This window comes from Rothia sp. HMSC065C03 (assembly GCF_001837295.1).
Lineage (GTDB): Bacteria > Actinomycetota > Actinomycetes > Actinomycetales > Micrococcaceae > Rothia.
Genome location: NZ_KV832006.1, coordinates 1 through 46,122, shown reverse-complemented (window position 1 = coordinate 46,122; position 46,122 = coordinate 1). Strand labels below are relative to the sequence as shown.

The 46,122-nt window shown below is 58.3% G+C and carries 34 protein-coding genes, 1 tRNA gene, 1 rRNA gene and 1 pseudogene; 7 read left to right on the top strand and 30 right to left on the bottom strand.

What is annotated here, in order from left to right:
* Positions 1 to 386: 386 nt before the first annotated feature.
* The 3 genes from HMPREF2605_RS05975 to HMPREF2605_RS05965 all read right to left on the bottom strand — a co-directional run bounded on the left by HMPREF2605_RS05975 (position 387) and on the right by HMPREF2605_RS05965 (position 6,000).
* On the bottom strand, positions 387 to 1,160 hold the full coding sequence (locus HMPREF2605_RS05975; protein ID WP_070830439.1) for a transcriptional regulator FtsR: 774 nt from the start codon (positions 1,158 to 1,160) through the stop codon (positions 387 to 389).
* A gap of 594 nt (positions 1,161 to 1,754) precedes the next feature.
* Positions 1,755 to 2,147, bottom strand: coding sequence for a glycine cleavage system protein GcvH (gene gcvH / locus HMPREF2605_RS05970; protein WP_070830437.1), 393 nt, complete (start codon positions 2,145 to 2,147; stop codon positions 1,755 to 1,757).
* 361 nt (positions 2,148 to 2,508) lie between these two features.
* Positions 2,509 to 6,000, bottom strand: a complete 3,492-nt coding sequence (locus HMPREF2605_RS05965) for a bifunctional proline dehydrogenase/L-glutamate gamma-semialdehyde dehydrogenase (RefSeq protein ID WP_070847367.1) — start codon at positions 5,998 to 6,000, stop codon at positions 2,509 to 2,511.
* Between the two features lie 512 nt (positions 6,001 to 6,512).
* Between HMPREF2605_RS05965 and HMPREF2605_RS05955 the strand changes: the two genes are divergently transcribed.
* A complete protein-coding gene (locus tag HMPREF2605_RS05955) occupies positions 6,513 to 7,439 on the top strand; it encodes a LysR family transcriptional regulator (RefSeq protein ID WP_070847363.1) in 927 nt (308 codons plus the stop codon).
* A gap of 179 nt (positions 7,440 to 7,618) precedes the next feature.
* Here HMPREF2605_RS05955 and HMPREF2605_RS05950 read toward each other — a convergent pair whose 3' ends face one another.
* From HMPREF2605_RS05950 to HMPREF2605_RS05940, 3 genes are all read right to left on the bottom strand, one after another.
* Complete coding sequence (locus HMPREF2605_RS05950) at positions 7,619 to 8,422, bottom strand: transcriptional initiation protein Tat (protein WP_070847361.1); 804 nt, start codon at positions 8,420 to 8,422, stop codon at positions 7,619 to 7,621.
* A gap of 11 nt (positions 8,423 to 8,433) precedes the next feature.
* A complete protein-coding gene (locus HMPREF2605_RS05945; RefSeq protein ID WP_060823691.1) occupies positions 8,434 to 9,810 on the bottom strand; it encodes a hypothetical protein in 1,377 nt (458 codons plus the stop codon).
* A gap of 252 nt (positions 9,811 to 10,062) precedes the next feature.
* Complete coding sequence (locus tag HMPREF2605_RS05940) at positions 10,063 to 11,010, bottom strand: sugar-binding transcriptional regulator (protein ID WP_049359844.1); 948 nt, start codon at positions 11,008 to 11,010, stop codon at positions 10,063 to 10,065.
* 123 nt (positions 11,011 to 11,133) lie between these two features.
* Here HMPREF2605_RS05940 and HMPREF2605_RS05935 point away from each other — a divergent pair, with 123 nt between their 5' ends.
* From HMPREF2605_RS05935 to HMPREF2605_RS05920, 4 genes are all read left to right on the top strand, one after another.
* Positions 11,134 to 12,879 (top strand): glycerol-3-phosphate dehydrogenase/oxidase, encoded by a 1,746-nt coding sequence (locus HMPREF2605_RS05935; protein ID WP_070847359.1) that lies wholly within the window; start codon positions 11,134 to 11,136, stop codon positions 12,877 to 12,879.
* Positions 12,880 to 13,222: 343 nt separating this feature from the next.
* Positions 13,223 to 14,020: an MIP/aquaporin family protein gene (locus HMPREF2605_RS05930; RefSeq protein WP_070847357.1), complete on the top strand. Its 798-nt coding sequence runs from the start codon at positions 13,223 to 13,225 to the stop codon at positions 14,018 to 14,020.
* A gap of 42 nt (positions 14,021 to 14,062) precedes the next feature.
* Positions 14,063 to 15,619 (top strand): glycerol kinase GlpK, encoded by a 1,557-nt coding sequence (glpK, locus tag HMPREF2605_RS05925; protein ID WP_049345276.1) that lies wholly within the window; start codon positions 14,063 to 14,065, stop codon positions 15,617 to 15,619.
* Between the two features lie 666 nt (positions 15,620 to 16,285).
* Complete coding sequence (locus HMPREF2605_RS05920) at positions 16,286 to 16,600, top strand: N-acyl-D-glutamate deacylase (RefSeq protein WP_239662207.1); 315 nt, start codon at positions 16,286 to 16,288, stop codon at positions 16,598 to 16,600.
* Between the two features lie 106 nt (positions 16,601 to 16,706).
* Here HMPREF2605_RS05920 and HMPREF2605_RS05915 read toward each other — a convergent pair whose 3' ends face one another.
* The gene (locus HMPREF2605_RS05915) at positions 16,707 to 17,291 is read right to left on the bottom strand and encodes a hypothetical protein (RefSeq protein WP_049340782.1); all 585 of its coding nucleotides are present in this window, start codon (positions 17,289 to 17,291) and stop codon (positions 16,707 to 16,709) included.
* A 337-nt stretch (positions 17,292 to 17,628) separates the two neighbouring features.
* Between HMPREF2605_RS05915 and HMPREF2605_RS05910 the strand changes: the two genes are divergently transcribed.
* Together HMPREF2605_RS05910 and HMPREF2605_RS05905 are read left to right on the top strand one after the other, a co-directional pair.
* On the top strand, positions 17,629 to 18,240 hold the full coding sequence (locus HMPREF2605_RS05910; protein ID WP_049353021.1) for a methylated-DNA--[protein]-cysteine S-methyltransferase: 612 nt from the start codon (positions 17,629 to 17,631) through the stop codon (positions 18,238 to 18,240).
* Between the two features lie 215 nt (positions 18,241 to 18,455).
* Complete coding sequence (locus HMPREF2605_RS05905; protein WP_070847355.1) at positions 18,456 to 19,244, top strand: DNA-3-methyladenine glycosylase I; 789 nt, start codon at positions 18,456 to 18,458, stop codon at positions 19,242 to 19,244.
* A 136-nt stretch (positions 19,245 to 19,380) separates the two neighbouring features.
* Here the strand turns inward: HMPREF2605_RS05905 and HMPREF2605_RS05900 are convergent, their stop codons facing one another.
* The 23 genes and pseudogenes from HMPREF2605_RS05900 to rrf all read right to left on the bottom strand — a co-directional run bounded on the left by HMPREF2605_RS05900 (position 19,381) and on the right by rrf (position 46,084).
* On the bottom strand, positions 19,381 to 19,770 hold the full coding sequence (locus tag HMPREF2605_RS05900; protein ID WP_005506606.1) for a DUF1304 domain-containing protein: 390 nt from the start codon (positions 19,768 to 19,770) through the stop codon (positions 19,381 to 19,383).
* A 245-nt stretch (positions 19,771 to 20,015) separates the two neighbouring features.
* Entirely contained in the window at positions 20,016 to 21,638 is a 1,623-nt protein-coding gene (locus HMPREF2605_RS05895) for an L-lactate permease (protein WP_070847353.1), read from the bottom strand.
* A 506-nt stretch (positions 21,639 to 22,144) separates the two neighbouring features.
* Positions 22,145 to 23,782 carry an L-lactate permease gene (locus HMPREF2605_RS05890; protein ID WP_070847351.1) on the bottom strand — a complete coding sequence of 546 codons (1,638 nt, stop codon included), beginning with the start codon at positions 23,780 to 23,782 and terminating at the stop codon, positions 22,145 to 22,147.
* Between the two features lie 602 nt (positions 23,783 to 24,384).
* Positions 24,385 to 24,458: transfer RNA gene (locus HMPREF2605_RS05885), tRNA-Pro, on the bottom strand.
* A 240-nt stretch (positions 24,459 to 24,698) separates the two neighbouring features.
* A complete protein-coding gene (gene der / locus HMPREF2605_RS05880) occupies positions 24,699 to 26,279 on the bottom strand; it encodes a ribosome biogenesis GTPase Der (RefSeq protein WP_049353025.1) in 1,581 nt (526 codons plus the stop codon).
* 111 nt (positions 26,280 to 26,390) lie between these two features.
* A complete protein-coding gene (gene cmk / locus HMPREF2605_RS05875; protein WP_049337513.1) occupies positions 26,391 to 27,083 on the bottom strand; it encodes a (d)CMP kinase in 693 nt (230 codons plus the stop codon).
* Between the two features lie 54 nt (positions 27,084 to 27,137).
* On the bottom strand, positions 27,138 to 28,307 hold the full coding sequence (locus HMPREF2605_RS05870; protein ID WP_070847349.1) for a prephenate dehydrogenase: 1,170 nt from the start codon (positions 28,305 to 28,307) through the stop codon (positions 27,138 to 27,140).
* An 18-nt stretch (positions 28,308 to 28,325) separates the two neighbouring features.
* Entirely contained in the window at positions 28,326 to 29,486 is a 1,161-nt protein-coding gene (locus HMPREF2605_RS05865; protein ID WP_070830401.1) for a pseudouridine synthase, read from the bottom strand.
* An 81-nt stretch (positions 29,487 to 29,567) separates the two neighbouring features.
* Positions 29,568 to 30,605 carry an SMC-Scp complex subunit ScpB gene (gene scpB / locus HMPREF2605_RS09295; RefSeq protein ID WP_083324852.1) on the bottom strand — a complete coding sequence of 346 codons (1,038 nt, stop codon included), beginning with the start codon at positions 30,603 to 30,605 and terminating at the stop codon, positions 29,568 to 29,570.
* Positions 30,598 to 31,626: a segregation and condensation protein A gene (locus HMPREF2605_RS05855; protein ID WP_070847348.1), complete on the bottom strand. Its 1,029-nt coding sequence runs from the start codon at positions 31,624 to 31,626 to the stop codon at positions 30,598 to 30,600. Before HMPREF2605_RS05855 ends, scpB begins: the two co-directional genes overlap by 8 nt.
* A gap of 192 nt (positions 31,627 to 31,818) precedes the next feature.
* Complete coding sequence (locus tag HMPREF2605_RS05850; RefSeq protein WP_005506637.1) at positions 31,819 to 32,679, bottom strand: ParA family protein; 861 nt, start codon at positions 32,677 to 32,679, stop codon at positions 31,819 to 31,821.
* A gap of 94 nt (positions 32,680 to 32,773) precedes the next feature.
* On the bottom strand, positions 32,774 to 34,108 hold the full coding sequence (locus HMPREF2605_RS05845) for a tyrosine recombinase (RefSeq protein WP_070847346.1): 1,335 nt from the start codon (positions 34,106 to 34,108) through the stop codon (positions 32,774 to 32,776).
* Between the two features lie 92 nt (positions 34,109 to 34,200).
* On the bottom strand, positions 34,201 to 34,875 hold the full coding sequence (locus tag HMPREF2605_RS05840; protein ID WP_049337504.1) for an NUDIX domain-containing protein: 675 nt from the start codon (positions 34,873 to 34,875) through the stop codon (positions 34,201 to 34,203).
* A gap of 145 nt (positions 34,876 to 35,020) precedes the next feature.
* Positions 35,021 to 36,715, bottom strand: coding sequence for a CTP synthase (locus tag HMPREF2605_RS05835; RefSeq protein ID WP_005506644.1), 1,695 nt, complete (start codon positions 36,713 to 36,715; stop codon positions 35,021 to 35,023).
* A 351-nt stretch (positions 36,716 to 37,066) separates the two neighbouring features.
* The gene (gene recN / locus HMPREF2605_RS05830) at positions 37,067 to 38,785 is read right to left on the bottom strand and encodes a DNA repair protein RecN (protein WP_070847344.1); all 1,719 of its coding nucleotides are present in this window, start codon (positions 38,783 to 38,785) and stop codon (positions 37,067 to 37,069) included.
* 19 nt (positions 38,786 to 38,804) lie between these two features.
* Entirely contained in the window at positions 38,805 to 39,842 is a 1,038-nt protein-coding gene (locus tag HMPREF2605_RS05825; RefSeq protein ID WP_141744447.1) for an NAD kinase, read from the bottom strand.
* Positions 39,843 to 40,154: 312 nt separating this feature from the next.
* Positions 40,155 to 41,813: a mercury(II) reductase gene (gene merA, locus HMPREF2605_RS09290; protein ID WP_083309159.1), complete on the bottom strand. Its 1,659-nt coding sequence runs from the start codon at positions 41,811 to 41,813 to the stop codon at positions 40,155 to 40,157.
* 35 nt (positions 41,814 to 41,848) lie between these two features.
* A pseudogene (gene merR / locus HMPREF2605_RS09285) lies at positions 41,849 to 42,169 on the bottom strand (Hg(II)-responsive transcriptional regulator); the annotation flags it as partial.
* A 216-nt stretch (positions 42,170 to 42,385) separates the two neighbouring features.
* Positions 42,386 to 43,114 (bottom strand): TlyA family RNA methyltransferase, encoded by a 729-nt coding sequence (locus tag HMPREF2605_RS05820; RefSeq protein WP_049340817.1) that lies wholly within the window; start codon positions 43,112 to 43,114, stop codon positions 42,386 to 42,388.
* 91 nt (positions 43,115 to 43,205) lie between these two features.
* Positions 43,206 to 43,373, bottom strand: coding sequence for a hypothetical protein (locus tag HMPREF2605_RS05815; protein WP_005506658.1), 168 nt, complete (start codon positions 43,371 to 43,373; stop codon positions 43,206 to 43,208).
* A complete protein-coding gene (locus tag HMPREF2605_RS05810; protein ID WP_049340819.1) occupies positions 43,366 to 44,403 on the bottom strand; it encodes an HAD-IIA family hydrolase in 1,038 nt (345 codons plus the stop codon). Before HMPREF2605_RS05810 ends, HMPREF2605_RS05815 begins: the two co-directional genes overlap by 8 nt.
* A gap of 188 nt (positions 44,404 to 44,591) precedes the next feature.
* Positions 44,592 to 45,713 carry a tetratricopeptide repeat protein gene (locus HMPREF2605_RS05805; protein ID WP_070847342.1) on the bottom strand — a complete coding sequence of 374 codons (1,122 nt, stop codon included), beginning with the start codon at positions 45,711 to 45,713 and terminating at the stop codon, positions 44,592 to 44,594.
* A 254-nt stretch (positions 45,714 to 45,967) separates the two neighbouring features.
* A 5S ribosomal RNA gene (rrf, locus tag HMPREF2605_RS05800) occupies positions 45,968 to 46,084 on the bottom strand.
* Positions 46,085 to 46,122: the final 38 nt, after the last annotated feature.

Genomic DNA, 46,122 nt, shown 5'->3' with positions numbered 1-46,122 from the left:
CCCCCCCCCCCCCCCCCCCCCACTGTTCCCTTCGCTTTTCTGGGCACCCACCTCACAGGGGGGAGTTTATACAGGGGAAGTTTAAAAAGTAAATGCGTACGGACTGGTAGTCCGTACGCATTTACAGCTGAGTTGAGTGAATAGCCTTGGCAGGCCGGGAGCCCCCTGGTGAGAAAGCTCTTCGTGTTGGACGAAGGGGTAGAATTCCGAGCGTGCCGGCGTCGGCTTCGTCCAAATCTAGGGGCCGCTACCCCGCTGGCGCGAGATAGAGGCTAGAGGGATTCACCGTGGTCAGCGGTGCATCCTGTAGGGAAAACCCCGTTCGGGGTGCGGTAAAACCGCGGGATATGCGGGCAGGCTGTCCGGTAGCCTGCCGCATCGTACGCCTATTCGTAGGTAGGCATTGCCGATTCGACGAGCGTTGCGTGCAGCTGCAGGCACAACTTGCGAATCTTATCGGCACGTTCCTGCGCCTGAGCCTGGGAGGCTGCGTCGCGGCGCGATGCCAGCGGAGCCACCGCGATTTCCACGAGGGAGATTTCGCGGTCTGCTGCAGACTTGAACGCGCGCAGGTGGCGGGGCTGAATACCGTGCTGGGTCAGCTCTGCGCTCACGCGGGCAATCAGCACATCGTAGTCGGTGTACTCCACATCCGAGCCATCTTCGAGCAGTCCGAAATCAATCAGTTCACGGATCAGCTCGGGGGTGGTGTTAGCGTACTCTGCCAGCTCGCGCAGGGTGTAGGTGCGACCTTCCTGCTCATCCGGTCCAAGGACGCTGTCCAGGACGTCTTCGCTAACGGTGGCAGGCATGGAGTTCAGCACGCGACCGGCTTCCAGATCCTCCAGATGCTGACGGATGACCTTGAGCGGCATGTAGTGATCGCGCTGCATGGTGAGAATGTAGCGCAGGCGCTCAATGTCCGTCTGGGAGTACTTGCGGTAACCCGTTTCGGTACGGCTGGGGTGCACCAGACCGCGCTCCTCCAAGAAACGAATCTTGGATGCGCTAATTCCGGGGAACTCCAGGTCGAGCTGGCTAAGAACCTGACCAATGGTCCGGCTCTTAACGTCACGCGGGTTACGGTCAGAGTCGCCGTTCTCCACGTCCTCTAGTTCAACCTCAGCGTTAGTGAGGTTTTCATCGATGCGTGAGGTCATCTATGTCTTTCGGGTACTTGTTCGGCCGATGTCGATACGAGCCGAAGTTTGAGTGAGTGGCTCGTTCCCCCGGTCGGGAGTCTCGCTTCGTGCCGAACATCTTTGCTTAGTGTTGAGAGTGTGATAGATAAGTTCAGTTGTTTATCACGAAATGATAAACCGCAAACCTTCGAGACAATCTTATAGCCTCACAAGGCATTTTGCTATTCAGTTCGCCCTTTTCAGGGGCTTTTTGAACCCAAAAATAGCCACACAATCAAACACTATCCAGTAGAGACAGTACCAATTTTAGCAAAATTCCAATACTTCGAGCGCGCATATCTCATATTGGACTGCTTTACGAGGAAAATTTTATCTTCTCGCGATAGTTGAAGTTTTCATCACATTTAACTTGAAAGAGGCTCCCACTAGGGGTTTAGCCTTCTTTCAAGCCCCTCAGATGGCTTCAGAGACCCTCAAGATGAACCTTACCCACGCCCGTTTATTTGCGTTTGCGTGCACTTTAAATGAAAAACGGCGAGACCAATTGGTCTCGCCGTTTCAACACTACGTACCTCTTACACGAGGCCGGTAGAAAACTAGACGTCTATCGGCTTAGAGCTTGTCCAGCTCAGCCTGGTAGCCCTCTGCGTTCAGCAGGTTAGCCAGGTCGTCAGCGTTCTCGGGACGAATCTCAACGATCCAGCCCTCACCGTAAGGATCGGAGTTAACCAGTGCGGGGTCATCCTCCAGACCCTCGTTGACAGCAACAATCTCACCGGAGATGGGAGCAAAGAGGTCAGAGACAGACTTGGTGGACTCAATCTCACCGAAGCTATCCTCAGCAGCTACAGAGTCGCCAACGGAGGGAAGGTCGACGTAGACGACGTCACCCAGTGCATCCTGAGCGTGGTCGGTAATACCAACACGGACGGTGCCCTCAGCGGTGAGAGCGGAAACCCACTCGTGCTCAGAAGTGTAAGAGAGTTCTGCGGGAACGTTGCTCATAGCAGCGGTGTCCTTTCAGTGTGTTCTTGCGTAGCGCGGACCTTCCCGCGCACGGTTCCGTTCCGCGTGTGGGATTGCGAAACGTCCTACACCAATTATCACATAAGAAGTAACGCGGGGCACGTTCAAACACCCCCGTACCATTTCTATGACGCTATTTTTCCTCTTCTTATCCGTGCACCTAAGCATCCGTCTCTTATCGACCTCTAGGCGCCTCTCTATTAATCACCTTCACGCCCACAGCACTGGGCCCACTCCCCTATATCGGGGAGTAGCAGAGACGCAAAAAGCTCAGGGCCCCACACCACAAAGGTGCAGGGCCCTGAGCCTAAAGACTAGAGAGCTAAGCTCTCACAGCGCCTTAGCGGGAAGAAATGACGCGCTCGGAGAAGCGGTTCGGGTTACCGAAACGGTGTGCGGTAATCGAAACAGCCTGCTCGCGGAGGAAGGGCAGCATCTCGATACGGCCAGCCTCGGTGACCGGTGCGAAGTACACTGCAACATCCGGGCGACCACCCAGTGCCGAGTAGATGGACTTCACATCGTTACCGATGTAGCGGATACGGGTGCCTTCCAGCGGGGTACCAGCCAGTGCGCGAACCGGGGTCTTAGCGTTCGAAGCCAGGTACTCGCGGAACTGAGCGTCCGACTTGACCTCGTACTTGATGCCCTTGTTCTCCAGGACGCCACGGACGTCGACCGGCAGGTCCTTACCGACGGACAGAGCGACCGGTGCATCAGCTGCCAGACCGGCGAGCACAACGCGCAGGGTCTCTGCGGGCGATGCGGACTCGTCTGCACGAACCAGAACCTGGGTGGGTACGTAGCGCAGGATGTTGCGCTCGACGCCCAGCTTCGAGGGATCGTGGCCGAAGCCGAACTCGGTGTCCCAAGCGTGTGCGTCAGAGGAGACGCCGCGCTTGATGAATGCGAAGTCCTCGCGCTTGCCCAGCTCGGAGTTCTCGATGGTAGCCAGGGTCTCGCGGACGGTCACCGACTGGGTGGTTGCGGTCGCGGTTGCCTGTGCGGGCTCCCAATCGGACAGAGCAATCAGGTAGCTGGGGCCACCAGCCTTGGTACCGGAACCCACGGTGGACTTCTTCCAACCACCGAAGGGCTGACGCTGAACGATTGCACCGGTAATTGCACGGTTCACGTACAGGTTACCTGCCTGGACCTTGGAGAGCCACAGCTCGAGCTCGTCAGCATCCAGCGAGTGCAGACCAGCGGTCAGACCGTAGTCGGGTGCGTTCTGCAGCTCGATTGCCTCTTCCAGGGTGTCAGCGGTCATGATGCCCAGGATGGGGCCGAAGTACTCGGTCATGTGGTACTCGGAACCGGGCTTGACGCCTTCGCGAACACCGGGGCTCCAGAGGCGACCGGTCTCGTCCAGTTCCTTGGGCTGAACGAGCCAGCGCTCACCCGGGCCGAGGGTGGTCAGACCGCGCAGCAGCTTCTCTTCCGGCTTCTGAACAACGGGGCCCATCTGGGACTCGATATCCTGCGGGTGTGCCACGTGCAGCGAGTTGACGGAGTCAAGCAGCTGACGGCGGAAACGCTCGGACTGTGCCACGGAGCCAACCAGGATGACGGTCGAACCAGCGGAGCACTTCTGACCTGCGTGGCCGAATGCCGAGTAGACGACGTCCTTGACAGCCAGGTCGATGTCAGCGTTCGGGGTGACGATGATGGAGTTCTTACCCGAGGTCTCACCGAACAGGGGCAGATCATCACGCCAGGAGCGGAAGAGCTCAGCAGTCTCGTAACCACCGGTCAGGATCAGGCGGTCAACCTCGGGGTGCGAGATGAGCAGCTTACCTGCAGCGCGGTCAACAACCTTGACGAGCTTCAGAACTTCCTTGGGAACACCTGCATCCCACATGATCTCTGCGATCAGTGCACCGGTGCGTGCGGTGATGGTTGCGGGCTTGAAGATGACAGCAGAACCTGCAGCCAGACCAGCCAAAACACCACCGGCGGGGATAGCGGTCGGGAAGTTCCACGGGGGGACAACCAGGGTCAGGTCAACGGACTTGGGCTTTGCGCCGTCAATCTTCTCGAGGTCCTCAGCCAGCATTGCGTAGTAGTATGCGAAGTCGATTGCCTCGGAGACCTCGGTGTCGCCCTGCTCCAGGGTCTTGCCAGCCTCAGCTGCCATGACCTCCAGCAGGTCGCCACGACGCAGGGCGATAGCCTTACCGACCTTGCGCAGAATCTCTGCACGCTCGTGGCCGGAGAGCTTACCCCATGCCTTACCAGCCTCTTCGGTTTCCTTGATCAGCTTCTCTGCGTCAGCTTCGCTGGTCAGCTCATTAGCCTTGAGGGTGTCAATGCCCAGCTTGGTGGTCTTGGAGCGCTCGAGGATTGCGCGGCCCCACTCGCGGTTGCCTGCCAGTGCGGGGTCGGTGTCGGGGGTGTTCTCGAAGCGGCCAGCCGGTACGAAGACGTTGTCCTCGTTCTCGGTCAGACGGTTCTGGGTACGCTTGGATGCGGGAACCTCGTCGGTGACGGAGTTCAGTGCGCGCATGAAGCGGTCCTCTTCGCGCTTGAAGATGGACTCGTCGGTTGCCAGGTCGAAGATACCGGACATGAAGTTCTCGGAGGAAGCGTTCTCCTCGAGACGACGGATCAGGTATGCGATAGCAACGTCGAATTCCTTGGGGTTCACGACGGGCACGTACAGCAGCAGGTGGCCAACGCGACGGCGGATGATCTCTGCCTGCTGCTCAGCCATACCAATCAGCATCTCGAACTCGACGCGGTCCTTCACGCCGCGGTCCTCGGACAGCAGCAGTGCGAAAGCAACGTCGAAGAGGTTGTGGCCTGCAATACCGAGGCGAACGTTCTTCACGTGCTCGGGGCGCAGTGCGTAGTCCAGAACGCGCTTGTAGTTGGTGTCAGCAGCCTGCTTGGTGTCCCAGGTGGTCAGCGGCCAGCCGTGCATAACAGCTTCGACGATTTCCATGGAGAGGTTTGCGCCCTTAACCAGGCGGACCTTGATGCCTGCGCCGCCAGCAGCAACGCGCTTTGCGGACCACTCCTGCAGGTGCTGCATTGCAGCCAGGGTGTCGGGCAGGTATGCCTGGAGCACGATACCGGCTTCCAGGTCCTTCAGGTGGGGCTGGTCCAGGATCTTGGTGAACACCTCAATGGTGAGGTCCAGGTCCTTGTACTCCTCCATGTCCAGGTTGATGAACTTCTTGGGGGAGCTAGATGCAGCCAGCTCGTACAGCGGGGTCAGGCGGCGAACAGCGGTCTCAACGACCTCGTCGAATGCCCAGTGCTGGTGGGGGCCGGAAACAGCGGACACCTTGATGGAGACGTAGTCAACGTCGTCACGTGCCAGCAGGCGCTTGGTCTCAGCCAGGCGGTGCTCTGCTTCCTTGTCACCCAGAACTGCCTCACCGAGCAGGTTGACGTTCAGGCGGTTACCGGTCTTGGTCAGCTCTGCAATTGCGTCGCCCAGCTTCTCCTCGGAAGCGTCGACGATCAGGTGACCAACCATCTCGCGCAGCACGCGGCGTGCAACGGGAACGGTGGGCCATGCGACCTTGCCAGCCAGCTTGCCACCGAAGCCAACAGCGGACTTCATGTACCAGGGCAGGAAGGAAGGTGCCAGGCCGGAAATGCGGGAGAGGTTGCGGCCGGAGACGTTGTCGTCTTCGGGGCGAATAACGCCATCAACAAAGCCGACGGTGAAGGGAAGACCATTGGGGTCCTTCAGAACACCGGCGAGCTGCTCAGCTGCGAAGGTGGGCTTGATCGACTGGGACTCATTTACCCACTGGCGAACAAGCTGACGAGCTTCCAGAGCCATCTTCTGGTAGTGCTCAGATGCGAAAGGATGGGTCATCCTTGACTCCTAACTATCTTACTGTGTGCGGTACACACCACGTTTGGCGATGTCTCTATTTCACCACAAAAGGGTAATAAATACCTCATTAGAAAAACTGAATGTTTTTTCCAAAATTCATTTAGATTTTCTTAATGATTGTGCGGTGAGGTTTTCACCCCGCGCCCCCTCCGAACCTCCTGTTCGAAGAGACAAGGTGAAGTTTGTAGCGACATCGCTATCCATCTCTCTCAGGCTAGCACTTTCAGAGCGCAAATATCGAACCCACTTCGTAACAGACGAACACTTCAAAACCAGTCCCAAAAGCATCTTCAACCCCAAGAATCGTCACATTCAGCGCGAAAATACTCGCTACACAAGCCAACATGCTGGCACCCCACTTCAGGCGTCTCAAAAAGAGCTGGCCGGAAGCCCGCGCGGTACCATATACAAGAGTCCACGATGAGAGACGCACCATGGAATACGGTGGCAACCACAGCCAACGCAATGCCGAGTGCACCAGGGAGGAAAATATGTCCATCTACGACATCCGACGTATGCAGATGCTCCTCGAAATCCAAGAACGCGGCACTGTCATCGCCGCAGCCGAAGCACTCAGCCTCACCCCCTCCGCCGTCTCCCAGCAGATTGCCACCCTCGAAAAAGAAACCGGCACCCCGCTTTTGCAGCGCATCGGCAGGCGCGTACAGCTCACCAGCGCCGGACTCATCATCGTCGACAGCGCCCGCAGCATCCTGCGCGAACTCGACCGCATGCAAACCTCCGTCGCCAACCTCACCGGCGAACCCGCAGGCATGGTCCGCCTCGCAATCTTCCAGTCCGCGGCCTTCGCATTGCTACCGGAAACCCTCAGCTACCTTGCCGAACACGCACCCTCACTCACGCTGCAAGTACTGCAAATCGACCCCGAAACCGGAACCTCACTCACCCGAAGCCGCGAATACGACATGGTGCTCTCCGAAGCCTACCCGCACCACCACATCCCCGAATACCCCGAACTGCACTCCGAGCTGCTCACCGAAGACCCGCTCAGCCTCATCGTGCCCAGCACCTCCACCATCACCTCGATTGAGGAAGCGCACGCACTGCCCTGGGTTCTCGAAATGGAACAGAACACCTCCCGCAGCTGGGCGCTCAACCAGTGCCGCACCGCAGGATTCGAGCCGGTCATCCGCTATAGCGCCAATGACATGATTACGAACTCCAACCTCGTCAAAGCAGGATTCGCCGTCACCATCGTGCCCGGCTTCATCCTCTCCTCCCTCTCCACCACCGAGGGACTACGCATCGTAGAGCTCCCCGGCAAGCCCTCCCGCAAAATCTTTACCGCTGTACGCCGAGAGTCCGCCGCTAACCCCGCCATCGCCATGGTGCGCCAAGCGCTACACCACGCAGTGCAGGTGGCATTCGGCGAACACGACAAGACCGAAACCGCATAAGAAAAATCGGCTGCCGCTCATCTCGATAAACCAACCGACGCAAAGGTCGGGGCCGTTCCCACGAACGACCCCGACCTTTCAACATACCTTTTTGAACAGGCGCCTATATATAAGGTATAAAACACACAACGGAGCCACTCCCCCGCCGTGCCTATCCCTCACAGGAGCCAGCCCAACTGCTAGTTCAGCGAAGCAACCACAGCCGAGCTCTGCACCTCGTAGAACGACGAGGACAAACCAGCCGCCGCCATATCCAGCACAGCGCTCACATGAACCTGCTTCAACGCAGAACCGGCAACACCCGAAGCCACCTGATAATTCAGCTGAACATCCAGGCGGTGACCGCGAGGAATAGCAGTACGCAACTCCAGAACATTCTCGCTGCCGGCACCAGCTTGACCGGTCTGCTCGCTACGGCGCACCGCATCAAGATTCAGAGCATCCACAGGAGCCACCAGGGCTGAAGCACCCAGGCTACCCGAAGGTAGCACCGCCTGCCCCGAGGTAACACGAAGAGTCACCGCTGGATTCAACAACAAACCAGTCTTCGGGTCCTGCGCGCGAGCACGCACCATCAGGCGAGTACCCACCGGCAGCGTCGAATTGCCCTCATTAATAATGCTCAGGCGAGTCGGCAGATTCCGGAAAGCAACAGTACGCGCCGGCTGACTCTGCAAAGACACAGCCTGCACACCGTTAGCAGCCTTCAACTCCAGACGGATGCACGACTCGTTATAGCGCATCGGAACCTGCACCAGCGCAGAACTCGCCGCGCCACCGTGCTGTCCACCGCCGTGCTGACCGCGTTGCCCGCCGCGCTGTCCACCAGGACGCTGGGTCACCGGGGTCACGCGAGCGCGCTTACCGCCCGAACGAGTTGCCGCCTCCGCAGCGCTCACGCCGCCAGCTACCAAGGCAGCCGAAGCGCCCGCAACCTTCAACGCGGTACGGCGAGAAGCGTTCATCAGATTATTCTTAGTCATTTTCTACTCCTCTAAGCCTTCGCGATACGGTACACGCCGCTAATCGTGCCCTGCCACCAGGTGCCGTAACGGTCAATCGTGCCCACCATCTGCAGGGTGTCACCACCGCCAAGCAACAGGCTCACATGCTGAGGCAGGCGCTGCTCATGCATCGTCTTACCGGTTTCCATGTCCAGCGCGACCGCCCACGCGTAGGCGCCATTCGCCAAACCAGCCGGACCGCGGCGACGCTCACAGGTGTAAATCAGACCGTCAGCAGTGGAGTAACGAGGAACAGCCGAAGAGTACACGTCCTTACGGTCCCACATCTTACGCAGACCGCGGTCGGTAATATCCCAACGCTCCATGCCGGGAGCAAAAAGCGCGTTCGCAGGAACTGACGGGCCGGCACCCTCCGGGTACTTCGGGTAGGGGTAGCCGTAGGTGCTTGCACCGACCATCGTGTTACCCACACCGATCATGGAATTCTCAGTGCCAGAGGTACCGGCAGTAAACAGGCCAGCGCTACCGACCTTCACACCGTTATCAGTGCGGTACACAATGACCGACTCCTGAATATCAGAGTTATCGGTCAGCATCACGTAATCCGAACCGTTCGGGCCAAAGAACGTCGGGGAGGCGCCGGAACCCCACGCGAGCTTACCGGGCTTGCGGGCGCTACCTCGATCGTACGCATGCCACCACTTGAGGGTGGGCGCACCGGTTGCGGTAGCGTTCAGCATATAAATAGCGTGGGAAGTAACCACACTCACGCCCTGCGGGCACGCCGAAATCGAGTTATCGATACGTTCACCCGCAATCGACGCCTTATTCAGGCGCATCGAGCGAATCGTGCCGCGGGCAGAATCAATCACCGCAATGTAGCCGTTCTTCGTCGCAACCCAAATGCGACCGGACCAGTCGGGTACCAGGCCAACCACAGCGTCATTGGCGCTCTGGGCGAGCATGCGGCTCAGGTCAATACGCTCATCAACGCGGATGCTGCGTCCGTCAGCAGAGTGGGAGAGGCGCAGCAGGCACTGAGAGCCATCCACCAGAACCATACGGTCCTGCGCGTCAAGGTAGGCGTACACACCACCGAGCAGCGCGCCCTTCGGGATGTCCAAGTGGGAGAGCTCGCGGCCGGTATGCGGGTCAAGGATAGAGAGCTTCGGGGTGATGAACTCGCCGTGGGCGAAGACCTGGGTGCAGAGCACCTGAATGAAGCCGTCACGTCCGGCAAGAATCGTCGGGCAGGCGCCGCCGAGCTTCGTGCCGGTAATCTTCCAGTCACCGGCGCCGGGGCCGGCAAGAGGAGTAGCGTCGGAAGACTGGGCATCACCGTGCATGGTGGTAATGCCGGGTGCGCCCAGGTGCGGATTCGCCTGGGCGTTATAGGTGGGGGTCATGGTTGGTTCTTTCTAACGGTGAGTGGCGCACACCTTCAATGGAGTGCACAAATATGCGCTTTCACATGCGCAAACGTTTCACATTGTAGGGTCAGAAAGCAGTTTTTGACGACACTAAAGGACACCTTGAAACATTGTTCAGGCGACGCTTGAGATCTTCACCTGGAAAGCTCTCAAGCACTACCTTTCAGATTCAAGGCGCCCCTTTACCCCATCACCACGGACTCTCATACCCGCGGCGATTATTTTTAGCTATTTCTCCATGAGCGCCTTTGCCAGGGCATCATCAAGAACCAAGTCAGTAATTGCGCCCGTACGCAACGCGCCGCGCAAAGCACGCACACGGTGAGTACCGGACGCAACGCAAATACGGCGCGGAATGCGGGCAAGCTCCTTCGGAGTCGGACCGGACGCACGCTTATTCAACTCAAGATCAGCCCACGAGCCGTCCTCACGCAGAAGAATCGTGCACATATCCCCCACAACGCCCAGCTCACGCAACTGACGCTGCTCCTGCACCTCAAAATAGCCACCCGAATACACGTGAGAAGGAATAGGTCCACCAAAAGCACCCACGCCAAAAATAGCGAGGTCAACATTCTGCTGGGCATGCAGATTCTTCTGCACGCTACGCTCACGCCACATGGCGGTCTTCGTGTCCGCATAGTCAAAGAACGCGGGAACCGGAAAATGGATAGTCTGCGCATCATAGGCATTCACCAACTGCCCCAGCAGGGAACCCAGGTACGGAATGCCCGAATGGTGCGCGTTACCGGCACCATTCATCTGCACCACAGTCACGCCCTTCAGAGGGCGGCGCGGCAGATGACGAGAAATCTCGGTCATCGTTGAACCCCACGCCACACCCAGGCTCGTTCCATTATCAATCAGGGAATCAAGTAGAGCCGCCGCAGTACGGGATACCTGGCTCATGCGGGCGATGGGGGTGGCGTCCGAACGGACATTCACGAGAGTAACGCGCACCTTATAGCGCTCACCGATGCGGCGCTCAAGCTCGCTGCGGGCACGGAAGGAATCATCTAGACGGATCTGCACCATGCCGCTCTCACGAGCACTTTTAAGCAGACGCGACACAGTGGCTCGAGAAACCCCCAGACGAGCCGCGATAGCGTCCATCGTCATGTTGTGAATGTAGTAAAGCTGCGCTGCCTCGTAGGTATGGTTAGCGCGTTCGTTCATCTGCCACAGACCCCCAGTGAAAATCCGTTCATACTGCTTGGTTATTATTTCACCATTGGGTTTTACTAAATGCAAGATGAAACCCCCACGCCGCACAAGCGGCAATACAGGAAAGAGCAGTACATGAGCTCCCAGCACATTGCACAGCAGTCTCAGCTGACCGCCGAGTCCCGCGCCAAGGCGCTCAAGAGCATGGTCAACGAAGAACTCGACATCTTGGTCGTCGGCGGCGGCATCACCGGTGCAGGCATTGCCCTCGACGCAGCAACCCGCGGTCTGCGCACCGGTATCGTCGAAGCAGGCGACTGGGCTGCAGGCACCAGCGCATGGTCCTCCAAGCTCGTTCACGGCGGCCTGCGCTACCTCTACAACCTCGACTTCAAGCTCGTGACCGAAGCACTGACCGAGCGCGGCCTGCTGCTGAACAAGATCGCACCCCACCTGGTGCACGCACAGCCCTTCCTGTGGCCCCTGAAGATGCCCGTCATCGAGCGCGCATACTCCGCAATCGGCATCGGCATGTACGACACCCTGGCATTCCTCGGCTCCCGCGGCAACAAGGGCGTCCCCTCCCAGCGCCACTTCACCAAGGCCGGCACCAAGACCGTCTTCCCCGACATCAAGGACTCCGCATTCAGCGGCGCAATCCAGTTCTACGACGCACGCGTTGACGACGCACGCCTCGTCATCGACGTCGTCCGCACCGCTGCAGGCTACGGCGCATTGGCTGCATCCCGCACCCAGGTTGTCGGCTTCACCAAGGACGCATCCGGCCGCGTCATCGGCGCAGAGCTGGCAGACCTGGAGACCGGCGAGCGCCTGAACGTGCGCGCAAAGCACGTCATCAACGCAACCGGCGTGTGGACCGAAGAATCCGAGTCCCTCGCTAACCCCGAGGGTGGCCTGGAGGTTCTGGCATCCAAGGGTATCCACATCGTGGTTCCCCGCGACCGCATCAACGCAACCAGCGGTATCTTCACCAAGACCGAGAAGTCCGTTCTCTTCATCATCCCCTGGCAGCGTTACTGGATCATCGGCACCACCGACACCCCCTACTCCGAGGACCGTGAGCGCCCCGTCGCAACCAGCAAGGACATCGACTACGTGCTGATGCAGGCTAACAAGCTGATCGCTAACCCGCTGACCCGCGAGGATATCATCGGCACTTACACCGGTCTGCGTCCGCTGCTGCAGCCCAAGGTCAAGGACGGTGCAGCATCCACCAAGGTTTCCCGCGAGCACACCGTGACCGAGGTTGCACCCGGCATGAGCGCAATCGCAGGCGGCAAGCTCACCACCTACCGTGTCATGGCTGCCGACGCTGTCGACTTCGCACTGGGCGAGCAGGCTAAGCAGAACCCCTCCGTGACCGCAACCATCGGCCTGGTCGGCGCAGACGGCTACCACGCAATCGCTGCTAACCGTGCACGCTACGCACAGCGTTACGGCTGGGATGAGGACCGTATCACCCACCTGCTCGAGCGTTACGGATCGCAGATTGAGGACCTCGGCGCTCTCATCGACGCTGACCCCTCCCTCGGTGCTCCCCTGGCTCAGGCACCCCAGTTCCTGCGTGCAGACGTCGTCTTCGCTGTCCGCTACGAAGGTGCCCTGCACCTGGAGGACGTTCTGGTCCGCCGCGTACGCCTCGACCTCGAGCAGCGCGACCGCGGCTTGGCAGCAGCAGACGAGATCCTCGATATCCTGCGTGCCGAGCTCGGCTGGGACGATAAGAAGGTCAAGGAGGAACTCGACCTCTACGCCGCACGCGTACAGGCTATCCGCGAGGCAGAGTCCACCTCCACCGACGCTGAGGCATCGGCAAAGATTGAGGCTGTCACCCCCGTGGCACCCCGTGTGAAGCTCTAATCCGTAGAGATTCCACGCACCTTTCGTGACCGGTTATCCGGTACGAACCGACCGTTCACCCCTCACCGAGCATGGGTTATCTCATATTTTCGGTGAGGGGTGGACGAGAGGTTAAATAACCGTTTACGATAATCCCCTGCATAAGAAGCAGCGAGCTAAATACAGGGTTAACCCACTGGTACGATCTGCTTCTCATCCAGAAACATCTATCAATTTTTCGTAGCAACCGCTACACATTTCAGCACAGCGTTGTGCCCCGATCCGCCCGTGCGGTGAGGACGCACGGGAATGCGCAAGCAAAGGTTCGCTTGCCTTCCAGACGCTTCGTCTTCAAGGAGCATCAATGTCTCTTCTTGCTTCCGCAGGAACTGTACTTGCAGCCGGCTCTTCCGCTCTCGTGGATGCATCCGGCGCCCCCACCACCCTCGGAATCTTCGCTTCCGAGTTCTTCGGCACCTTCATCCTGATTCTGCTCGGTGCCGGCGTATGCGCCGCAGTGACCCTCAAGAAGTCCTACGCTAAGGACGCAGGCTGGGGTGTTATCACCTTCGGATGGGGTCTGGCAGTGTTCACCGCCGTGTACCTCTCCTTCCATTCCGGTGCACACCTGAACCCCGCAGTGACCGTCGGCCTGGCAACCGCAGGCCGCGACCTGGCAACCGGTGTTCCCGCAACCGCAGGCAACATCGCCCTGTACATCATCGCTCAGATGCTCGGCGCAATGGCCGGCGCAACCGGAGCGTACCTCACCTACAAGAAGCACTTCGATGAGGACCCGGGCGACCGCCTCGGCATCTTCTCCACCGGCCCCGCCATCAAGTCCTACGGCTGGAACGTCATCACCGAGATTATCGGCACCTTCGTCCTGATTGGCTGGATCATCGCATCCGGTAAGACCCCCAGCGAGCTCGGCCCCCTGGCTGTTGCCCTGGTCGTTGTATCCATCAGTATGAACCTCGGTGGCGCAACCGGTTCCGCTATCAACCCCGCACGTGACCTCGGCCCCCGTATCGCCTACACCTTCCTGCCCATCCCCGGTAAGACCGGCTCCAACTGGTCTTACGCATGGGTTCCGGTTGTTGGCCCAATCATCGGCGCTATCCTCGCAGGCCTGATCGTTCCGGCAGTTCTGCCCCTCTAAACCTCTCTAATACCCCCGTTCTTTTGTTCTAAGGAAAAATCAATGACGACTTCTCTGCACTCCGCAACCCTCAACGTCGAACGCAAGTACATCCTCTCCATCGACCAGGGCACCACCAGCTCCCGCGCGATCCTGTTCAACAAGGCGGGCGAGAACGTGGCTCAGGGCCAGCTCGAGCACGAGCAGATCTTCCCCAAGGCCGGCTGGGTCGAGCACAACGCAACCGAGATTTGGCAGAACGTCCGTAAGGTCGTAGCAATGGCTATGGCAAACGGCGAAGTCAACCACCACGAAATCGCTGCAGTCGGCATCACCAACCAGCGTGAAACCACCGTCGTGTGGGACAAGAACACCGGTGAGCCCGTCTACAACGCAATCGTCTGGCAGGACACCCGCACCCAGGAAATCGTTGAAGAGCTCGCAGGCGAAGAGGGCGTTGGCAAGTACCACGACATCGTCGGCCTGAACCTCTCTACCTACTTCTCCGGCCCCAAGATCAAGTGGATCCTGGACAACGTTGAAGGCGCACGCGAGCGCGCAGAACGCGGCGACCTGCTCTTCGGCAACACCGACACCTGGCTGGTCTGGAACCTGACCGGTGGTGTTGACGGCGGTGTTCACGTCACCGACGTAACCAACGCATCCCGTACCCTGCTGATGAACATCCGCACCCTCGAATGGGATCCGCAGATCGCTGCAGACATGGGCATCCCCATGAGCATGCTGCCCGAAATCAAGTCCTCCTCCGAGGTGTACGGCTTCGGCCGCGCAACCGGTCTGCTCGCAGGCACCCCCATCGCGGGCATCCTGGGCGACCAGCAGGCCGCAACCTTCGGTCAGGCTTGCTTCGAGAAGGGCATGGCGAAGAACACCTACGGTACCGGTAACTTCATGCTCATGAACACCGGCAACGAGCCCGTCTTCTCCAACAACGGTCTGCTGACCACCGTCGCATACAAGATTGGCGACGCAGCACCCGTCTACGCTCTGGAAGGCTCGGTCGCAATGAGCGGCTCCCTGATCCAGTGGCTGCGCGACAACCTGCGCATGATTGAGCACGCTGCAGAGTCTGAGGAACTGGCTACCTCCGTCAAGGACTCCGGTGGCTGCTACGTTGTTCCCGCGTTCTCCGGCCTGTTCGCACCTCACTGGCGTTCCGACGCTCGCGGCGTCATCGTTGGTCTGACCCGCTACGTGAACCGTGCACACATCGTGCGTGCGGCGCTGGAAGCAACCGCATTCCAGACCCGCGAGGTTCTGGACGCAATGAACGCTGACTCCGGTGTTGAGCTCTCCGAGTTGCGCGTGGACGGCGGCATGACCGCTAACGAGTTCCTCATGCAGTTCCAGGCTGACATCCTCGGCGTTCCCGTAATCCGCCCGAAGGTTGTTGAGACCACCGCTCTGGGCGCAGCATACGCTGCAGGTATCGCTGTTGGTTTCTGGAGCGGCGAGCAGGACGTTGTGGACAACTGGGCTGAGGACAAGCGCTGGCTGCCCTCCATGGAGCCCGCAGAGGTTGACCGCCAGTACCGCCTGTGGAAGAAGGCTGTCTCCCGCACCCTCGAGTGGGTTGACGAGGACGTTCCGACCGCCTAATCACAGCACCCGTTGCCTAACGGCACGGCCCGCGTACTAGCGACGCCCCGGCTGCTTCTCCCCCGCTATGGGGTTGAAGCAGCCGGGGCTTTTCGCTGTTTTATGACGCTCAATTCAGCGTTTATTGCGGCGTAATTTCTACAAAAATTAGTGCTGGGGTACGGTGGGTGATTGTAAATGCAGTATCTTCCGCCGGCTGCTTTCTGCGGTATTGTTCGTGAGGTGTCAGTACCGCACAGGACGCGTACGCGACATATTCATGCGCTGTCCTGACAGGAGTCGACGGTTCGCGCTGATACTTTATTTACACGCCCGTCCGCTGTGGTGCTTCACGTACCGCGGCGGACGGACTTTTATCTCTTGTTACTGGGTTCTCTGCGTTAACGATGAGTGGGGTTCGCTTTTCGTGCTGCAGTTCTCGCTGTAAAAATCACTGGTTTTATGCCCCTTGTTGAGATACCCGTTCACATGTTGTGTGGGGTTGGTCTAACAGCGTTTGTTTGCCTTTGATGTCCACTTCAAGCGCCGTATCATAGATATATAGGCTTATTAGCCCTATTCTGGTCGCCGAAGATGGCGGTTGGTTATGCATCCGGCACCTTCCGGTGCTCATGAGAACGGAGAGAGGCTCCGTTGGAAGGAGGGAGCGGGTTTCCCGCACCGATTATGGTTGATGTCCGTCGCCGCAAGCTTGCAATTATTGCTATGAACGTTTCGGTTCTTGCAGCTGCTCTCTCCTGGCTGTTGGTGCTCTTCTCTGTCATGTATTCTCCCGCAGCTGTACCGTGGGCTCTGGGCGTTGCTATCGTACTGACTGTGATTGGCGCCTACGCACTGTACCGCTACTACTCCAAGTACTCGCACGTGCTCCCGAACGAGGACCCGGATGCGCACGATGTGCTCGGTCACGACCTGCATTCGACTCACCTGCCGCATCTGCACCACACGGAGGGCAACGCTGATGGAGTAGCCGCTAAGTAGCGAGCTTCTTATCCCCTAGACAGCATAAATGTGCCGCCTCACCAATACCGGTGAGGCGGCACATTTACGTTATGGTCAGGGGCAGAGGCCGGCCCTGCACTCAAGATTATTTCTCAGCGGTCGGGTCAGTACTTTGACGCGCTTCAGCTTCGGCTCTGGCTAGTTCTGCCTTTTTATTCTCCTGGACTATCAGAGCGTTATATTTCCAGCCGGGGATTCGTTCAACAAGCCACCCAACCCAGAGGAGCGCAGCGGTAATGAGAGCGACCGGAATCAGGTAAATGAGGAAGCTCGGGTTGCGGGTGTGGTCTGAGGTGCTCCCCGCGCTGAGTTCCCACAGCGCAATGATTGGTACCGCCATTATGGGCATCACTATAAAAAGGATGAGGGCATAGTAAATGCCCATCATGCTACCGGGCCTACCTCTATTTATACGAGCTTGGGTAACGGCTCTGTCCAGGCGTTTGTATTCCTCCAGAGTTTCGCCGTCTAGAAGCGAAGCGTCAGGGATTTTGGCCATGACGTACTGTACGGCTTCAAAATCTGAGGGCGAGCAAATAAAGATATGCCCCTGGGACATAACGGTGTATTCTTTCGCGATGTTGAGGCACGCCTGCGCGTAACGGTTATTGAGCTCTCGACTCTCCGGGTTTTCCTTGAGTTCCCGGCGGAGGTCTTTCAGGTCTTCCATGTTTCTCCTTGCAATTTCAGTCGTCGTTGAACCCAACGTTGGGGTACGAGAAACACAGGTCATCCCCCACCCGGTGCGGGGTGGAGAAGCCGGAGTATTGAATTGCGGTGTATCGGTGTGTACTTCACAGAATGCCAGCTCTTGGGGCTCAGACAAAATTGACCGGGCATCCTGAGATGTTTCAACGGCGGTGCATACATCTCATATATAGCGGTCAGTTATAGACAAAACCCGCTACGGGTACGGTACGGAGGTGCCCCTCCCCTATGATGGTTGAAAGGGATATTTACCTCTAATACCATCTGCAATACACGCCTACGAGCCAACGAGGAAGAGCATGACCAAAGCGACCGATTCGCCGCAGCCGCCGGAAGCGCTCGCGCGCTGGTACACTCGCTATTCGAGCCCCGTCGGCGTGCTCTACCTTGCCGCCCGTGCGGATGCGATTGTGGGCATCTGGTACGAGGATCAGGCGCATTTTCCGCTCCCCCATGAGCTCGGTGAACTAATCGAGAATCCCGTCACCTACCTACGGGAGCACAACACGGCGGAAGAGGAAGAGCCAACCGGTGAGTATGCTGCGGCGCGGCTGCTGTCGCGTGCTGAGGCAGAGCTCTCCGAGTACTTTGAGCGCAAGCGCACTTCTTTTACGTTGCCCCTAGATCCTGAGGGCACCGATTTTCAGCTGATTGTATGGGAGCATCTGAAGACTGTTCCTGCCGGGTACACCACCACTTACGGTGAGATTTCGCGTGCGGTTGGTCCCGGTGCTCCGGCGCAGGCGGTGGGTCAGGCGGTCGGCCGCAATAAGGTTTCTATTATGATTCCGTGTCACCGCGTTATTGGTGCTGATGGTAGTTTGACTGGCTACGCTGGCGGGGTTGAACGTAAGCAGTTCCTTCTCAATCTGGAGGAGCCGGAAGAGGTGCGGGAGGCGCGGCTCTTCTAGCGATGTCACCCGGCGGTGATTGAGACTTGTCAGAGGGCGGAGCGTGCATCGGATGCGGGCTCTGCCCTCTGTCGTACCTATTTTCGGTTTCGTTGCTCTGCACCACGACATATAATCGAATATACTTGCGATTTACTCACGCTAGGGCTACTGTTTAAGTAGAACATGATTCCGAAACACTCGGATCGGCTCAGCAATCTCAGAGAGGAGAAACCGTGACCTCGCAACCTAACATTCCCGCCAAGCCCCTCGAAAACACCCCGAACTACCCCACGTGGGTGACCGATGAGCTTCTGCGCGACTACTACGACACCGAATGGGGCATGCCCGTCACCGATGAGCGGGGACTCTTCGAAGCCCTGAGCCTCGAGGCTTTTCAGGTGGGACTCTCTTGGCGAACGATTCTTGCCCGCCGCGAGGCATTTCGTCACGCTTTTGAAGGCTTCGATCCCGAACGCGTGGCTGCGTTCACCGACCAGGATGTTGCGAGACTCCTCCAGAACGAAGACATTATCCGTAACGAGCGGAAGATTCGCGCGGTCATCTCCAACGCGCGGCTGACCCTTCGGATGCGTGAGCTTGCCGCCACGCCGTATGACGCATCCGCGGAGGATATTAATCTTCCCCTCATTGCTCCGGCATCCATCTCAGCTAAGGCAGACAGTACCGAGGCGACAGCCGCACGCCGCCGTCGAGTTCGTACGCTAAGCGATGAAGACCTGGACCGGATGCGCGAGCGCACCCTGCCTGACGGCACACGTGTACCGGGCGGGCTGCCGGCGTGGCTGTGGTCCTTCGCGCCACACGAGACTATCGCGCCGCATACCCTGGAGGATATCCCGACAGATACACCCGAGTCCGCGCTTCTTGCCAAATCTTTTAAAGCTCTAGGAGGTGTGTTCTTGGGTCCGGTGACCGCCTATGCGCTTATGTGCGCGGTCGGTATGGTCAACGCGCACCTGGTGGACTCGCATCGGCGAGGCTGTTCGGGGCTCTTTACCTAAGCCCCCTCGCCCTAAGCTCCCCACGCTTGGCGTGCTTGCGTGCAAGGGCGCAGAAAAGCCGCGCGCCACTTCGTAGAAGTAAGCACGCGGCTTCTATACGTTGAGAGGTTCCGCTCTGAATTAGATCGCCACAGGGTTAGATCATCACGAAGAGGAAAATCAGCGCCAGCAGCGGCGGGGTCAGCTGAATCAGTGCCGGCTTGCGCTTATCCGGGGAGGTGAGGAACAGGTAGACACCGGCAATCGCCATGGAGCCCAGGCCTGCGAACATGAGTGCCACACCCACCTGCGGGGAGCCGAACCAGAAAGCCAGCAGACCGGTTGCGGCGATCCAGGCGAGCATCAGGTTGTACAGGCCCTGGTTTGCCGCCATCTCCTTGGTAGACTCGGCGAATTCTTCGGTCATTCCGAAGGTTTCGCGGCCCTTGGGCTTAGTCCAGAGGAAGGATTCGATAATCCAGATGTACACGTGAATAGCGATTGCTACGAAGGCAAAAACGGTGGTGACCGTTGCGAGTGCCTGCATTGTTTCTCCTTAAGCAGTAGGTGTTCTATTAGGCACCTGCCCGTTCTTTATTCTGGAGCACAACCTGTGGTGATGTTCAGAATCATGCAGGAGCAAGCACAAGAAGTAATTCTACGCTTCTTCCGGGCTTATCGGAACTTCCCTGAATATGCATAAAACCCCTCGATTCGTCGTCTGCAGAGAAAATTGCAGGGTTCTCATCGAGGGGTTTCTACGCGGGGTTACGCCGAATCCGGTATCGGTCTTTAGCCAACCATGAGCGACAGTGCGAAGGACCAGACGCAGACCAGGCCCAGCAGAATAGCGCTGTACTTGATGGACATGGAGGTGATCTTCGATTCTTCGCCGGCGCTGTTCACAGCCGCCGCCGCAATCGCGATGGACTGCGGGGAAACAATCTTACCCATCACGCCACCGGCGGTGTTTGCGGCAACGAGCAGGGTCGGGTCAACAGCAATCTGGGCTGCGGTGGTGGACTGCAGGCCCGCGAAGAGCACGTTAGCGTTGGTCACCGAGCCGGTCACGAACACACCAATCCAACCGATGATCGGGGACAGCAGCGGGAAGACCGGGCCTGCTGCCGCGAGCGCCAACGCAATCGAGGTGGTCATACCGGCGTAGTTCATCACGTTTGCGACGGACATGACCAGGCAGATCATGAGGATCGGCATCTTCAGCTGGTTCCAGGTGCCGCCGAGTTCTTCGAAGGCTTCGCCCCAGCTGATGTTCGAGGTCAGGACGGTAATGATTGCAGCCACCAGAATTGCGGTGCCGGATGCGCCCAGGGTGTTCCAGGAGAACATCGCGGTCACGGTCTTGCCGGCACCGGTGGTGATGGCTTCGTGAATGCCGGGGATGGGGAACGCCAGGGTTGCGGCGCCGAGCAGGCCGTTGGTTGCGAAAATCGGCTTCAGTGCGGTGGACCAGAGCAGGATGGTTGCGGAGAGGAAGATGAAGGGGCTCCACGCCTTAACGATCTCAGCGCCGGTGTGCTTGACACTCTGCTGAGCCTGAGCTTCTTCGAGGCTGGGTGCGGTGGATTCGCGGTAGATGTGCTTGGGCTGCCACTTCTGCATCACGAGCGCCAGGGCGACCAGGGAGAGTAGCGGCGGGATGATGTCGACTAGTTCAGGCGAGCCGAGCAGCATCAGGATGGCCACCTGACCGCCGGAGAAGATCACGCCGGTCATAAGCGCTACGAGACCGACTTCGCGGATGCCGCGGATGCCGTCCTGGATTGCAACCATCAGCAGCGGCACGATTGCCACGAAAATCTGCAGTACCGGAACCATACCTGCGGACAGGTGTGCGGTGTCCAGGCCGCCGACCTTAGCTGCGGTGGTCACGGGGATACCGATAGCACCGTATGCGCCGGACGCGGCATTAGCTACCAGCGCCAGCATGGATGCTTTGAGGGGGTTGAAACCCAGGGATACCAGCAGTGCCGCAGAGATAGCGATTGGGATGCCGAAGCCTGCCGCGCCTTCGATGAAGCCGCCGAAGCAGAAGGCAATCAGTAGCACCTGGATGCGCTGGTCGTTCGAGATGGAGGAGACGGAGGAGCGCACGATGTCGAAGTTACCGGCGCGCACGGCGATGCGGTAGAGCCACACCGCCATGAGCACGATCCAGCCGATGGGCCATGCGCCCGAGAGGAAGCCGGAGAGGATGGAACCGGCACCTGCGGTGATGGGCAGGCCGAAGATGGCACAACCAATGATGAGGGTGGTGCCGAGGGTCAGCAGTGCTGACTTGAGGCCGCTGAGTTTCAGGACGGTCAGGCCCAACAGGAAGAGGATGATGGGTACTGCTGCGACCAGTGCGGAGAGCACCGGTGAGTTCAGCGGGTCGTAGGTTTGCTGCCACATAGGGCGGGTGGTCCTTTCGGTCTGTGCGTTTGTTGCGGTTGCTTCTTCCGATACGGCTCCTGTGCTGTATGGAAGCGCTAGGCCGCATAAAACCGATGGGTTCCTCCGCTATGTGGCGGAGTGACCCATCGGTGAAGCGTTATGGTCATCAGTTCCCAGGGGCTGAAGTTGTTCCCTGGTTTTAACTGAAAGAAAGCGGGATTATTCCCGCTAACTAGGTGCTCATGACTTTATCTGTCTAAGCTATCAGGTCTCCCTCATGAGTTCAGGATAGGATAACCTTAAGTGTGCACAAACGATACTTATGTGCATATTTACACTCCCCGGTATTTGCCCCTAACCACCCCCCTCGAGCCATCAGCTAGGCATCCCACCACATGCCCCCTAACAAGCCCAGATAACGTAAAAGCCCCCTCCTACAAAAGAAGGGGGCTTTTGCTAAACCGTGTCGCGGGTACCTCACCTTTCAGAGAAGGTAGGTTACACGCATCAGGTACTCACGCTATTTACAGGCCGACCAGGGACAGGACGTAAACCCAAACACAGGTGATAGCCAGCAGTGCTGCACTGTACTTGATCGCCATGGAGGTAATCTTGGATTCCTCGCCGGAGCTGTTCACTGCAGCAGCTGCAATTGCGATGGACTGCGGGGAAACAATCTTCGCCATCACACCACCGGCGGTGTTAGATGCAACCAGCAGGGTCTGGCTGACGCCAATCTGCTGTGCGGTGGTAGCCTGCAGGCCAGCGAAGAGGATGTTGTTGTTCACCACGGAGCCGGTCACGAACACGCCAATCCAACCGATGATCGGGGACAGCAGCGGGAAGATAGCACCCACAGCGGCAACAGCCAGTGCGATGGAGGTAATCATACCCGCGTAGTTCATGACGTTAGCAACGGACATGACCAGGCAGATCATGAGGATCGGGGTCTGCAGCTGCTTCCAGGTTGCGCCGAGTTCCTCGATAGCCTCGCCCCAGCTAATCTTGGAGGTCAGGATGGTGATGATGGTAGCCACCAGAATTGCGGTACCGGATGCGCCCACGATGTTCCAGGTGTAGGTCACGTCGATAGGCTTGGGGGTTGCAACAATCGGTGCCGCCTGCGAGATGCTCTGGTGCAGCCAGGGCAGGGGGAAGGAGATGTTGGTGAAGCCGAGCGCGCCCTTAGCAGCGAAGAGGGGCTTCAGAACGGTGGACCAGAGCAGAATCACGACGGACAGGTAGACGAAGGGGCTCCAAGCCTTGAGGATTTCGCCACCGGTGTGCTTGACGCTCTGCTGCGCCTGGACTTCTTCCAGGGAGGGAGCGGTGGGCTCGCGGAAGATGTGCTTGGGCTGCCACTTCTGCATGACCAGTGCCAGAGCGACCAGTGCCAGCAGCGGCGGGATGATGTCAACGAGCTCGGGGTTACCCAGGGTTGCGAGCAGAACGGACTGGCCGCCGGAGTAGATAACGCCAACCATGAGAGCTACCAGACCGACTTCGCGGATACCGCGCAGACCGTCCTGAATAGCGACGAGCACCAGGGGAATCAGGCCTGCCATGATCTGGATAACCAGGACCATTTCGATGGACAGACCGTGCAGGTCCACGCCGCCGCGGGTTGCTGCGGTGGTCACGGGGATACCGATAGCGCCATATGCGCCGGAGCTCACGTTAGCAATCAGAGCGAACATTGCAGCCTTGAGCGGGTTGAAGCCCAGGGACACGAGCAGTGCAGCACAGATAGCAATCGGGATACCGAAGCCTGCAGCACCTTCAAGGAAGCCGCCGAAGCAGAATGCAATCAGCAGCATCTGGATGCGCTGGTCGGTAGAGATGGAGGAGATGGAGGAACGAACGATTTCGAAGCCGCCGGAACGCACGGAAATGCGGTAGAGCCACACTGCCATGAGAACGATCCAGCCGATGGGCCACATGCCCGAGAGGAAACCGTAGAGGATGGAGCCGGCACCTGCAGTGACGGGCATACCGAAGATAGCGCAACCGATGAGGAGAGCTAGAACGAGGGAGATAACGGCAGATTTAATACCGCTGAGCTTCAGGACGGTGAGGCCCAGAAGGAAGAAAATAATCGGGACTGCTGCTACGAGTGCGGAGAGTGCGCTCGAGTTCAGCGGGTCGTAGACTTGCTGCCACATGGTTTATTGTGTTCCTTTCCACGCCCACGGGGGCGGGATCGAGTTGTGCCGTAAAACCTTCCCAGCGACGCTTGTGGCGGCGTGTGTGCCGTGTGTTGCAGGTGCGTGCACCTAGCTGTTTTATGCGTTATGGGCGCTATCCTCTGGGGATATATGCCTTCACTTGGGTTCATGTTGGTTTTGCGGCTATGAAATTCAGTGTGTATGAAGTCGTGTTTTAGTCACAGAAACCTAAATATTCCTTGATTTGTCAAGGAAGATTCAGTGCCAAAGCTAATATTTCTGACCGCTAAAACGTGATTCCTTGTGTACCCAATGTACCACTGAACACCCACAAAATCGGGCATATTCCAACATTTAGATGCAAGCTCATATTTGCAAAATAACCTAAAGACCACCCCGAGTTGAGGGCCTGCCCAGCCGCTCCCCCGCTATTACAAGGGAGCAAAGCCCACTAAAGCCCGGCAAGAGCCAGCCAGAGCACGCAGCGCCTCGGGAACATTCAAACCGACACAACCCAGCCCCGCACCATCAATCCCCGCAAACCCCTAAACGGCATACAAAAAAGCTCCGGAAGGAAAAACCTTCCGGAGCTTTATCTGTCGGGTTGACAGGATTTGAACCTGCGACCCCTTGACCCCCAGTCAAGTGCGCTACCAAGCTGCGCCACAACCCGATTCGTTATTCACGATATTGTTTTCAAGGTTTCCCCTGAACACTCGAATAACTATACCGGGCTTTTAACCCCCGCGCAAGCCAGATTCACCATTTTTAGAAAAAATCTTAAAAATCTTTTCCTCACGGATTTCCTTGCAGATTTTCCGTACAGAATCCAGCGCGCGGGGGCCAAACCTAACAAGAGCCAGCCTAGCAAGGGGCCAGCCCAGCAACACGGCATCAAGCAGACACCCCGCTACTAGCGGCGGCCGCCCTTACCCTTCTTAGCCTTCGCGCTCTGACGCTCACCCAGGGAGCGGCGCTCACGCACACGCATCGAAATCTCAATCGGAGTACCCGTGAAATCAAAAGTCTCACGCAGACGACGCATAATGAAGCGACGGTAACCCGGATCCAAGAAACCGGTAGTAAACAGCACGAACTTCGGCGGACGCGAAGACACCTGAGTACCGAAGAGAATACGCGGCTGCTTACCACCACGCAGCGGGTGCGGATGCGCGGCAACAATCTCGCCCAGGAACGCGTTCAGGCGACCGGTCGGAATACGCGAATCCCACGACTCCAGCGAGTGCTCCAGGGCGGGCACCAGCTTGTCCTTGTGCCAGCCGGTCTTCGCCGAAATGTTCACGCGAGGAGCCCACTGCACGTGCGCCAGGTCGCGCTCAATCTCGCGCTCAAGCATGTAGCGGCGGTCCTCATCGAGGGTATCCCACTTATTGAATGCCAGGACCATCGCACGACCCGAATCAATCACGGTCTGCACGATACGCACATCCTGCTCAGAGATCGGCTCGGAAACATCCAACAGCACCACGGCAACCTCAGAGCGCTCCAGAGCAGTCTGAGTACGCAGCGAAGAGTAGAACTCCGCACCCTTAGCCATGTGCTGGCGACGGCGAATACCCGCGGTATCCACAAAACGCCAAGGGTAGCCGCCCAGCTCAATAATCTCGTCAATCGGGTCACGAGTCGTACCAGCCAGGTCATTCACCACGGCACGCTCAGAACCAGCCAGCTTATTCAGCAGCGACGACTTACCCACGTTCGGGCGACCCACCAGAGCCACACGACGCGGGCCACCCAGCGCTTCCGGCTGAGCAAACTGCGAGTGCTCCGGCATGACCTCAAGGATCTCGTCCAAAGCATCCGCCAGGCCACGACCGTGCAGACCCGACACCGGGAACGGCTGACCCATACCCAGCGACCAGAGGTTATAAATCTCCGGCTCCAGGTGAGCGTCGTCAATCTTGTTAGCAATCAGAATGATCGGCTTCTTCACGCGGCGTAGCATACGCACGATCTGCTCGTCCGAAGCGGTCACACCCACGCGGGCATCCACCACCAGGACCACAACATCGGCCTGCTCCACAGCAATCTCAGCCTGCTCAGCAACCTGAGCATCAATACCGCGAGCGTCAGACTCCCAACCACCGGTATCAACCAGGGTGAAGCTCTTACCCAGCCACTCAGCCTTATAGGACACGCGGTCACGAGTCACACCCGGCTTATCCTCAACCACCGCTTCACGGCGGCCCAGAATACGGTTAATGATGGTCGACTTACCCACGTTCGGGCGGCCAACAATCGCCACTACCGGATCAGCGAGCTGCTCTTCCTCATCCTCAATGTCGAAGCCCCAAGCACCCAGCAGGGCGCGGTCCTCTTCATCCAGGTCGTAGTCCTCAAGACCCTCAAGAAGAGCCTGAGCACGCTGATCAGCGGTCTCATCATCAATCTCAGCGAGGCGCTCGATAACGTCGTCCTCGCCACCGCCCAGGTACTTATCTTCGTAATCGTCGCGGATAGCGTCCTCAGCCATGCGCATTCCTTTCTCTACCCGCCCCACGCCCAACCCGAGGGTCAGCACGCGAGCGCGGCTCAACGTCTTATCGGGAGCGGATGCACCACTCCCCCAGCGTTTCGGCGGGGCCTAGCCCGCGCGCTTCGCCTTCAACTGGTCATTCACAGCGTTAATCACTGCAGAGACCGTCGCATTAAAATCAAGATCCGAGCTGTCCACCAGGGTCACGCCCTCGGCAGCTTTCATAAAGTTATTGACCTTCGAATCCTTCGCATCACGCTCAGCGATCTGCTTGCTCAAGTCACCCGAAGCGCCGGACTTCTCCGCGTTCTCCAGGCCGCGGCGCGCCATGCGCACCTCTTCAGAAGCAGTCAGCAGGATGCGCGCATCAGCATCGGGAGCAACCACGGTGGTGATGTCGCGGCCCTCAGCGACCATGCCGTTAATAGCGTGGTTAATCATCCAGCGCTGCAGGCCAATCAGGTGCTCACGAACCGCCGGAACCGAAGCCACAGCAGAAACGGCCGAAGAAATGCGCTCGCTACGAATCTCCTCACGGATATCGGTCGAGCCCATCAGAATCTCTTCTTCCTTAATGTTCGTACCGAACACCAGGGGCATCTCCTCGACAGCCTTCGCAATCGCCTCAGCGTCGTTCAGGTCAATGCCAAGTTCCAGCACACGGTAGGTTGCGGCACGGTACATTGCACCGGTATCCAGGTACGCCAGGCCAAAGTGGCGTGCAACTTCCTTAGACACAGACGACTTACCGGAACCGGAGGGACCGTCAATAGCAATCGTCAGTTTAGGGTTCTCGTGCATCAGCACTCCTTAAAATTCGTCTCAAACTTTATGCCGGAAAATACAGCTTTAACTCTACTTCACAACACGCCAACCGCGAGCCGACAAATCGCGGACCAGCGCCTCATGAATAGACGGATTGACCGAGATTTCAGCCATACCCACCGGGGCACCCGTCGAGTGCTCCAGACGCAAATCCTCAAGGTTCGCACCCAACTCACCAATCTCGGCAAGCAAACGAGCCAGCGTGCCGGGGGTGTCGTCCACCAGCACCGTCATCTTTGCGAACGCGGCGGGGGCAGTACCGTGCTTACCCGGAATACGGCTCACGCCCGCGTTGCCTTCGCTCATCAGCTGCGCCAAATCCAGGCGAGCGCCGGAAGCCGTCGGGTTCTCCAGCGTCGCGATGAGGCGGTTCAGGTCATCACGCACACCGTAGAGAGTCTGCACAATCGGGTCAGCGTTCGCCGCAAAAATCTGCACCCACAGCGTCGGGTCTGAAGCCGCGATACGCACCGTATCGCGCAAACCCTGACCCGCCAGGGACAGCGCATACAGCGGAGTGTCCTGCAGACGCGAAGCCAACAGCGAGCTCATCGCCTGCGGCACATGAGAAATCAGGGCAACCGTCTGATCATGCTCCTCAACGCTCAGAGAAGTCACAATCGCGCCCAGCTCCACCGCCACAGAACGCACCAGACGCACACACTCGGGGCGAACCGAATCGTGCTCGCAGATAATCCACGGACGCGCCTGGAACAGCTCACCGCGAGCAGCCACCGGGCCCGACTTCTCACGCCCAGCCATCGGATGCGAACCCACGTAACGGGACGCATCCGCACCCGAAGCAAGCACATCAGCCAGCGGCTGCACCTTCACCGAGGCAACATCCGTCACCACGGCGCCGGGGTAGCCCGCCTCCGGTCGAGGCGCATAGGTGTTCAACGCGCGAGCGCACACGGCACCGGCACTATCCGGAGGCGCAGCCACCACCACCAGCTGCGGGGCGAACGCGGTGCGCTCCTCCTCCGACAGTGTGGAGATGCTTGTACCTGCACCGATATCCTGCGCCACAGCCTCGGCGGTGGGTGAAATATCTTGGACGTACACGTCCTCGCATCCTACCGCACGCAACCCCAAACCAATGGAGGCACCCAGCAGACCCGAGCCGATAATGAGCACCGGCCCGGTCAGCGTTGAGTCCATGGGCAGCTCAGATGCGGAAAGCTCAGCGGGCGAGCTCATGACAACTCCTTAGCGTTATTACATGTCCACCGAAGCGAGCAGGTGACCGATCTCGACCTTGGAGAGGTTACGGACGGTACCCTGCTTCTGCGAACCAATACGGATCGGGCCCATCTCAACGCGGACCAGGCGCTCAACCGGGTAACCGACAGCGTCGAAGAGGCGGCGCACGATGCGGTTCTTACCGGAGTGGATGGTCACTTCAACGAGCACGTGGCCGGGGGTGGAGTCCACCAGCTTGAACTCGTCCACGCGGGTCACGCCGTCTTCCAGGCGAATACCCTTCTTCATGGCTGCGCCGACGCCGGGCTCCATGGGGCCGGGAACCTGCACCAGGTAGGTCTTGGGCACCTCGTAGGAGGGGTGGGTGAGGCGGTTCGCCAGTTCGCCGTCGTTGGTCAGCAGCAGCAGACCTTCGGTTTCGACGTCCAGGCGGCCCACGTGGAATACGCGCTCGCTCATGGAGGAACGCAGGAAGTCGGAGATGCAGGGGCGACCTTCGGGGTCTTCCATGGTGGAGACCACGCCGGCGGGCTTGTTGAATGCCATGTAGACGAGCTTGTCGTTGGTCTGAACGGTCATGCCGTCCACCTGCACGGTTACCTTGGAGGGGTCCACGCGCACACCCAGCTCGGTCACGACTTCACCGTTGACGGTAACGCGGCCTTCGGTAATCATTTCTTCGCAGACGCGGCGGGATGCCACACCGGCCTGAGCCAGCAGCTTCTGCAGGCGCACGCCGTCGTGGTCGTAGAACTCGTAGTGGTCTACCGGGGCGTTGCGGGGGCGGCGGGGGCGGTGCGGGCCAGCGTAGTTGCTGACGCGGTATTCGCCACGCTCGTTTGCGAAGGCTTCGCCGGAGCGGTAGGGGCGGCCCGGTGCGCGGCGTTCGCGCTTGGGCAGTTCGGTACCGCGGCCTCGGCCGGAACCTGCGCGGCCTGCGCCGAACTTCTTCTCGCCAAACTTCTTGTCACCGAATTTCTTCTCGCCGAAGCCCTTTGCGCCGCCCTTGCCTGCGCCACTCTTCGGTGCGCCGGGGCGACCGCCGCGTGCGGATGCGCCCTTAGCACCGGGCTTACCGCCCTGACCGGGACGAGTAGCGCCGGGACGGCCACCGCGGGAGTTCTGGGGGCGACCGGATGCAGAGCGGCCGCCGCGGGAGGAGTTTCCATATGCCATGGTGTTCTTCTCTTTTCTGTCGTATAGTGCAAACGTTTCAGGCTTTTCCCGAACGTTCCTTCGTCTTATTGATTCGTTGTCTTAGTCGTTGCCCTCGGCAAGCACTGCGGCTTCCGTATCATCGGGCAGGAAGGGCGCGAGCGCCGGCAGCTCCTCCAGGGAGTTCAACCCGAGCTTCGCCAGCAGCAGCTCCGTGGTTTCGTAGAGGGTCGCGCCGCTTCCGGCTTCTCGCCCTGCTTCACGAATCAGCTGCCGTTGTAGCAGCTGGCGGATTGCCGCGTCCGCGTTTACGCCTCGAATGGAGGCTACCCTCGCCCTGGTCACCGGCTGCTGGTAGGCAATCACGGCGAGCGTCTCGTAGGCGGGCTTGCTGAGGGTCGCGCTCTTGGAGCGGGTCACGAAGCGTGCCACCCAGGGGGCGAAGTCGTCGCGGGCGTAGAGCTTCCAGCCTCCTGCGATGTTCCGCAGCTGGAATCCGCGCGGTTCGGGTGCCACCCGGTTTTCGTCTTCTCCGTAGCCGCTTTCTTCGCCGTTGTACTCGCGGTACAGCTGGTCGAGCGCGTGCTCAACAGCTCGTTCGCTGACGATGAGCGCGGCGGAGAGTTCACGCACGCTCACGGGCGCTTCGGCAACGGCGAGGATCGCTTCGATGGCGCTTTTGGCGCCGCCGGGGATTGCCTCGACCTTGGAGAATTCGGCTTCGGCATCGACCGCTACGCTGGGTGCGGTGGAGGGGCCTCCCGCCGGAATCTTTACCGATTTCGCTACCGGTTTCGTTACCGATTCCTTCGACTCGCGGGGTGCAGGTTCCTGCGATTCCTCAGAGCTGTCGGAACCATCGGAGTCCTCTACCGTTTCAGCGGCTTCAGCCTCCTCAGCATCTTCGGTAACCTCAGCTTCTTCGGTCACCTCATCCAGAGGAGCTACCGCTACCTCGTGCTCAGCCGGTTCAGCGTCCGCCTCAGCAGGCTTTGAGATTTCAGCCTCTACCGCCTCTACCGGCGCCGAGTCTGCCTGTTCCGAATCCTCGTCTGCGTTCGGATCCCAGTAGCCCATGTTCACGATGGCAAGGTCGTCAGGGGTGAATTCACGGTCAAAGCGTGAGCCGTGATTACTCATACTCCTCCTCTACCGGTTCCGTGTTAGCTTCAGGTTCGTTCGCAGATTCGTTCACTTGGGGTGATTCGGGTGATTCAGGTGCTTCGCTGGTTTCGTGCGCATCCTGTGTGCCTGCGGTGTCTGCAGTTTCTTCGCGGATCACGAACTGTGCCGCGCTCGCGCTTGCACGTACCCGAATGGCTCCGAGCGGTGCATCCTGTTCCACGTGCAGGGCACCTTCTTTGTAGAGCTCAAGCAGGGCGAGAAAACGAACCACCGCGATTTCTAGTTCGCCGGATCCTTGAACCAGTTCGGCGAAGCTCAGTTCCCGCGCCGCCGTATCAAGCAGGCTGTGCAAAATGTAGTGTTCTTCAGCCGCGATGGTGGTTAGCGGAACGTGCAGGTGCTCGTTGAGTTCTTCAACGATTTCTTCGGGTTCCGGTTCGGGCTCTTTGGGGGTTCGACTCAGCGCTGCTGCGGCGATGCGGGCGAACTCTTCGGCGCCTCCGGTGAAGACCAGCTCGGGTAGCGCCTGGGCGAATCGTTCTTCGAGGGCTACCGCACGGGGAAAACGCTGCGCTTCTTGCGCCCAGCGTTCGGCAAAAATATCGGCGACTTCGCGGTAGGCGCGGTATTGCAGCAGACGGGCGAAAAGCAGGTCGCGTGCCTCCAGCAGTGCAACGTCCTCTTCGAGGGGTTCACGATGCTGCGGGAGCAGGCGTGCGGTTTTGAGTTCCAGCAGGGTTGCGGCGGTGACCAGAAATTCACTGGCTTCGTCGAGTGCGCGTTCGGTGCCTTCAGCGTAGAGGGCGTGCAGGTATGCGAGGAACTCGTCGGTGACCTCTGCGAGCGCCACCTCGGTAATGTCGAGTTTGCGGCGCGAAATGAGGGTCAGTAGAAGATCAAAGGGACCCTCAAAATTACTGAGGGTGAGGGTGAAACCGCGTTCCGGGTTCTGCAGGCCGCGGCCCTCAGTCCGGGCGTTCGCGGCGGTGTCTGCGTTCGGTGTCGGTACCCTCACGGCAGCGACGTTCGTGGTCATAAACGACCTATTCTCCTTAGGTTTATTCTCCCCGGCTTTGTTGGTGCCGTCTCAGATGCGGCTTTTACTTCGCCTACTTTTTCGGCGTAAGCAGTGTGCGGGGTCTTTAGAATCCACACAATTATACGCCCTCTGCCGGTGTGACTCAAGGGTGAGAATCACCTCAGCAGAGGGCGTATAGGTGTGGGGGCTTTAGCGTGCGCCGCCCTTGTAGATCAGTTCGCGTGCCACCTGGCGGTATGCTTCCGCGCCGGGGTGGCTGGAGGCGTAGCTGAGAATCGGCTCAGCGGACACCGATGCGTCCGGGAACTTCACGGTGCGCTTGATGACGGTGTCGAAGACCTTGTCGCCGAATGCGTCCACGATGCGTGCCAGAACTTCCTTGGAGTGGATGGTGCGCGCATCGAACATGGTGGCAAGTACGCCGGAGATTTCGAGGTCGGGGTTCAGTCGATCCTGAACTTTCTCGATGGAGTCGACCAGCAGTGCGACGGCGCGCAGCGCGAAGAACTCACAAATCAGCGGAATGATGACCCCTTCGGAAGCGGTCAGTGCATTGACGGTCAGCAGGCCCAGGGAGGGCTGGCAGTCGATGAGGATGACGTCGTATTCGTCACGGACCTTGCGCAGTGCCGAGGCGAGAACCTGCTCGCGAGCCACTTCGTTGACCAGCTGAACTTCAGCTGCGGAGAGGTCAATGTTGGCGGGCAGCAGGTCGATGTTCTCCACGCCGGTAGGCAGGATGACGTCCTTGATGTCGACCTTGCGGTCCATCATGACGTTGTAGACGGTCAGGTCCAGTTCGTGCGGGTTCGCACCGAAACCGGCGGAGAGAGCACCCTGCGGGTCGAAGTCGACCAGCAGCACCTTACGGCCGCATTCTGCCAGCGCCGCGCCCAGGTTAATGGTGGAGGTGGTCTTACCCACGCCGCCCTTCTGATTCACCATAGAGATAATGCGGGCGGGACCGTGGCTGCTCAGCGGAGCCGGGTCGGGGTATACGCGCAGGGGTCGACCGGTGGGGCCGAGTTCTTGAGCCTGAGCTTCAGTCAATGGTTCACCTTCATCAATGAATTCGAAGTTTTAAAGTTTAAGCGTTGTCTATAAGGTTACCTCAAGAGCGGCTGTTCCGCGGATTGACGGGGTTTTATCCCCGTTCGTGAGCACGCGGATGCGCCATGCGGTACACCTCCATGAGCCCCTCGGGCGTAACCTTGGTGTACACCTGAGTGGTGGCGATGGAAGCGTGCCCGAGCAGTTCTTGCACCACGCGAATATCGGCTCCGCCCTGCAACAGGTGCGTTGCGAAGCTGTGGCGCATGGAGTGCGGTGAGAAGTCGGAGCTGAGCCCGGCGGCTTCGGCGGCTTCCTTGAGGATGAGCCAGGCGCCTTGGCGTCCGAGTCTGCCGCCTCGGCCGTTGACGAAGAGCGCGGCGGTGCCTTTACCGTGCGCTACGAGGGAGGGGCGGGCACGCACCAGGTAGTCTTGGATTGCTTTTTGGGCGTAGCTACCAATAGGTACGAGTCGCTCTTTATTTCCTTTGCCGAAGAGTCGAACGTAGCCGGGCAGAGTGATCTGGTTGCCGTCTTCATCGGTGAGGGTTCCTTCGAAGTGCACGTCGTCGATATCGGCGTTGAGCATTTCGCTCACGCGCGCGCCGGTGGCGTAGAGGAATTCGAGGATGGCTCGGTTACGTAGCCCGGTTGCGGTTTCGCGGTCGGGTACGGCGAGTAGCCGCTGGATGTCTTCTACGCTGACTGCTTTGGGTAGGCGTTTAACGTTCTTGGGCGGGGTGACCGGTGCCGCCGGGTCGGTGGGCACGATGAGCGCGGAGACCCAGAAGGCGTGTGCTCCGCGGACTGCCGCCATGGTGCGGGCGATGGAGTTCGGTCCCAAGGGCAGGGGCAGGTTCGGTGCCCCTTCAGCGGTTGGCGTTTCTTTTTCTGGTGCCCCGGCTTTCTCCGGCTGTCCGGCACGACCTTTCCCAGCGCGCCCATTTCCAGCGCGCGCGTTTCCTGCACCTCGCCCCGATTCGGAGGCGATCATCAGTGCCAGCGATTCTGCGGCTTCTTCCTGCGCTTCCTGAGATTCCTGCGCGTTCTGTTTGTTCTTCTCCCCCACTTCGAATCCGGCAAGGGGCACGGTGGGGGCGGCGAGTTCCCGCATGAAGGAGCGTACCTGCGCGGTGGTGATGCGTTCGGGGTCGATGACGCCGAGGGTCTCCATGTAGGCGCTGTATCGCCGCAAATCGCGCGCGTAGGAGGCGATGGTGTGCTCGCTGCTTCCTCGCTCCACGCGCAGGTGGATGAGGTACTGCTCGATTGCTCTCTGGAGCGGGGTCTGCGCCTCCTGGTGGGAAGCACCCAGGGCAGAAGAACCCCGGCTAGAAGAACCCAGCACGGAGGAACCGGCAGAAGAGGGCACGCCGAGCAGACCCGCGCCGCGGGGTGTCTTGCTCGCCGTGCTTTTTGCCTGCTTCACGCTATCTCCTCTGTCGGTTCTGTTGATGTTTGGCCCTCTTGACGTTTGGGTTTGCCGTAGGCGAGGCTAGTCCCCCGTCCCACGTTCCGTTCTTAGTGGTTGCGGAAGTTCTCCGGCTTTTCGCGTCGCTGCCCCATGTAGGGGTGGAATTCCCAGCCGCCCTCGGCGGGGCGCAGGCCTTCAAAGTTGTTCTGTGCGGCCGCGTAGGTGGCGAGTACCGCCTGGATAGCGAGCGCGTTATGAACCTTTCCGCCCAGTACCAGCTGTACTGCCTCGGCGAGGGGCACCCAGCGGTAGGTCATTTCTGCTTCTTCGTCGGTGCGTTCGCTGCGTTCTTCGGCGGGCAGTTCCGAGAGGTTACGCGCCAGGTAGACGCGGCCTGCTTCGCTGGTTGCGCCGGGGCTGCTGAAGTAGTCGGTCAGAGCGTTCCAGGTATCTGCCTGCAGGTCTGCCTCTTCGGCAAGTTCGCGCTGCGCGGCGACCAGGGGGTCTTCACCGTCGATGTCGAGCAGTCCGGCGGGTACTTCCCAGAGGTTCATGCGCACCGGGTGGCGGTACTGGTTGAGCATCAGCAGTTCGTTGTTGTCGTTGAGGACCGCCACCGCGACGGCGCCGGGCATTTCCACGACGTCGCGGGTCAGCACGGTGTTTTCGTTGAGTTCGTACTCTTCAACGGTCGTTTCGATCACGTAGCCGCTGTACTTCACGGTGCGGGTGCGGATGGTGCGTTCGGAGGGTGCATCAATAATCTGCTGGTTGTTGCTCATTCTTTCATTGTAGGCGGCTTCTTAGCCCCGCTACGTTTGGCGCGTCAGGTACGGGCACGGAATAAGGTATGTTCAGGTTTAAACGAAAGCATCCCGCCCTCCCCTGCGCGGGGTGAGCGGGATGCTGAACGTTTGTGCCTAGATGTTAGGCGCCGCGACGCTCCAGAGCAGCCTTAATCAGGCCGGAGAAGAGCGGGTGCGGGCGGGTCGGACGCGAGCGGTACTCGGGGTGTGCCTGAGTTGCCACGTAGTAGGGGTGTGCCTCTGCGGGCAGTTCCACGTACTCGACCAGCGAGGAGTCCGGGGAGGTACCGGAGATACGCAGGCCTGCTTCTTCAAGCTGCTCGCGGTACTCGTTGTTCACCTCGTAGCGGTGGCGGTGACGCTCTGCAACCTCGGTTGCACCGTACGCCTTAGCTACCTGAGAGCCGGGAACCAGGTTTGCCTTGTACAAGCCCAGGCGCATGGTGCCGCCCAGGTCGCCTGCACCTTCGACGAACTGCTTCTGCTCTTCGATGGTTGCGATGACCGGTACGGAGGTTTCCGGATCGAACTCGGTGGAGGATGCTTCGGTCAAACCCAGTACGTTGCGTGCGTACTCGATGACCATGGACTGCAGGCCGAGGCAGATGCCCAGGGTCGGGATCTTGTGCTCGCGTGCGTACTTGAGGGCGCCGATCTTGCCGTCCAGGCCGCGGATGCCGAAGCCGCCGGGCACGAGGATTGCGTCCATGTTGCGCAGCTGGTGGTCTGCATCTTCGTCGGTTGCGCACAGGTCGGCTGCAACCCACTTGATGTTGACCTTCACGTTGTTTGCGAAGCCGCCGGCGCGCAGAGCCTCGGAGACAGACAGGTATGCGTCGGGCAGGTCGATGTACTTACCGACCAGGCCAACGTTGACCTCTGCGGCGGGGCGGTGCACTGCGTCGAGCAGGCGGTCCCACTGGGTGAAGTCCGGTGCGGGAGCCTCAATGCCGAAGTAGTCGAGGATGTAGTCGTCGAGCTTCTGGCTGTGCAAGGTCTTGGGGATGTCGTAGATGCTGGGTGCGTCGGCGCAGGAGATGACTGCGTCGCTGTCCACGTCGCATGCGTTACCGATCTTGGTACGGTGCGATACGGGGACCTCACGCTCACAGCGCAGGATCAGGCCGTCAGGCTGGATGCCCAGGCCGCGCAGTGCTGCGACGGAGTGCTGGGTCGGCTTGGTCTTGAGCTCGCCGGAGGGGCCGATGAAGGGCACCAGGGAGACGTGCAGGAAGAAGACGTTCTTGCGGCCAACATCGCGGCGTACCTGGCGTGCTGCTTCCATGAAGGGCAGGGACTCGATATCGCCGACGGTACCACCGATTTCGGTGATGATGATGTCGGGTGCGTTGTCAATTTCCGCTGCGTGACGCATGCGGGCCTTGATTTCGTCGGTAATGTGAGGGATGACCTGGACGGTGTCACCGAGGTATTCGCCGCGGCGTTCCTTTGCGATGACGGAGGAGTAGACCTGGCCGGTGGTCACGTTAGCGGACTGGTCGAGGTTCTCGTCCAGGAAGCGCTCGTAGTGTCCGATGTCGAGGTCGGTTTCAGCACCGTCGTCGGTGACAAAGACTTCACCGTGCTGGAAGGGGTTCATCGTACCGGGGTCGACGTTCAGGTAGGGGTCGAACTTCTGCATGGTCACAGAGAGGCCACGTGCGCGAAGAAGCTGACCGAGGGAAGAGGCCGACAGGCCCTTACCGAGAGAAGATGCAACGCCGCCGGTCACGAAAATCTGGCGGGTTACCTTGTCGTTAGAGGACGCGTTCAGAGCGTTATTTTTTTCATTCACCACGGAATTCAAGCCTACCATTTTCTTGTCTGCTATCCAAGCAGAGGGTTTTGCCGCGAGAGGATTCTCTCAGGCGGCTTTCCCTCCCCTATTTGTCCTTATCACCACTGTAAACGGAGCCGGGGATTTATTATTCCCGCCGCGCCGTGTAGAAGCAGGTGTAGGAGCATTCACAGAGTATCTCACATCCTCTGGGCTCCATGCGCCGCTGCTGGTCACCGGCACGGGCTACACCGACAACTTTCCGAGGCATGCTCTCGCACTTCAGCCCCTTTGATGGTCTTTGGTGCGAAAGATGCCGCCTTTCGGCGCTTTTGCCAGCACTTTCCTCATGCTTTTCCCTGCCGGTTTGCCGCCGGTTTGCCGCCGGTTTCAGCGCCCCTGCGGCACTTCTCGACCGGCGGCCAGCAGCTCTCGGGCGTGCTCTCGCGCCGATTCTGATTGATCGTGCCCGGAGAGCATTCGCGCCAGTTCCACCACGCGTTCCTCTTCGGAAAGTACCTTGACCTTTGAGAGGGACGCGTCATCGTTTTTCAGCACGAGGATGTGCTGGTCCGCGAAGGCGGCAACCTGCGGCAGGTGGGTGACCACCAGAACCTGCACATGTCGGGCGAGCATGGCGAGGCGGCGACCGATTTCGATAGCTGCCTTACCGCCCACGCCGGAGTCCACCTCGTCGAAGATGAAGGTGGGTACGGGGTCCACTTCGGCAAGCACTACCTCCAGAGCGAGCATCACGCGGGAGAGCTCGCCGCCGGAGGCGCCCTTACCGAGCGGGCGCGGCACGGCGGTTCGGTGCGGCGCCAGCATGAAGGTCACGGTGTCTCGACCGTGTACCGAGAACTTTTCAGCTTCGGCAACTTCCACGACCAGGGAGGCGTTCGGCATGGCAAGAGCAGTGAGCTCTTCGCTGACGGCGTCCGCCAGTTTCTGCGCGGCGGCACGGCGCAGGGCGGTCAGCTCTTCTGCCTGGGCACCGAGCACCTTGCGTAGCTGTACCAGTTCGGTTTCCAGGGTTTCCTGTCGCTGTGGGTCATCCACCAGGGTCTCGAGGCGTGCGCGGGATTCTTCGGCCCATTCGAGAACCTCGGCAATGTCAGCACCGTACTTGCGGGTGAGGGTCGCCAGCTGGGCGCGGCGAGTCTGCACCTGCGCCAGACGTTCGGGGCCTTCAACATCCAGGGAGGCCATGTAGGAGGACAGATCCGAGGAGATATCGGTGGCAAGAATCAACAGTTCGTTGACGCGCGCGGCGAGGGAGGCAAGCTCTTCGTCAGCGTCTGCCTGCGCCTGGAGCGCGGAGCGGCTTGCATCGAGCAGACTCATGACGCTCTGCTCGTCGCCGGTGGAGTATTCGCTACCGCTGAGCGCTGCGGAGGCGGTTGCCGACGCAATGCGTAGCGCTTCAACGTTCATGAGCTTCACCATTTCGGCTTTGAGCTCTTCTTCTTCCCCGGCCTGCGGGTTGACGGCGCTGATTTCTTCGAGGGCACCCTGCAGGGTCTGCGTTTCGAGGGCTCGTGCGCGCGAGTTTTCGCGTACTTCCTTCAGCTCTGCGGCGGCGGCGCGGTATCGCTCGTAGTTTTCGCGATACTTCTCCAGCAGGTTGGCGAGCTCTTCGCCGGCGTACAGGTCGAGGGACTGGCGCTGCTCTGCCGCTGATTTGAGGCGCAGCTGATCGGACTGGCCGTGCACTGCAACAAGAGTCTGACCAATCTGAGACAGGGTTCCGATGGGTGCGGAGCAACCGCCGACGTGGGCGCGGGAGCGTCCCGAGGCGTTGACGGTGCGCGCCAGAAGCAGTTCGGAGGTCTGTTCGTCGATGTCTTCGGCGGTGCCGCCGGCTTCTTCGGCAAGCTCGAGGGCGCGGTGCCCGTGGGGCAGGCGAATCACGGCTTCTGCAAGGGCGCTCTTGGCGCCGTTGCGCACGCTGGATGCGTCGGATCGGGCGCCCAGGAGCATGCCGAGGGCGGTGACGACCATGGTTTTACCTGCGCCGGTTTCGCCGGTCAGCACGGAGAATCCGGGTTCGAGGGGGAGCCTCGCATCGGTGATGATGCCGAGGTCTCGAATATGGATTTCCTCAATCACGAACGTTCATTCCTTTTCTTTAGTGCTTCTCGGTATCCTGCGGGCCGCGCCAGCCACGGATCGGAAGCTCAAATTTGCGCACCAGTCGCTCAGAGAAGGGAGCCGGGTGGATACGGGCGAGCAACACCGACTTTTCGGAGCGTCGCACCTCAATACGGGAGCCGGGGTCCAACTCCACGGTTCGGCGGCCATCGCACCAGAGCACGCCGGAGGCGCCGTTTCCGGGCATCATTTCTACCGCCAGAGTGGATGTCGGCGCTGCTACCAGCGGGCGCGCGAAGAGCGCGTGAGCCGAGAGCGGCACCATAAGAATCGCTTCAACTTCGGGCCAGACGACCGGGCCGCCACCGGAGAAAGCATAGGCGGTCGAGCCGGTGGGGGTTCCCATGACCACGCCGTCACAGCCAAAGCTGCTGAGCGGGCGGCAGTCCACCTCGATAATGACCTCAATCATTTTTTCGCGGTTGCCCTTTTCGACACTGGCTTCGTTCAGCGCCCAGTCGCTGTGCACGCGCTTGCCGTCGTTCCAGACTTCCACGTCGATTGCCATGCGTTCTTCAACGGTGTATTCGTTGTTGACGATGCAGCGAACGGTTTCGGTCAGGTCGCTCTCTTCGGATTCGGCGAGGAAGCCGACGTGCCCCAGGTTCACACCGATGAGCGGAACACTGGTTCGGCGCACCATTTCTGCGGCACGAAGAATCGAACCGTCACCGCCGAGCACCACACCGAGTTCAATATCGATGAGCGCCACGGATTCATGGACGACCTGCACGGGGACGGGCTCGTCCCAGTTTTCGCTCAGGGTTTCCAGATCGGAGCGAGTCATGACGGGTGCGAGTCCCTCTTCGTAGAGCTGGGTGCATGCCTGTCGGGCGGCATCTCGTGCTTCTTTGCGCCCCACATGGGCGAAGACGAGAATCTTACGGTGACGTTGTTCCACCGAGTCTTCGAAACCATGACGTTCGAAACTGTGGTATTCGGAACTATGACGCGCACCTGCGGCAACTACCTGTGCGGTTGCTTCCTGCGGTGCGTGGCTTTCGTGTTCTGCCATAACGACTCTCTCCCATCGGGTGTTGAGATCGGGATGTTGAGATGGTGTATCTACACCTATCATACCGAATATGTTCTCGAAGATTTTCTAAAGAGCTATATTTTTAGAAAATTATTTCGAATAGCGTACGGCTGGGGTATCTCTAAAATACCTGTAAAAATACCTGCGAATAGCGCGGCAGCCTGAGAAAGCCCCGCCCTCAACGCGTCCTGCGTTACCGAGCGGTTTCTCTCAGACTGCCTTAGCACTATTTATTTTCGGCACTATATTTACTTTCGACACCGTTGAATAGGGAGTTGTAAAAAAGTTCCCTTAGCCTGCACAGCAAGATAATTTCGAAACATCTTTGTCAAAAGTTAGGACAGCCAGCTTCAATCCTTCTGCCATTGTTAGATATGGACACATCGTTTCTCTCAGATCTCCAACAGTTAAACCGAATTTCACAGCTAATGTTGCTGCATAAATTACGTCTCCTGCGTTTTCTGCCACTACATGCGCCCCTAACACTTTCAATGTTTTCGCGTCTGCCACTAATTTGAAAACACCTGTTGTTTCCCGATTAACGAGCGCTCTTGGAACAGCATCCAACGGCAATACCGATGTTTTCACTTCATATCCTTTTTCTTTTGCCTGTTGCTCCGTTAAACCAACCGTTGCAATCGATGGAGAAGTAAACGTAACGCCTGGAACCACTTCTAAATTGACCTTTTGATTTAGTCCTCCGATTGCATTACGAGCAGCAAGTCCACCTTCATAAGCAGCTACATAAACAAATTGGGGACCGAGAGTGACATCTCCAGCTGAATAAATTCGGGAATTGGTCGTTTTAAGATAATCATCAATGACAATTTCACCACGGGAACCAACTTCAACGCCTGCTGCATGTAAGTTTAATGATTCTGTATTTGGTTTTCTTCCAGTGGCAATTAGCAATTGTTCTGCTTCAATAATTCGCTTTTTACCATTTATCTCAACATGAACTTTTTTAATGTCTCCATCTTGCTCAACTCGTTCATAGGTTGCACCTGTTACTAAATTAATTCCCTGTTCTGTTAAGGCCTTAGTAATGGCTTCTGAAATTTCAGGATCGTATTCTTTTAATAGACGCTCGCTTCTTTGAATCAAAGTGACTTCTGACCCGAGGTTATGAAATAGTTGTCCTAATTCCATGCCGATATATCCTGAACCAATTACGGTAAGACGATTTGGAACCTTCTTTAATTCCAATAAGCTAGTGCTTGTTAAATAATCTACTTCATCTAATCCGGGAATATTAGGTGCAGTTGAAGAAGCACCTGTAGCTATTAAAAATCTTTTGGCTGTGATTTGATTGCCATTTACTTCAACTGTATTTTCATTTACGAATTTTGCTTCACCTTTTATTAATTCAAAACCATAATCATCAATTAAATTCACATATTTTTCATTTCGCATCTCGGTTACTAAATCATTCTTTTGTTTTACTAATGGCGCTAAATCAACATTTGAAGCCGAAGTGTGTAATCCTACAAATGGATTATTTTTTGCTAGATGATTGATTTCCCCTGCTCTTAATAAGGTCTTAGAAGGAACGCATCCGACATTAACGCAAGTTCCACCCACCGTTCCACGCTCAATCATAGCCACTTTTGCGTTCAAAGTAACGGCTTCAATGGCAGATGAAAAGGCAGCTCCACCAGAACCGATGATGATGTAATCATAATCATAGTTACCTTCATCATTTAAACTTACATCTGTCCTTTTTTCCGATTGCACTTGTATTTCTTCTGCTTCGCCCGGGTGATAATTTGCGTCAGCAATCGCCTTTATTGCACTTTCAACCTCAATATCATCGGACAGTTCAAATACTGCTTCACCACGACGATAACTAGACTCAATATTTTTAGCACCTATCTTTTCAAGTGCTGATTCTACGTGTTTTTCACAACCCGTACAAGTCATTCCTGAAATGTTTACCTTAAATTTATTCATAAAAAAGCTCCTTTCGTTTGTTAATGTTTCTATTATAACATAGTTTCAATTCGTTTCAAATCCTCTATTTGTTTTCGCACTTCCTTTTGTTTTTTAGAAACAAATTCGAATATATCTTGACAACGAACTTCATCTTTATCTACAACACCAAGTAATTTATAAATCTCGCTTAAAGAGAAACCAAGTTCCTGTATTCGTTTAATAAACCCAACACGCTTAACGTCATCATATGAATATATCCGATAACCAGCTTCCGTTCGGTGAGGTTCTTGTAATAAATTTTTTCGCTCGTAATATCTGATCGTTTCTTTATTAACTCCACATTTATCTGCAAACTCACTAATGCGATAAATCATCTTATTTCACCCCCTGAATATTATAAACCATGTACCATAGTACACGGTCAAGTAAATTGGACTATTTTATTTTTTCCCAAAGTATCACTCGTATGTGATTGATACTTTTATATAATACTATTGATTATCCTAACATCCCACCAGAAAATCCGATTTAAACACCAGTTGTTTTTAAACTATTAAGAAAGTAATTCCACTATATATTCCGAAGACCCTTTATTTTTTGCACCATAGGAAGTACTCTACGTTGCCGTCCTGTCCGGGGAGCGGGCTGGGTTCCATACCCATCACACGCAATCCGTGGCTGACCGCAGATGCCTGAACTTTTTCTACTGCTTCACGGCGGGCGGATTCTTCGTGCACCACTCCCCCACGTCCGATGCGGTGCTTGCCGACCTCGAACTGCGGCTTGACCATGAGCACCAGGTCGCCGCCGGTTTCGGTGGCGTTCGCTAGCGCCTCCATAACCAGGGTCAGTGAGATGAACGAGAGGTCAGAAACCGTCAGTTCGACCTGCCCACCAATGTCTTCGGGCTTCATGTAGCGAACGTTGAGTCCTTCGTACACGCCGACTCGCGGTTCTTCGCGTAGCGTGTCCACGAGCTGCCCGTGTCCGACGTCAACTGCGGCTACGTGGGCGGCTCCTCGACGAAGCAACACGTCGGTAAAGCCTCCGGTGGATGCTCCCGCATCCAGGCAACGCTTGCCTTCTACCTCGATTTCGGGGAACGCGTCGAGGGCACCGGCGAGCTTGTGCCCTGCGCGGCTGACGTATTCGGTCAGCTCGCTCTGGCGCACGTAGAGGGTATCCTCCGGGCCCACGAGCATGGACGCTTTGCGCGCCACCTTGCCGTTGACTTGCACGTCCCCTGCGGCAATGAGTTTTGCGGCGAGGGTTCGGGAGCTCACGAATCCGGCTTCGACCAGGTATTTATCGAGGCGCACGGTGTCCTTGTCTTCTTTCTGTCGTCGTCTGGTGACGGGTTATCTAGTGTCCCCTCAGAGCATTACTGTTCTGAGGGATCACCGCCGCGAACTAGGAGAGGTTTTCGAGATCCTTCTCCAGTTGCTCGCTCATCGTTTCGAGGCGCTTGACGCGCTCTACGGGGTCCATGGCGAGGGTCGCCGCCAGCTGGCGCTCGAATTCTGCATCAAGCTCAGCAGTTTCCTCTGCCGTGCTATTAGTCTCCGGTTCTTTAGGCACCGGGAATCCCCTGGATGTTGGGGCGTGCGCCCTGTTCGGGGTTTGCCGCCCACCATGCCGCGCAGGCTACACGCCATGCTTCGGCTTCGCTCTCGCTGCCCGCGAATGCTTCGGTGTCTTCAATCTCGGGGCCGGTCAGGCTCAGGTTTTCACCGCGAACTCGGGCCTGCCAGGTGGGGCCGGTTGCGGTGACTTCATAGCCTTCGTAGAGCACCTCAATTTCGGGGTAGGGTGCGAAGAAGTCCTCGAGGGTGCGCAGAATATAGGTCGGACGCTGGTTCGGCACGGCCTCGATGACGTCCTGGTAGGTCTGTACGCCGGTGAGGACGAGGGCACCGTCCATCTTTGCGTTGTTGGCGCCGAGAATGTCGGTGTCCAGGCGGTCACCCACAATGACGGGGCGGCTGGAGTTTACTGCCTGCGCTGCGGTGTGGAAGATGGGCGCTTCGGGCTTGCCCGCGACGAGCGGGGTGCGGCGGGTTGCGCTTGCTACGGCTGCTACGAGGGTTCCGTTGCCGGGTGCCTGGCCTCGTTCCTTGGGGATGCTCTGGTCGGTGTTGGTTGCAATCCAGAGGATGTCGGGGTTTGCGAGGGTGTAGGCGGCTTCCGCGAGGTCTTCCCAGCCGATCTTGGGGTCGAAACCCTGGATGACGGCTACGGGGCCTTCTTCTTCCTTGCGTACGGTTTCGAGGCCTGCGTCGCGCACACAGTCGGCGAGTGCTTCGGTGCCGGTGATGAGTACTTTGGAGCCTGCGGGTACGTGCTGTGCGAGCAGTGCGGCGCCTGCCTGTGCGGAGCTGACGACTCGTTCTGCTCGGGTGTGCACGCCCAGTTCACGCAGGTGCTCTGCTACGGATTCTACGGAGCGCGATGCGTTGTTGGTGACGAAGATGACCGGTACATTGAGTTCTTCTTCGGCGCGGTTGAGCGCTTCGGGTGCACCTTCGATGGCGAAGGGACCCGCGTAGACTACACCGTCCAGATCGGAGAGGAGGGCATCGTAGCGGGATAGGAGTGCGTTCGTGGTCATAGAGTGTTCCTCTCGGGGTCTCTGGCGGTTGTCGCTATTAATCGTACCTGTTAGACACTCTAGCGTTGTCGCCTTCGGGCGATTATATGGAAAACCGCTGGACGCTCTCCCCTGCTTGGGTGTGGCGTCCAGCGGTTTCACGCTGACACTTAGGTCACGTATTTAGAATTCTTAGATTCTCTGCAGTCTTATTCTGCGGAGGTTTCTTCTGCTTCTTCAGTCTTGGGAGCTTCGGTCTTCTCGTCCTCAGCTACTTCTTCTGCAGTTTCGATTGCTTCCTCTTCTGCGGAAGCTTCAGCGGTCTCTTCAGCTTCTTCTGCGGTCTCAGTGAGTTCTACGGACTTCTCTTCCTGCTCGAAGAGGCCAGCTTCACCGAACATGTCGAAGATTTCGGGTTCTGCGAAATTGCCCTGGCCCAGTGCTGCTTCTGCCATGAATGCGAGGCGTGCCCAGCGTTCTGCTTCCTGGTTACGGCCTGCGTTAGCCAGCGCGTCGGAGTATGCGCTGAACAGACGGGGGCTGTACTCGAAGGCACGCTTGGGGTTCAGCTGAGGAATCTGCAGCGCTACGACAGCTTCAGACTTCTTGCCCTGATCACTGAGGATGCCGGATTCAACGATGGCGAGCTCTACGCGCACGTTGGCGGGCAGTTCTTCCTTCTTGAATTCTGCAATCATTTCCATTGCCTTGGGCAGACGGCCGAGTGCACGTTCGCAGTCCACCAGCAGTGCCAGGTGATCTACGGAGCCGCTAATACGGCGGTGGGTGCGCAGTTCGCGCAGTGCCAGTTCGAAGTCTTCTGCAACGTATGCGGCGACGCCAACGGCTTCACGTACTGCGGCAATACGGCCTGCACTGCGGGATGCTGCAACGGCGTGTTCCAGCGCGAATTCGGGGTCGATGTCGAGGTAGCGACCGGCCATGGCGAGGTGCTTTGCAACGGTTTCTGCGTTGCGGGGTTCCAGAGCACGCAGCTGACGGAAGGTTGCACCGTCCAGCTCGCGACCGGTGATGTCATCGTCAATTTCCGGTGCCTTGGGCTTTGCGGGGCGGTAGCCTACACGGCCACCGATGCTGCGTACTTCTTCGCGAGGTGCTTCTGCTTCGGGACCGTTGGAGCGAGGTGCCTTGGAACGGGAGTCGGAGCGACGGCCGTCGAACTTCTTGCCTCCGCGGTCGTTACGCTTGAAACCGCCCTTGCCGCCAAAGTTCTTGCCGCCCTTCTTGGAGCGGAAGTCCTTTCCTCCGCTGTTCTTGCGGTGCTGGCGGGGGCCGGAGCCGTTAGACTCGTGACGGGGGGTCTCAGACATGAATCTCCTTGGGAGGTATCCGCTCTTGGGCGGGTAGGGTATGCAGTCGATTCGGGCGAACCGCTGCCTGAGGCATCAACTCTATGAGGGGTGCTTAGATGCACCCGCTAATGCCTAAACATAAGCCATACCATTCTAGTATAGAGAACACCTTCCGTGCACCCGTACTGATGGGATGTTAAAGACAAATGGGGAGGCGGTTAGGCCTCCCCAAACAAAAATAGCCCCGGCGAAGCCGGGGCTATTGAATAATAAAGCGGCGATGACCTACTCTCCCACACCCACAAAAGTGCAGTACCATCGGCGCGAAGAGTCTTAGCTTCTGGGTTCGGAATGGAACCAGGCGTTTCCCTCTCGCTATAATCACCGCAAACCTACGGGATTGTTATCCAAAAACCATACAGTGAAC

Bases quoted from the DNA above. Each gene is read 5' to 3' on its own strand.
- HMPREF2605_RS05975 (WP_070830439.1), bottom strand. From the start codon at position 1,160: ATGACCTCACGCATCGATGAAAACCTCACTAACGCTGAGGTTGAACTA.
- gcvH (WP_070830437.1), bottom strand. From the start codon at position 2,147: ATGAGCAACGTTCCCGCAGAACTCTCTTACACTTCTGAGCACGAGTGG.
- HMPREF2605_RS05965 (WP_070847367.1), bottom strand. From the start codon at position 6,000: ATGACCCATCCTTTCGCATCTGAGCACTACCAGAAGATGGCTCTGGAA.
- HMPREF2605_RS05955 (WP_070847363.1), top strand. From the start codon at position 6,513: ATGTCCATCTACGACATCCGACGTATGCAGATGCTCCTCGAAATCCAA.
- HMPREF2605_RS05950 (WP_070847361.1), bottom strand. From the start codon at position 8,422: ATGACTAAGAATAATCTGATGAACGCTTCTCGCCGTACCGCGTTGAAG.
- HMPREF2605_RS05945 (WP_060823691.1), bottom strand. From the start codon at position 9,810: ATGACCCCCACCTATAACGCCCAGGCGAATCCGCACCTGGGCGCACCC.
- HMPREF2605_RS05940 (WP_049359844.1), bottom strand. From the start codon at position 11,010: ATGAACGAACGCGCTAACCATACCTACGAGGCAGCGCAGCTTTACTAC.
- HMPREF2605_RS05935 (WP_070847359.1), top strand. From the start codon at position 11,134: ATGAGCTCCCAGCACATTGCACAGCAGTCTCAGCTGACCGCCGAGTCC.
- HMPREF2605_RS05930 (WP_070847357.1), top strand. From the start codon at position 13,223: ATGTCTCTTCTTGCTTCCGCAGGAACTGTACTTGCAGCCGGCTCTTCC.
- glpK (WP_049345276.1), top strand. From the start codon at position 14,063: ATGACGACTTCTCTGCACTCCGCAACCCTCAACGTCGAACGCAAGTAC.
- HMPREF2605_RS05920 (WP_239662207.1), top strand. From the start codon at position 16,286: ATGGTTGATGTCCGTCGCCGCAAGCTTGCAATTATTGCTATGAACGTT.
- HMPREF2605_RS05915 (WP_049340782.1), bottom strand. From the start codon at position 17,291: ATGGAAGACCTGAAAGACCTCCGCCGGGAACTCAAGGAAAACCCGGAG.
- HMPREF2605_RS05910 (WP_049353021.1), top strand. From the start codon at position 17,629: ATGACCAAAGCGACCGATTCGCCGCAGCCGCCGGAAGCGCTCGCGCGC.
- HMPREF2605_RS05900 (WP_005506606.1), bottom strand. From the start codon at position 19,770: ATGCAGGCACTCGCAACGGTCACCACCGTTTTTGCCTTCGTAGCAATC.
- HMPREF2605_RS05895 (WP_070847353.1), bottom strand. From the start codon at position 21,638: ATGTGGCAGCAAACCTACGACCCGCTGAACTCACCGGTGCTCTCCGCA.
- HMPREF2605_RS05890 (WP_070847351.1), bottom strand. From the start codon at position 23,782: ATGTGGCAGCAAGTCTACGACCCGCTGAACTCGAGCGCACTCTCCGCA.
- der (WP_049353025.1), bottom strand. From the start codon at position 26,279: ATGGCTGAGGACGCTATCCGCGACGATTACGAAGATAAGTACCTGGGC.
- cmk (WP_049337513.1), bottom strand. From the start codon at position 27,083: ATGCACGAGAACCCTAAACTGACGATTGCTATTGACGGTCCCTCCGGT.
- HMPREF2605_RS05870 (WP_070847349.1), bottom strand. From the start codon at position 28,307: ATGAGCTCGCCCGCTGAGCTTTCCGCATCTGAGCTGCCCATGGACTCA.
- HMPREF2605_RS05865 (WP_070830401.1), bottom strand. From the start codon at position 29,486: ATGGCATATGGAAACTCCTCCCGCGGCGGCCGCTCTGCATCCGGTCGC.
- scpB (WP_083324852.1), bottom strand. From the start codon at position 30,605: ATGAGTAATCACGGCTCACGCTTTGACCGTGAATTCACCCCTGACGAC.
- HMPREF2605_RS05855 (WP_070847348.1), bottom strand. From the start codon at position 31,626: ATGACCACGAACGTCGCTGCCGTGAGGGTACCGACACCGAACGCAGAC.
- HMPREF2605_RS05840 (WP_049337504.1), bottom strand. From the start codon at position 34,875: ATGAGCAACAACCAGCAGATTATTGATGCACCCTCCGAACGCACCATC.
- HMPREF2605_RS05835 (WP_005506644.1), bottom strand. From the start codon at position 36,715: ATGGTAGGCTTGAATTCCGTGGTGAATGAAAAAAATAACGCTCTGAAC.
- HMPREF2605_RS05825 (WP_141744447.1), bottom strand. From the start codon at position 39,842: ATGGCAGAACACGAAAGCCACGCACCGCAGGAAGCAACCGCACAGGTA.
- merA (WP_083309159.1), bottom strand. From the start codon at position 41,813: ATGAATAAATTTAAGGTAAACATTTCAGGAATGACTTGTACGGGTTGT.
- HMPREF2605_RS05810 (WP_049340819.1), bottom strand. From the start codon at position 44,403: ATGACCACGAACGCACTCCTATCCCGCTACGATGCCCTCCTCTCCGAT.
- HMPREF2605_RS05805 (WP_070847342.1), bottom strand. From the start codon at position 45,713: ATGTCTGAGACCCCCCGTCACGAGTCTAACGGCTCCGGCCCCCGCCAG.